At 66.1% G+C, this 55,965-nt stretch carries 50 protein-coding genes and 2 rRNA genes (1 of these 52 running past the window's edge); 33 read left to right on the forward strand and 19 right to left on the reverse strand.

Translation table 11 applies throughout. The annotated features are described in order from the left end of the window. Window positions 1–185: 185 nt before the first annotated feature. Window positions 186–3,061, forward strand: a 23S ribosomal RNA gene (locus AC1DFC_RS12865). Window positions 3,062–3,189: 128 nt separating this feature from the next. Beyond that, window positions 3,190–3,302: ribosomal RNA gene (gene rrf, locus AC1DFC_RS12870) — 5S ribosomal RNA — on the forward strand. A gap of 23 nt (window positions 3,303–3,325) precedes the next feature. Here rrf and AC1DFC_RS12875 read toward each other — a convergent pair. The 5 genes from AC1DFC_RS12875 to hppD form a co-directional block, all read right to left on the reverse strand. Continuing rightward, complete coding sequence (locus AC1DFC_RS12875) at window positions 3,326–4,159, reverse strand: MBL fold metallo-hydrolase (protein WP_478179356.1); 834 nt, start codon at window positions 4,157–4,159, stop codon at window positions 3,326–3,328. Continuing rightward, window positions 4,160–5,851 carry an AMP-binding protein gene (locus tag AC1DFC_RS12880; protein WP_478179357.1) on the reverse strand — a complete coding sequence of 564 codons (1,692 nt, stop codon included), beginning with the start codon at window positions 5,849–5,851 and terminating at the stop codon, window positions 4,160–4,162. 120 nt (window positions 5,852–5,971) lie between these two features. Beyond that, the gene (gene phhA / locus AC1DFC_RS12885; protein ID WP_413334945.1) at window positions 5,972–6,847 is read right to left on the reverse strand and encodes a phenylalanine 4-monooxygenase; all 876 of its coding nucleotides are present in this window, start codon (window positions 6,845–6,847) and stop codon (window positions 5,972–5,974) included. A 19-nt stretch (window positions 6,848–6,866) separates the two neighbouring features. Beyond that, window positions 6,867–7,670 (reverse strand): transporter substrate-binding domain-containing protein, encoded by an 804-nt coding sequence (locus tag AC1DFC_RS12890; RefSeq protein WP_007836112.1) that lies wholly within the window; start codon window positions 7,668–7,670, stop codon window positions 6,867–6,869. Window positions 7,671–7,704: 34 nt separating this feature from the next. Next, window positions 7,705–8,832 carry a 4-hydroxyphenylpyruvate dioxygenase gene (gene hppD / locus AC1DFC_RS12895; RefSeq protein WP_413315582.1) on the reverse strand — a complete coding sequence of 376 codons (1,128 nt, stop codon included), beginning with the start codon at window positions 8,830–8,832 and terminating at the stop codon, window positions 7,705–7,707. 142 nt (window positions 8,833–8,974) lie between these two features. Between hppD and AC1DFC_RS12900 the strand changes: the two genes are divergently transcribed. From AC1DFC_RS12900 to lnt, 4 genes are all read left to right on the forward strand, one after another. Beyond that, window positions 8,975–9,448, forward strand: coding sequence for an Lrp/AsnC family transcriptional regulator (locus AC1DFC_RS12900; protein WP_007836115.1), 474 nt, complete (start codon window positions 8,975–8,977; stop codon window positions 9,446–9,448). A gap of 109 nt (window positions 9,449–9,557) precedes the next feature. After that, window positions 9,558–10,286, forward strand: a complete 729-nt coding sequence (locus tag AC1DFC_RS12905) for a GNAT family N-acetyltransferase (protein ID WP_007836121.1) — start codon at window positions 9,558–9,560, stop codon at window positions 10,284–10,286. A gap of 98 nt (window positions 10,287–10,384) precedes the next feature. Beyond that, entirely contained in the window at window positions 10,385–11,263 is an 879-nt protein-coding gene (locus AC1DFC_RS12910; RefSeq protein WP_007836122.1) for an HlyC/CorC family transporter, read from the forward strand. Then, the gene (lnt, locus tag AC1DFC_RS12915; protein WP_413334947.1) at window positions 11,263–12,831 is read left to right on the forward strand and encodes an apolipoprotein N-acyltransferase; all 1,569 of its coding nucleotides are present in this window, start codon (window positions 11,263–11,265) and stop codon (window positions 12,829–12,831) included. The genes AC1DFC_RS12910 and lnt overlap by 1 nt, the downstream gene beginning before the upstream one ends. Before the next feature lie 3 nt (window positions 12,832–12,834). Here the strand turns inward: lnt and AC1DFC_RS12920 are convergent, their stop codons facing one another. The 6 genes from AC1DFC_RS12920 to AC1DFC_RS12945 form a co-directional block, all read right to left on the reverse strand. Then, window positions 12,835–14,205, reverse strand: a complete 1,371-nt coding sequence (locus tag AC1DFC_RS12920; RefSeq protein ID WP_413334949.1) for an FAD-binding oxidoreductase — start codon at window positions 14,203–14,205, stop codon at window positions 12,835–12,837. Window positions 14,206–14,213: 8 nt separating this feature from the next. Beyond that, window positions 14,214–15,023, reverse strand: coding sequence for an ABC transporter permease (locus AC1DFC_RS12925; protein ID WP_413334950.1), 810 nt, complete (start codon window positions 15,021–15,023; stop codon window positions 14,214–14,216). After that, window positions 15,020–15,850, reverse strand: coding sequence for an ABC transporter ATP-binding protein (locus tag AC1DFC_RS12930; RefSeq protein WP_413334952.1), 831 nt, complete (start codon window positions 15,848–15,850; stop codon window positions 15,020–15,022). The genes AC1DFC_RS12925 and AC1DFC_RS12930 overlap by 4 nt, the downstream gene beginning before the upstream one ends. Before the next feature lie 12 nt (window positions 15,851–15,862). Next, window positions 15,863–16,846, reverse strand: coding sequence for an ABC transporter substrate-binding protein (locus AC1DFC_RS12935; RefSeq protein WP_007836129.1), 984 nt, complete (start codon window positions 16,844–16,846; stop codon window positions 15,863–15,865). Between the two features lie 71 nt (window positions 16,847–16,917). Next, window positions 16,918–17,781: a creatininase family protein gene (locus AC1DFC_RS12940; protein WP_007836131.1), complete on the reverse strand. Its 864-nt coding sequence runs from the start codon at window positions 17,779–17,781 to the stop codon at window positions 16,918–16,920. Between the two features lie 25 nt (window positions 17,782–17,806). Then, window positions 17,807–19,078 carry an amidohydrolase family protein gene (locus tag AC1DFC_RS12945; RefSeq protein ID WP_478179358.1) on the reverse strand — a complete coding sequence of 424 codons (1,272 nt, stop codon included), beginning with the start codon at window positions 19,076–19,078 and terminating at the stop codon, window positions 17,807–17,809. Between the two features lie 416 nt (window positions 19,079–19,494). On the opposite strand from AC1DFC_RS12945, the gene AC1DFC_RS12950 reads away from it, so the two are divergent. From AC1DFC_RS12950 to AC1DFC_RS12975, 6 genes are all read left to right on the forward strand, one after another. After that, window positions 19,495–20,127 (forward strand): hypothetical protein, encoded by a 633-nt coding sequence (locus tag AC1DFC_RS12950; RefSeq protein ID WP_413334957.1) that lies wholly within the window; start codon window positions 19,495–19,497, stop codon window positions 20,125–20,127. A gap of 67 nt (window positions 20,128–20,194) precedes the next feature. Beyond that, window positions 20,195–20,830 carry a hypothetical protein gene (locus tag AC1DFC_RS12955; RefSeq protein ID WP_413334958.1) on the forward strand — a complete coding sequence of 212 codons (636 nt, stop codon included), beginning with the start codon at window positions 20,195–20,197 and terminating at the stop codon, window positions 20,828–20,830. Continuing rightward, window positions 20,827–21,291 carry a hypothetical protein gene (locus AC1DFC_RS12960; RefSeq protein ID WP_413334960.1) on the forward strand — a complete coding sequence of 155 codons (465 nt, stop codon included), beginning with the start codon at window positions 20,827–20,829 and terminating at the stop codon, window positions 21,289–21,291. The genes AC1DFC_RS12955 and AC1DFC_RS12960 overlap by 4 nt, the downstream gene beginning before the upstream one ends. Next, complete coding sequence (locus AC1DFC_RS12965; RefSeq protein WP_413334961.1) at window positions 21,288–22,115, forward strand: COG1470 family protein; 828 nt, start codon at window positions 21,288–21,290, stop codon at window positions 22,113–22,115. Before AC1DFC_RS12960 ends, AC1DFC_RS12965 begins: the two co-directional genes overlap by 4 nt. Beyond that, window positions 22,112–24,235, forward strand: a complete 2,124-nt coding sequence (locus AC1DFC_RS12970; RefSeq protein ID WP_413334962.1) for an SdrD B-like domain-containing protein — start codon at window positions 22,112–22,114, stop codon at window positions 24,233–24,235. The genes AC1DFC_RS12965 and AC1DFC_RS12970 overlap by 4 nt, the downstream gene beginning before the upstream one ends. Window positions 24,236–24,354: 119 nt before the next feature. Beyond that, window positions 24,355–24,666, forward strand: a complete 312-nt coding sequence (locus AC1DFC_RS12975) for a hypothetical protein (RefSeq protein ID WP_413315569.1) — start codon at window positions 24,355–24,357, stop codon at window positions 24,664–24,666. A gap of 15 nt (window positions 24,667–24,681) precedes the next feature. Here the strand turns inward: AC1DFC_RS12975 and AC1DFC_RS12980 are convergent, their stop codons facing one another. Continuing rightward, window positions 24,682–25,359: a TetR/AcrR family transcriptional regulator gene (locus AC1DFC_RS12980; RefSeq protein WP_157609054.1), complete on the reverse strand. Its 678-nt coding sequence runs from the start codon at window positions 25,357–25,359 to the stop codon at window positions 24,682–24,684. A 150-nt stretch (window positions 25,360–25,509) separates the two neighbouring features. Here AC1DFC_RS12980 and AC1DFC_RS12985 point away from each other — a divergent pair, with 150 nt between their 5' ends. Then, entirely contained in the window at window positions 25,510–26,580 is a 1,071-nt protein-coding gene (locus tag AC1DFC_RS12985; RefSeq protein ID WP_007836147.1) for an asparaginase, read from the forward strand. Window positions 26,581–26,688: 108 nt separating this feature from the next. On the opposite strand, the gene AC1DFC_RS12990 is transcribed toward AC1DFC_RS12985, so the two are convergent. Then, window positions 26,689–27,501, reverse strand: coding sequence for a phosphatase PAP2 family protein (locus AC1DFC_RS12990; protein ID WP_478179359.1), 813 nt, complete (start codon window positions 27,499–27,501; stop codon window positions 26,689–26,691). 171 nt (window positions 27,502–27,672) lie between these two features. Here AC1DFC_RS12990 and glyQ point away from each other — a divergent pair, with 171 nt between their 5' ends. The 6 genes from glyQ to AC1DFC_RS13020 all read left to right on the forward strand — a co-directional run bounded on the left by glyQ (window position 27,673) and on the right by AC1DFC_RS13020 (window position 33,784). Further along, complete coding sequence (gene glyQ / locus AC1DFC_RS12995) at window positions 27,673–28,581, forward strand: glycine--tRNA ligase subunit alpha (protein ID WP_007836152.1); 909 nt, start codon at window positions 27,673–27,675, stop codon at window positions 28,579–28,581. Window positions 28,582–28,599: 18 nt separating this feature from the next. Further along, a complete protein-coding gene (locus tag AC1DFC_RS13000) occupies window positions 28,600–29,151 on the forward strand; it encodes a metal-dependent hydrolase (RefSeq protein ID WP_478179360.1) in 552 nt (183 codons plus the stop codon). 95 nt (window positions 29,152–29,246) lie between these two features. After that, entirely contained in the window at window positions 29,247–31,400 is a 2,154-nt protein-coding gene (glyS, locus tag AC1DFC_RS13005; protein WP_478179361.1) for a glycine--tRNA ligase subunit beta, read from the forward strand. A gap of 22 nt (window positions 31,401–31,422) precedes the next feature. Continuing rightward, the gene (gene gmhB / locus AC1DFC_RS13010) at window positions 31,423–32,016 is read left to right on the forward strand and encodes a D-glycero-beta-D-manno-heptose 1,7-bisphosphate 7-phosphatase (RefSeq protein ID WP_007836157.1); all 594 of its coding nucleotides are present in this window, start codon (window positions 31,423–31,425) and stop codon (window positions 32,014–32,016) included. Then, window positions 32,016–32,783, forward strand: a complete 768-nt coding sequence (locus AC1DFC_RS13015; protein WP_007836158.1) for a lysophospholipid acyltransferase family protein — start codon at window positions 32,016–32,018, stop codon at window positions 32,781–32,783. The genes gmhB and AC1DFC_RS13015 overlap by 1 nt, the downstream gene beginning before the upstream one ends. 17 nt (window positions 32,784–32,800) lie before the next feature. Continuing rightward, complete coding sequence (locus tag AC1DFC_RS13020) at window positions 32,801–33,784, forward strand: M48 family metallopeptidase (protein ID WP_413334970.1); 984 nt, start codon at window positions 32,801–32,803, stop codon at window positions 33,782–33,784. A gap of 18 nt (window positions 33,785–33,802) precedes the next feature. Here the strand turns inward: AC1DFC_RS13020 and AC1DFC_RS13025 are convergent, their stop codons facing one another. The 4 genes from AC1DFC_RS13025 to AC1DFC_RS13040 all read right to left on the reverse strand — a co-directional run bounded on the left by AC1DFC_RS13025 (window position 33,803) and on the right by AC1DFC_RS13040 (window position 37,949). Beyond that, window positions 33,803–34,573: an SDR family oxidoreductase gene (locus tag AC1DFC_RS13025; protein ID WP_056515878.1), complete on the reverse strand. Its 771-nt coding sequence runs from the start codon at window positions 34,571–34,573 to the stop codon at window positions 33,803–33,805. Between the two features lie 74 nt (window positions 34,574–34,647). Continuing rightward, on the reverse strand, window positions 34,648–35,568 hold the full coding sequence (locus AC1DFC_RS13030) for a pseudouridine synthase (RefSeq protein WP_413315562.1): 921 nt from the start codon (window positions 35,566–35,568) through the stop codon (window positions 34,648–34,650). Then, window positions 35,565–36,869, reverse strand: a complete 1,305-nt coding sequence (locus tag AC1DFC_RS13035) for a leucine-rich repeat-containing protein kinase family protein (protein WP_478179362.1) — start codon at window positions 36,867–36,869, stop codon at window positions 35,565–35,567. The genes AC1DFC_RS13030 and AC1DFC_RS13035 overlap by 4 nt, the downstream gene beginning before the upstream one ends. Before the next feature lie 9 nt (window positions 36,870–36,878). After that, the gene (locus tag AC1DFC_RS13040) at window positions 36,879–37,949 is read right to left on the reverse strand and encodes an MBL fold metallo-hydrolase (RefSeq protein WP_007836164.1); all 1,071 of its coding nucleotides are present in this window, start codon (window positions 37,947–37,949) and stop codon (window positions 36,879–36,881) included. A 107-nt stretch (window positions 37,950–38,056) separates the two neighbouring features. Between AC1DFC_RS13040 and AC1DFC_RS13045 the strand changes: the two genes are divergently transcribed. The 7 genes from AC1DFC_RS13045 (at window position 38,057) to iaaH (ending at window position 46,497) form a co-directional block, all read left to right on the forward strand. Beyond that, window positions 38,057–38,476, forward strand: coding sequence for a MerR family transcriptional regulator (locus tag AC1DFC_RS13045; RefSeq protein ID WP_007836165.1), 420 nt, complete (start codon window positions 38,057–38,059; stop codon window positions 38,474–38,476). A gap of 27 nt (window positions 38,477–38,503) precedes the next feature. Continuing rightward, entirely contained in the window at window positions 38,504–39,292 is a 789-nt protein-coding gene (gene can / locus AC1DFC_RS13050; RefSeq protein WP_007836166.1) for a carbonate dehydratase, read from the forward strand. Between the two features lie 29 nt (window positions 39,293–39,321). After that, the gene (gene aceK, locus AC1DFC_RS13055) at window positions 39,322–41,142 is read left to right on the forward strand and encodes a bifunctional isocitrate dehydrogenase kinase/phosphatase (RefSeq protein WP_478179363.1); all 1,821 of its coding nucleotides are present in this window, start codon (window positions 39,322–39,324) and stop codon (window positions 41,140–41,142) included. 56 nt (window positions 41,143–41,198) lie between these two features. Continuing rightward, the gene (locus AC1DFC_RS13060) at window positions 41,199–42,383 is read left to right on the forward strand and encodes an acetyl-CoA C-acyltransferase (protein WP_478179364.1); all 1,185 of its coding nucleotides are present in this window, start codon (window positions 41,199–41,201) and stop codon (window positions 42,381–42,383) included. Between the two features lie 88 nt (window positions 42,384–42,471). Then, complete coding sequence (locus AC1DFC_RS13065; protein WP_007838712.1) at window positions 42,472–43,719, forward strand: glutamate carboxypeptidase; 1,248 nt, start codon at window positions 42,472–42,474, stop codon at window positions 43,717–43,719. Window positions 43,720–43,755: 36 nt separating this feature from the next. Continuing rightward, window positions 43,756–44,886, forward strand: coding sequence for an acyl-CoA dehydrogenase family protein (locus AC1DFC_RS13070; RefSeq protein WP_413336224.1), 1,131 nt, complete (start codon window positions 43,756–43,758; stop codon window positions 44,884–44,886). A gap of 90 nt (window positions 44,887–44,976) precedes the next feature. Beyond that, entirely contained in the window at window positions 44,977–46,497 is a 1,521-nt protein-coding gene (gene iaaH, locus AC1DFC_RS13075) for an indoleacetamide hydrolase (RefSeq protein WP_478179365.1), read from the forward strand. A 10-nt stretch (window positions 46,498–46,507) separates the two neighbouring features. Here iaaH and AC1DFC_RS13080 read toward each other — a convergent pair whose 3' ends face one another. Continuing rightward, the gene (locus AC1DFC_RS13080) at window positions 46,508–47,257 is read right to left on the reverse strand and encodes a helix-turn-helix transcriptional regulator (RefSeq protein WP_007827799.1); all 750 of its coding nucleotides are present in this window, start codon (window positions 47,255–47,257) and stop codon (window positions 46,508–46,510) included. Window positions 47,258–47,618: 361 nt separating this feature from the next. Here AC1DFC_RS13080 and AC1DFC_RS13085 point away from each other — a divergent pair, with 361 nt between their 5' ends. From AC1DFC_RS13085 to AC1DFC_RS13100, 4 genes are all read left to right on the forward strand, one after another. Then, the gene (locus AC1DFC_RS13085) at window positions 47,619–48,053 is read left to right on the forward strand and encodes a YchJ family protein (RefSeq protein ID WP_007827801.1); all 435 of its coding nucleotides are present in this window, start codon (window positions 47,619–47,621) and stop codon (window positions 48,051–48,053) included. 223 nt (window positions 48,054–48,276) lie between these two features. Beyond that, the gene (gene thiC / locus AC1DFC_RS13090) at window positions 48,277–50,163 is read left to right on the forward strand and encodes a phosphomethylpyrimidine synthase ThiC (RefSeq protein WP_478179366.1); all 1,887 of its coding nucleotides are present in this window, start codon (window positions 48,277–48,279) and stop codon (window positions 50,161–50,163) included. A 53-nt stretch (window positions 50,164–50,216) separates the two neighbouring features. Continuing rightward, window positions 50,217–50,909: an HAD family hydrolase gene (locus AC1DFC_RS13095; protein ID WP_007827811.1), complete on the forward strand. Its 693-nt coding sequence runs from the start codon at window positions 50,217–50,219 to the stop codon at window positions 50,907–50,909. A 21-nt stretch (window positions 50,910–50,930) separates the two neighbouring features. Beyond that, the gene (locus tag AC1DFC_RS13100) at window positions 50,931–51,260 is read left to right on the forward strand and encodes a thioredoxin family protein (RefSeq protein WP_413336218.1); all 330 of its coding nucleotides are present in this window, start codon (window positions 50,931–50,933) and stop codon (window positions 51,258–51,260) included. Window positions 51,261–51,276: 16 nt separating this feature from the next. On the opposite strand, the gene AC1DFC_RS13105 is transcribed toward AC1DFC_RS13100, so the two are convergent. Continuing rightward, window positions 51,277–52,305 (reverse strand): AraC family transcriptional regulator, encoded by a 1,029-nt coding sequence (locus AC1DFC_RS13105; protein WP_413315552.1) that lies wholly within the window; start codon window positions 52,303–52,305, stop codon window positions 51,277–51,279. Between the two features lie 139 nt (window positions 52,306–52,444). Here AC1DFC_RS13105 and AC1DFC_RS13110 point away from each other — a divergent pair, with 139 nt between their 5' ends. The 3 genes from AC1DFC_RS13110 to AC1DFC_RS13120 all read left to right on the forward strand — a co-directional run. After that, entirely contained in the window at window positions 52,445–53,617 is a 1,173-nt protein-coding gene (locus AC1DFC_RS13110; protein ID WP_413336216.1) for an isovaleryl-CoA dehydrogenase, read from the forward strand. A 145-nt stretch (window positions 53,618–53,762) separates the two neighbouring features. Continuing rightward, entirely contained in the window at window positions 53,763–55,445 is a 1,683-nt protein-coding gene (locus tag AC1DFC_RS13115; protein WP_478179367.1) for an AMP-binding protein, read from the forward strand. Beyond that, window positions 55,442–55,965, forward strand: partial view of a carboxyl transferase domain-containing protein gene (locus AC1DFC_RS13120; protein WP_478179368.1) — the start only. Its footprint extends 1,102 nt past the window's final position; the window shows 524 of its 1,626 coding nt (coding positions 1–524); it begins with the start codon at window positions 55,442–55,444; its stop codon lies off the right edge, out of view. Before AC1DFC_RS13115 ends, AC1DFC_RS13120 begins: the two co-directional genes overlap by 4 nt.

Raw genomic sequence — 55,965 nt, forward strand, 5'->3', positions numbered from 1 at the left:
GCACATTCGTAAAGGTTTAGTGCAGACCGTGCCATCAGCAGCATAGAATTTTTGATTGCGTCAAAAGAAACTTCAATTTCGAGTCAAATCGAATTTTGAATGTAGCGGCATAACGCGCCAGGTGAAAGACCTGGTAATTCCTTGAAACGATTTTGGATCTCCGCAAGGAGAGCTCAAAGTTATAGGGTCAAGTGAATAAGAGCACGTGGTGGATGCCTTGGCAATGATAGGCGACGAAGGACGTGATAGCCTGCGATAAGCTTCGGGGAGCTGGCAAATTAGCTTTGATCCGGAGATTTCCGAATGGGGAAACCCACCTGCAAAGGTATCGCATGATGAATACATAGTCATGCGAGGCGAACCGGGTGAACTGAAACATCTCAGTAGCTCGAGGAAAAGACATCAACCGAGATTCCGAAAGTAGTGGCGAGCGAAATCGGAGAAGCCTGTTAGTGATAGCACAAGACATAACGGAACAGCTTGGAAAGGCTGGCCATAGCGGGTGATAGCCCCGTACGTGAAATGACCTGTGTGGTACTGAGCTAACGACAAGTAGGGCGGGACACGAGAAATCCTGTCTGAATATGGGGGGACCATCCTCCAAGGCTAAATACTCATCATTGACCGATAGTGAACTAGTACCGTGAGGGAAAGGCGAAAAGAACCCCGGGAGGGGAGTGAAATAGATCCTGAAACCGCGTGCTTACAAAAAGTAGGAGCCTCGTAAGGGGTGACTGCGTACCTTTTGTATAATGGGTCAGCGACTTACATTCAGTGGCAAGGTTAACCGAATAGGGAAGCCGTAGAGAAATCGAGTCCGAATAGGGCGATCAGTCGCTGGGTGTAGACCCGAAACCAAGTGATCTATCCATGGCCAGGATGAAGGTGCCGTAACAGGTACTGGAGGTCCGAACCGACTAGTGTTGCAAAACTAGCGGATGAGCTGTGGATAGGGGTGAAAGGCTAAACAAACTTGGAAATAGCTGGTTCTCTCCGAAAACTATTTAGGTAGTGCCTCAAGTATTACCATCGGGGGTAGAGCACTGTTTTGGCTAGGGGGTCATGGCGACTTACCAAACCAAGGCAAACTCCGAATACCGATGAGTACAGCTTGGGAGACAGAGCACCGGGTGCTAACGTCCGGACTCAAGAGGGAAACAACCCAGACCGCCAGCTAAGGTCCCTAAAATTGGCTAAGTGGGAAACGAAGTGGGAAGGCTAAAACAGTCAGGATGTTGGCTTAGAAGCAGCCATCATTTAAAGAAAGCGTAATAGCTCACTGATCGAGTCGTCCTGCGCGGAAGATGTAACGGGGCTAAGCCAGTTACCGAAGCTGCGGATTTGCAATTTATTGCAAGTGGTAGGAGAGCGTTCTGTAAGCCTGTGAAGGTGCGTTGTAAAGCGTGCTGGAGGTATCAGAAGTGCGAATGCTGACATGAGTAGCGTTAAAGGGGGTGAAAAGCCCCCTCGCCGTAAGCGCAAGGTTTTCTACGCAACGTTCATCGGCGTAGAGTGAGTCGGCCCCTAAGGCGAGGCAGAGATGCGTAGCTGATGGGAAACAGGTCAATATTCCTGTACCGATTGTTAGTGCGATGTGGGGACGGATCTTAATAGGTCATCCAGTTATTGGATTATTCTGGTTTAGTTGGATGTAGGCGTGCATTAGGCAAATCCGGTGCACATATACCGAGGCCAACGATCGAGCGGACTTGTCCGTGAAGTGACTGAACGAGGTTCCAGGAAAAGCCACTAAGCTTCAGCTAACAACGACCGTACCGCAAACCGACACTGGTGCGCGAGATGAGTATTCTAAGGCGCTTGAGAGAACTCAGGAGAAGGAACTCGGCAAATTGACACCGTAACTTCGGAAGAAGGTGTGCCCTATTAGTGTGTAGTGAACAACGAAGCATGAATGGGTTGCAAAAAATCGGTGGCTGCGACTGTTTATTAAAAACACAGCACTCTGCAAACACGAAAGTGGACGTATAGGGTGTGACGCCTGCCCGGTGCTGGAAGATTAAATGATGGGGTGCAAGCTCTTGATTGAAGTCCCAGTAAACGGCGGCCGTAACTATAACGGTCCTAAGGTAGCGAAATTCCTTGTCGGGTAAGTTCCGACCTGCACGAATGGCGTAACGATGGCCACACTGTCTCCTCCTGAGACTCAGCGAAGTTGAAATGTTTGTGATGATGCAATCTCCCCGCGGAAAGACGGAAAGACCCCATGAACCTTTACTGTAGCTTTGTATTGGACTTTGAACAGATCTGTGTAGGATAGGTGGGAGGCTTTGAAGCAGGGTCGCTAGATCTTGTGGAGCCAACGTTGAAATACCACCCTGGTGTGTTTGAGGTTCTAACCTAGGTCCATTATCTGGATCGGGGACAGTGCATGGTAGGCAGTTTGACTGGGGCGGTCTCCTCCCAAAGCGTAACGGAGGAGTTCGAAGGTACGCTAGTTACGGTCGGACATCGTGACGATAGTGCAATGGCATAAGCGTGCTTAACTGCGAGACTGACAAGTCGAGCAGATGCGAAAGCAGGACATAGTGATCCGGTGGTTCTGTATGGAAGGGCCATCGCTCAACGGATAAAAGGTACTCTGGGGATAACAGGCTGATACCGCCCAAGAGTTCATATCGACGGCGGTGTTTGGCACCTCGATGTCGGCTCATCTCATCCTGGGGCTGTAGCCGGTCCCAAGGGTATGGCTGTTCGCCATTTAAAGAGGTACGTGAGCTGGGTTTAAAACGTCGTGAGACAGTTTGGTCCCTATCTTCCGTGGGCGCTGCAGATTTGAGGAAGCCTGCTCCTAGTACGAGAGGACCGGAGTGGACACACCTCTGGTGTATCGGTTGTCACGCCAGTGGCATTGCCGAGTAGCTAAGTGTGGAAGAGATAACCGCTGAAAGCATCTAAGCGGGAAACTCGTTTCAAGATGAGATCTGCCGGGGCCTTGAGCCCCCTGAAGAGTCGTTCAAGACCAGGACGTTGATAGGTCAGGTGTGGAAGCGCAGTAATGCGTTAAGCTAACTGATACTAATTGCTCGTGCGGCTTGACCCTATAACTTTGATCAATCCGATCAAGGTGTTATGCCAAGTTGACGCATTCAAAATAATTCGCCAAAAGCTGATTCCAAACTCTATGAATTCGTTCTCTTGATCATGTGATCAACAGAACAACCCTTTATGCCTGATGACCATAGCGAGTTGGTCCCACTCCTTCCCATCCCGAACAGGACAGTGAAACGACTCAGCGCCGATGATAGTGCGGGTTCCCGTGTGAAAGTAGGTCATCGTCAGGCTCTTACAGCCCAGAAAACCCCAGTCAGAAATCTGACTGGGGTTTTTTGCTTTGGGGAGCGCCTCGCAGCCACGCCTGCCAATCCGCAAAAGAGATCGACTGCACCTCCAGCAGCTTGAATTTCATCAGTACCTTGATGGCGTGACGTGCATGCTTCACCGGATCGCGCTGCAAACCGTCGAGCCGGCGACGCGCTACAGACAGAGCTTTGCCGACATCGTCGAATACAGCGCCATGCCCTGGAATCACTTGCCGGGGAGCAAGCGTTTCGATCAGATCCAACGTGGCGCCTACATCTTTGAACGACGGCTCACCGGCCAGTTCGGGGAAAGCGATACCAAATCCGTTCTCCCACAGGGCATCCGCCGAAATCAGTGTCCGTGACGCTGCGTCGAACAGAATGATCGAATGGGGATCGTGGCCGGGTGCCGCATGCACTTGCCACGACCGATCGCCGAGCATGCGTTCCGTCCCGGGCCGCAGCAGCCCCGTAAAACGGAACCTGCGGCACATCTGCCCCGTCGCCAAGAAACTCAGGCCCCTTTGATCCCAGCGTTTCACCAAGCCAGCTTCGCCGGGCGGGATTTCCGTACGAGCCAACGGATAGCGTTCTTGCAATGCGGCATTCCCACCGCAATGGTCGCTGTGGAGATGCGTATTCAGGATGAGATCGAGTGGCCGTTCCCCCAGCACCGACTCGACCAGCGCCAGCGTCTGTTCAGCATGCGTTGCATACCCCGTGTCGACCACCGCGGTTTCTTCGCTGCCGACGAACAGAACATTGTTCGAAGACAGCCAACCCCGCTCGAATACCACGACATTCGCTGGCAGCCCGGCACTCGCCGACGAATGGCTCATTCAGGCGCCCGCACTGGCGCGCAGTTCGCGGCGCAAGATCTTTCCCACGTTGGTCTTCGGCAGCGATTCCCTGAACTCGATGTGCTTCGGCCGCTTGTAGCCCGTGAGCTGCGAGTGGCAGTACTGCAGCACTGCGTCTTCAGTCAGCGCCGGGTCCCTGCGGACGACGAAGACCTTGATGGCCTCGCCCTGCTTCTCGTCCGGGACGCCCACCGCCGCGCATTCCACGACCCCTGGGCACAGGGAAATCACGTTCTCGAGTTCGTTGGGGAACACGTTGAAGCCGCTCACCAGAATCATGTCCTTCTTGCGGTCGACGATGCGGCTGTAGCCGTCTTCCTGCATCACCGCAATATCGCCGGTGCGCATGAAGCCATCGGCGGTGAAGGCCGCCGCCGTCTCGGCGGGCTGGTTGTAGTAGCCCGTCATCACGTTCGGTCCCTTGATGCAAAGCTCACCCGGCTGGCCTGCCGGCAGTGAATTGCCATCGTCGTCCTTGATTGCGATCTCGATGCTTGGCAAAGGCAAGCCGATCGTCCCGGTGAACTCGGTATTCGACACCGGGTTGTTGGTCCCGATGGCGCAGGTTTCGCTCATCCCCCAGCCTTCGATCATCGGGCAGCCCGTGGCCTCGAACCACTTGCGCGCGGTACCTTCCGATGCCGCCATGCCTCCCGCCTGCGACACGAACAGTGTGGAGAAATCGATCGACTTGAACTCCGGGTGTATCAGCAGTGCATTGAACAGCGTGTTCACTGCCGGCAGCATGTGGAATGGCCGCTTCTTCAGTACCGCGATGAACTTGTTGAAGTCGCGCGGGTTCGGGATCAGCGTCATGTGCGAGCCCTGGCGGATCACCAGCAAGCACAGCGTCAGCGCAAAGATGTGATACAGCGGCAGCGCCGCGATGCTGTTGACCTTCGCCAGATCGCCCGCGCGCGACAGCGCAGGTGTGAACCAGGCCTCCGCCTGCAGAGTGGCCGCAACGATGTTGCGATGGGTCAGCACCGCGCCCTTCGAGAGGCCGGTCGTCCCGCCCGTGTACTGCAGGAACGCGATCGAATCGAGCGTGCTCCGGTCGGGCCCCAGCATGCGGCCTCGGCCCTCCGAGATCGCCTGAGTGAACGGCGTGACCGTGCGTCCATCGCTCAGCGGCAGCTTGTACGCCGGCACGATCTTCGCCAGATGACGCACTGCCATCGTGATCCATGCGCCATACAGCCCGCCCAGCAGATCGCCCATCGCCGTCACGACCACATGCTTCACGGGCGTGCGCTCGATCACCTTCTCTAGCGTTGCCGCGAAGTTCTCGAGGATGACGATCGCTGTCGCGCCAGAGTCCTTCAGCTGGTGTTCCAGCTCCCGCGCGGTGTACAGCGGATTGACGTTGACGCACGTATAGCCCGCGCGCAGCACGCCGCACATGGTGACCGCGAACTGCGGAATATTGAGCAGCATGATGGCTACGCGCGCACCCGACTCCAGTCCGAGCGATTGCAGCCAGGCGCCCAGCGCCTTCGACAGCGTGTCGAGTTCGCCATAGGACATCCAGCGCTCCATGCAGACCGAGAACGGCCTGTCGGCGTAGCGGCCAAAGGCCTCGTCGAACATGTGAGGCAAGGAACGGTACTGCTCGGGATGAATCTCGTGCGGTACGCCGGCCGGATAGTTCTGTCGCGCGGATGTCTGCATGCAAGCTCCTTTGGCGCGGATTGTGGGAGGCAGTGCGCCTTCGCCGCCAGCGGGCTTGTCCTAGGGAGCGGACGTGTGCTGTCGCGCGCGCGATAGCTGCGCGGCGCAGCCCTCAGAAATTCAGGCCAAGCCCGATTCGCCCGGCAGCAGCACTCCGGCTTCGATGTCGGTCGCAACCGCCAGCGACTCGTACAGCGCCGTGAAGTCGGGCGCCGTAAGGTCGAACAGATGCGCAAAGCTGTCGATCACGAAGTAGTTGGCCTGGTAGGTGTCGATCTTGTAGCGCGTGCGCATGGTGCGCAGCAGGTCCAGCGGCAGCCGGTGCGGCTCATCGCTGAGCACCGCGTGCTTCAGTTCGCCCACCGAGCTCAGAATGCCGGCGCCGTAAGCGCGCAGGCCGTCCGGCTGGCGGATCAGCCCGAACTCCACCGTGTACCAATAAAGCCGCGCGAGCTTCTCGCCGGCGCCCAGTTCGTGCGCCTTGATGCCGCCCGCGCCGTAGCGCTGCACGTAGTCGGCGAGGGTCGGGTCGAACAGCATCGGCACGTGGCCGAACAGGTCATGGAACACGTCGGGCTCGACGATGTAGTCGAACTCCTCTGGCTTGCGGATCCAGTCGGTCACCGGGAACTTGCGGTTCGCCAGCAGCGTGAAGAACGGCAGCTCCGGAATCAGCCCCGGCACCGCGACGATCTCCCAACCGGTCGCGCGATGCAGCCGCTCGTTGAGTTCCTCGAAGCGCGGAATGCGGTCCTTCACGCCGAGCGACGGCAGCGACTTGATGAAGGCGTCGCAGGCCAGCCCCGGTAACTGCGCCGCCTGGCGCTCGTAGAGCCGGCGATAGGTGTCGTGGTCGGCCTCTGTATAGCTGGCCCAGTCCTGCGGGCAGGTGTAGTCGGCCATCACCTTGCCGCCGCGCGAATAGTCGCCCCGAGGCGGGCGGTCGGAAGCGCCGTAGACGGCGGGGGTGACAACGGCGGCGGCAGGAGTGTCCATGAGAAACGATTCTTGAGAGTTACTTGAGCCAGCGGTCCATCGTGCGCTGGAAGTCGCCGCCGGCCTGCTGCAGATGCAGCCACTGGTCGACGTATGACTTGAAGGCAACGTCGTCGCGCGGGAGCATCCAGGCCATTTCGCCGTACTGCAGCGGTTTGTCGGGATTGACCGCGCACAGGCCCGGCTTGAGCTTCTGCTGCGTGATGGCCTCGGCCGCTTCGGTCACGAACACGTCCGCGCGGTTGGCGAGGATCTCGTCGAAGATCGTCACGTTCTCGCCGTGCAGCGTGAGCTTGGCCTGTTTGAAATTGGCCCGGGCGAAGCGCTCGTTGCTGCCGCCCGGGTTGAAGATGACGCGCACCGACGGCTTGTCGATGGCGGCCACGCTCTGGTACTTGGCCACGTCGGCGCAGCGCGCGATGGGCGTCTTGCCGTTGACCATGTAGGGCGTGCTGAAGAAGGCCCGCTTCTGCCGGTCGGTGGTGACCGACACGCCGCCCACGGCGATGTCGCACTTGCCGGCGTTCAGGTCGGGCAGCAGGTTGGCCCAGGTGGTCTTGACCCACTCGGGCTTCGCGCCGAGGCTGGCGCTGAAGCCCGTCATCAGGTCGACGTCGATGCCCTCGAAGGCGCCCTCAGCCTTCTGGAAGCTGAAGGGCTTGTAGTCGCCCGGCGTGCAGATGCGCAGCACCGCCGCCTTCTGCACGGCATCGAGGTGCGAGCCGGCCACCGGCGTGCTCGCCGGCGCCATGGCGCAACCCGAAAGAACGGCGGCTGCCGCCGCGATGAAGGTCAAACCGATCGAAGACATGCAACTGCGCATACCGGGCTCCTGGGCAATAAGAAAGAAGGAGCCCTTATTTTGCGGCGCTCAGCACGCCGCGGCGCATCTGGTCGAGCTCGATGCTCTCGAACAGCGCCTTGAAGTTGCCGTTGCCGAAACCGTCGTCGCCCTTGCGCTGGATGAACTCGAAGAAGATCGGGCCCAACTGGTTCTCGCTGAAAATCTGCAGCAGCAGCGCGTCCTTCTTGCCGTCGATCAGGATCTTGCGCTTCTTCAGTTCGGCCACGCTTTCGCCGTGCCCGGGAATACGCTTGTCGATCAGCTCGTAGTACGTGTCGATGGTGTCCAGCAGCGTCACGCCGTTGGCGCGCAGCGCGTCGACGCTTTCGTACAGGTTGTCCGAGCCCATGGCGATGTGCTGGATGCCCTCGCCCTTGTACATGTCCAGGTACTCCTGGATCTGGCCGGCCTGTTCCTTGCCTTCTTCGTTGATCGGGATGCGGATCTTGCCGCAGGGGCTGGTCATGGCCTTGCTCTTCACACCCGTCACCTGGCCTTCGATGTCGAAGTACTTCACCTCGCGGAAGTTGAAGAGCTTCTCGTAGAAGTTGGCCCACACGTCCATGCGGCCGCGGTACACGTTGTGCGTCAGGTGGTCGATGTAGGTCAGGCCGTTGCCCTTGCGCGCCAGCGCGTCTTGCGACGACACGCCCGGCAGCGCCTCGAAGTCCACGTCGTAGAAGCCGATGTTGCCGATGTCGCCGGGCTTCGCCCCATTCTTGCCGGGCCAGCGGTCCACCAGGTAGATCAGGCTGTCGCCGATGCCCTTGATGGCGGGGATGTTCAGCTCTCCGGGGCCGGCCTTGTCGGCGAAGCCCCATGCGCCGAGTGATGTGGCGCGCTCGTAGGCTTGCTTGGCGTCCTGCACGCGGAAGGCGATGGCGCAGACGCTCGGGCCATGTTCGCGCGCGAACTTCTGCGCGAAGGAATCGGGCTCCGCGTTCAGAATGAAGTTGATGGTGCCCTGGCGGTACAGCAGCACGTTCTTGTGGCGGTGCTTCGCCACCGCCTTGAAGCCCATGCGCTCGAACACCTTGCCCATGGCGGCCGGATCGGGTGCCGCGTACTCGATGAATTCGAAGCCGTCGGTGCCCATGGGGTTCTCCCAGGGCGTGAAGGCGGGTGCGTCGGCATGGCTCATGTGCGGTCTCCGGTAGGTGGGGCTGGATGAATAAGGCGCGAAATCGGCCGGTCATGCAATGTAGGGCGGATGCCTCTCAGGTTTTCTGCGTTTCCGGGCGCTCGGGATGGCCATTGCGCAATAAAACTGCAAGAATGGCGACATGGAAGCACTGGACAAGATCGATAGGCTGATTCTGCGCACGCTGCAAGCAGATGGGCGTGCCACCTACGACCAGATCGCGGAGCAGGTCAGCCTGTCACCCAGCGCCGTGCTGCGGCGGGTCAAGCGGCTCGAAGAGCACAAGGTGATCGACCGCTACGTCGCGCTGGTCCAGCCCGAAGCCATCGGCCTGGGGCTGACCGCTTATCTCAATGTGCGACTCGAAAAGCACACCGAGAGCCACAAGCGCAACCCGATGGACCTGTTCCGCGCAAGCGTGCAGACATGGCCCGAGGTGGTCGAATGCGCGGCCCTCACCGGCGACATGGACTACCTGTTGCGGGTGGTCGTGGCCGACATGGCCCACTACAGCCGCTTCATCATGGACACACTGCTGAAGCATCCGAGCGTGGAGGACTGCAAGACCAGCTTCGTGCTCGACCGTGTCAAGGCCACCACAGCTGTGCCGGTTTAGCCACATTGCGGTTGCGCCAGCGCCACGCAGCTTGGTACTAGGACACAAATGTGTCCCGCGATTGACCCTGTGGACTTGTTGTTTAAGGGGAAACCCTTACATTCGAGTCATGCTTACCGCCAAGACCCTTCTCAAAGCGTCTCTCGGCCTCGGCTCTTTCCTGAAAGCGCCGATGGTTGAGGCGCAACCACGCGCAGTCAGCGCGCCTCAACCCGTCATGGTGCCGATCCGCTCGATCGGCCCGCGCGAACGCGAGCGCATCGCTCGCCACCTGCTCGAACTCTCCCCGCACGACCGCTATTTGCGCTTCGGCTATGCGGCGGGCGACGAGCAGGTCCAGAGCTACGTCGACGGTCTCGACTTCGAGCGCGATGAACTCTTCGGCATCTACAACCGCCGCCTCGACCTGATCGCGATGGCGCACCTGGCCTTCGCGCCCGGCGACCAGCACAGCGACTGCGCCGAATTCGGCGTGTCGGTCTCGGCGCATGCCCGCGGCCGGGGCTACGGCGCCCGCCTGTTCGAGCGCGCCGTGGTCGTGGCCCGCAACGAAGGCGTGGGCATGCTCTTCATCCATGCGCTCAGCGAAAACGCCGCCATGCTGAAGATCGCCCGCAACGCCGGCGCGACGGTGGTGCGCAGCGGCTCGGAAGCCGAGGCCCACCTCGAACTGCCCAGCGCCACCTTCGACAGCCGCATGAGCGAGATCGCCCTGGAGCACTACGCCGCGGTCGACTTCGCGCTCAAGAGCCGTGCCAAGCAGTTCTGGGCCTTCCTGGCGAGCGTGCAGGAAGTGCGCAGCGGCATGCGTGATGCCCGCAAGAAATCCGCCCCCTGAGGCCTGGCGGCGGGCCCAATGGCTGGCGGGGGTCATGCGGTAGAGCGTGTCACACGCAATCCGGTATCCTTGCCTTTCCTCAACTAAGCCCTCCCGCAGTGGCCGACCCTCACCCTGAACGCGCTCCCGTCGAACGGGAAGACAAGCGCGGCTTTCTCCAGAAGCTCGCCGAATTCATCCACCCCGGTCCCGACTCGCGCGACGAGCTGATCGAAACCCTGGCCGATGCCGAGGACAACGAGGTGATCGGCGCCGAATCGCGCGTGATGCTCGAAGGCGTGCTGCGCATGGCCGACATGACCGCGGGCGACGTGATGGTTGCCGCGCCGCGCATGGACCTGGTGAACATCGACGCACCGTTCGACGCGCTGCTGCACCTCATCATCGACACCGCGCACTCGCGCTTCCCGGTGTACGAGGGCGAGAAAGAAAACATCATCGGCATCCTGCTCGCGAAAGACCTGCTCAAGCTGCAGCGCGCGCCGGGCCTCAACATCCGCGCCCTGCTGCGCCCGGCCACCTTCGTGCCCGAGAGCAAGGGCCTGAACGATCTGCTGCGCGAGTTCCGCGGCAACCGCAACCACCTGGCCATCGTGATCGACGAGTTCGGCCGCGTGGCCGGCCTCATCACCATCGAGGACGTGCTCGAGCAGATCGTCGGCGAGATCGAGGACGAGTTCGACATCGCCGAGGACGAAGGCGACATCTTCGGCCTGGCCGACCACACCTACCGCGTCTCGGGCGACACGCCCATCGAGCGCGTGGCCGAGGCCTTCGGCATCGTGTTCGATGAAGAACAGCTGAGCGAAGACTTCGACACCATCGGCGGCTTGATCGCGCACGAGATGGGCCACGTGCCCAAGCGCGGCGAGCACCACGCCATCGGCGGCTTCGACTTCGTGGTGCTGCACACCAAGGGCGGCGCGGTGCGCTGGTTCAAGGTGTCCCCGGCGCGCGGCGGCGACGCGGCCGACTGATGCGCGGCGCGCCGGCTTCTCCTTCCGCCAACCTGTTCCGCCTGCTCGGCTTCGGTGCCGCCGGGCTCGCGCAGGCGCTTTCGATGGCCTCGCCCGTGGGCGGCAAGCCGCTGTGGTGGCTGCAGCTGCTGTCGCTCGGTGCGTTCGTGTGGCTGCTCGACGGCCTGCGCGCGCAGGGCGCGGGCTGGCGTCGCGCCGGCCTGCATGGCTGGCTGTTCTCGACCGCCTGGCTCACCGGCAGCTTCTGGTGGCTCTTCATTTCGATGCACACCTATGGCGGGCTGCCGGCGCCTCTCGCGGCCATCGCCGTGCTGGCACTGGCCGCGGCGCTCGGGCTGTACTACGCGGTTGCGGCTGCGTGGTTCGTTGTTCGCGGACCGCAGGGGCGGGTGACAGGCGCGCTCGTCTTCGCGGCGCTGTGGACGCTGGCCGAGCTCGTGCGCGGCAGCTGGTTCACGGGTTTCCCGTGGGGCGCCGGCGGCTATGCGCATGTCGAAGGTCCGCTGGCCGCGCTGGCGCCGTGGGTCGGTGTCTACGGCATCGGTGCCGCAGCGGCGCTGGTCGTTGCGCTGGTCGTGCTGCACCGGCCGCCGCGCGTCGCCGAGCTCGTGCAAGGCCTGGTGCTGATCGCGCTCGTGTTCGCCGCGCCGCAACTGGTTGCGCCGCTGCGCAGTGACGTACAAGGTCCCAAGGGCTCGGCCGGCAATCTCCAGCTTGCACTCCTGCAAGGCAACATCCCGCAGGACGAGAAATTCATTCCCGGCGGCGGCATCGAAACCGCGCTGCGCTGGTACGGCGAGCAATTGCGCGACGCCAAGGCATCGCTCGTCGTGACGCCCGAGACCGCCTTGCCGCTCCTGCCGCAGCAGTTGCCGGCCGGCTATCTCGAAGTGATCGAGGCGCGCTACAGCCAGGGCACGCAGGCCGCCATCGTCGGCCTGCCGATGGGAGGGCAGGGCACGTACAGCAATGCAGTGCTCGGCTTCCAGCCCGGCGCCGCGCGGCCCTACGTCTACAGCAAGCACCACCTGGTGCCCTTCGGCGAATTCATTCCCCCGGGCTTCCGCTGGTTCATCCAGATGATGAACATCCCGCTCGGCGACTTCGCACGCGGCGGGCTCGCGCAGGCGCCGTTCGTCTGGCAGGGCCAGCGTATCGCACCGAATATCTGCTACGAAGACTTGTTCGGCGACGAGATCGGGGCGAACTTCACGGACGAGGCCACGGCCCCCACCATCCTGCTCAACGTGAGCAACATCGCATGGTTCGGCGACACGGTGGCCATCGACGAACACCTGTCGATCTCGCGCATGCGCGCGCTCGAATTCGCGCGGCCGATGGTGCGCTCCACCAATACCGGTGCGACCGTGGTGATCGATGCCGACGGCCGCGTGACGCACGAACTGCCGCGCCTCACGCGCGGCGTGCTCGAAGCCAGCGCCGAAGGCCGGCGTGGCCTCACGCCGTATGCGCGCTGGGTCGCGCCTTTCGGTCTGTGGCCGCTGTGGCTGCTGGCGATGGCCATCGTGGCCGCAGCCTTTGTGCTGCGCCGCCGCCGCCGCGATTGAGCCTCAGGCGACCCGTGCGCCCTTCACCGGCCAGTCGCGCAGCTTGCCGGGATTCAGCAGCCCCATCGGATCGAAGCGTTTCTTCACCGCGATGACCTCGGGCGGCAGCGGCCCGCCGGCCTTGCCGTCTTCCACGATGTTCACATGCGGGTTGTTGATGTGCACGTTGTGCTCGCGGTGGATGCGCATGATCTCCTGCAGCCGCTCCTCGGTGCTGAAGCGCACCAGCTGCAGTCCGCTGCAGGTCATGAGGCCCGCAACGTTGCGGATGAACTCCAGGTGCATCATCACCTCGCCGCTCAGCAGCTTTTCCATCTCGATCACCTGCTCGACATGCCGGCCCGGCACGAAGCCGCTCTGCAGGTAGGTCAGCGTCGGATCGATCTTGAGCGCGTGCAGCGTCGTGTGGTTCCAGGTGAACTCCATCAGCGTGCGGTTGCTCTTCTGCACCTCGGCCGCCGTCTTGCGGTAGCTCACCGTGCCGCCGTGCGCCTCGGCCAGCTGCAGCAGCGCGGGCTCGCACGATTCCGCCACCAGCGACAGCACCGTGTGGCAGCCCGTCAGCAGGTGCGCCGCGAGTTGCGCCAGGTGGTCCGAGATGGGCGCGGCGAAGAACGCCACTTCGCGCTTCACGATGCCCGGCGCGTTCGCGAGCTTGTCGGCGAAGTGCAGTGCGCCCCCGAAGTTGTCGAAAGTGACCAGCGTCTCCAGCCATGGATGCGCGGGTGCCAGGGCAATTTCCAGTTCCAGCACCAGTCCGTTGGTGCCCCACAGGTGGTGCATGCGCATCGCCTCGGCGCCGCGCAGCTCGACCACCTGCGGCTCCGCCTCGATGCTCATCGCGCGGATGCCGAGCACGTTGCCCGGTGCGCCCAGCGGCCCGTAGTTGATCGAGCCCACGCCGCCGAAGCCGCCGCCGAAAAGGCCGCCCAGCGTCGCGCTGCGATAGGTCGACGGCATGCAGCGCAGCTCCTGCCCCGTGGGCTTGGCCTGCTTTTCCAACTCGCCCAGGCGAATGCCGGCCTGCGCGCGCGCCACGCCGGGCCGTACCCACAGGCAGCTGTTGTAGCCCGTCATGTCGAGCACCACGCCGCCGGCCAGCGGCGTCGTCTGGCCGTAGTTGCCGGTGCCGCTGCCGCGGATGGTGATCGGCACGCCGCGGCGCGCGCAGGCGCCCACCACGGTGCGGATCTCTTCCTCGGTGCGCGGGCGCACGACCACGTCGGCGCGCTTGTCCTTGAGCTGGCGGTTGAGCACGGGGCTGAACCAGGAAAAGTCTTGCGACAGCCGCGTCACGCGGCTCTCATCGCTGATCCAGTCGAGGTCGGGCAGTTCGAGCAGCAATTGCTCGATGGCGGAAACGGGAGCATTCATGGTCAAGTTCAATCCTGGGAAAGTTCGCTCGCATGCCAGGAGCCCAGCGCCACCTTGGTGAGCCAGGCCATCAGCACGAAGAGCGCGACACCGGTGAGGGAAATGAGCAGCAGCGCGGCGAACATGCGCGGGATGTTCAGCTGGAAGCCCGCCTGCAGGATCTGGTAGGCCAGCCCCGCGCCGGAACCGCCCGTGCCCGCGACGAACTCCGCCACCACCGCGCCGATCAGCGCGAGGCCGCTGGAGATGCGCAGCCCGCCAAAGAAATACGGCAGCGCGCTCGGAATGCGCAGCCGCACCAGCTGCTGCCAGCGCGTGGCGCGGTTCAGCTTGAAGTAGCTCTGCAGGTCGGGGTCGATGCTGCGCAGGCCGAGCGTGGTGTTGCTGATGATGGGGAACAGCGCCACCAGCGCCGCGCACACCGTCATGGCGGCCACCGGATTCTTCACCCAGATGATGATCAGCGGCGCGACCGCCACGATGGGCGTCACCTGCAGCAGCACCGCGTACGGAAAGAGCGCGGTCTCGATGCGCTTGCTCTGCACGAACAGGAACGAGATCAGCACGCCCGCCACCGTGGCCAGCAGGAACGACAGCACCGTGATCTTCAGCGTGACCAGCAGCGCATTGCCCAGCGGCGCCCAGTCGGTCACCAGCGTCTGCATCATCAGGTAGGGCGAGGGCACGAGGTAGGGCGGCAGCTCCATCGCCACCACCATCCACTGCCACAGCGCGACCAGCACCACGCCGATCAGCACCGGGTAGAGCACGCGCTGCACGCGCGGCTGGCTCAGCAGAGGTTTGACTGTCTTCTTCATCGCGCGGTCTCCTCATCGGCACTGCTGGCGCGCAGCAGGCTGTCCTGCAGCTGCTTCGCGTAGCGTGCGAATTCGGGCGTCACCATGAAATCGGCGCTGCGCGGATAGGGCTCGTCGATGCGGAGCTCTTCCACCACCCGACCCGGCCGCGCCGCCATCATCACCACGCGGCTCGACAGGAACACCGCCTCGTGGATCGAGTGCGTCACGAAGATCACCGTGAGCTTCTTCTTGCGCCACAGCTCCAGCAGATCGGCATCGAGCTTGTGGCGAGTGATCTCGTCGAGCGCGCCGAAGGGCTCGTCCATCAGCAGCAGGTCGGGCTGCGTGACGAGGCCGCGCGCGATCGACACGCGCATCTGCATACCGCCCGAGAGCGCGCGCGGCAGCGCATCGGCAAACTTTTCGAGCCCCACCAGCGCGAGCGATTCCGTCACCCGCGCATCGGCTTCCTTGCGCGGCACGCCGGCCAGGTCCAGCGGCAGGCGCACGTTGGTCTGCACGCTCGCCCACGGCATCAGCGTGGGCGACTGGAACACGAACGACAGCTTGTGCGGGCAGCTGTGGATCTGCGCCACCGGCTTGCGCCACACCAGCAGCCGGCCGTCGCTGGGTTCGAGCATGCCTGCCACCATCTTCAGCAGCGTGCTCTTGCCGCAGCCCGAGGGACCGAGCAGCGTGACGAATTCGCCTTCGGCGATGGACAGGTCCACCGGCAGCAGCGCCTGCGTGCCGTTGGGGTAGGTCTTCTCCGCCGAGAGCACTTCCACCGCGGGCACGGCAGGCTCCGCTGGCGGCGCGAGGGTGTTGGGTTCGATGCGATTCATGAAGCGGAAGACTCAGGGCAGAACCTTGGCGTCCTTGACGAACTCGGTCGTGTAGGTCTTGGCGAGTTCGACCTTGGCGGGGTCGAGCAGCTTCGCGCTCACCAGGAAGTCGTAGCTGGCCTTCGCACGCGCATCCGTCATCACGCCGATGCCGAGCTTGGCCGCGTCGCCGCCGGTGACCATGCCCATCTCCTTGAGCTTGGCCACGCTGTAGGCCAGCTGGTCGTCGGTCATGTTGGGGTTGTCCTTCTTGATGAGGGCGTTGGCGGGCGCCGGGTCGGCGAGGTAGCTCTTCCAACCCTCGGCCGAGGCCTTCACGAAGGCGGCGACCTGCTTGCTGCGGTCCTTCACCGTCTTCTCCATGCACGACACGGTGGTCGCGTAGGCCGGGAAGCCGTGGTCGCTGAACATCAGCACGGTGCTCTTCACGCCGGCCTTCTGGATGGCGTAGGGCTCCGAGGTCAGGTAGCCCTGCTGCGCGCTGTTCTTGTCGGCCACGAAGGGCTGGATGTTGAAGGTGTAGGGGCGGGTCTGCTCGTCGGTGAAGCCGAACTTGGCCTTCAGCCACGGCCAGTAGCCGCGCTGGGCCTGCGCGCCGATCAGCAGCGTCTTGCCCTTCAGGTCCTCGAACTTCTTGACGTCGTCGTGCGCGATCAGCACCTGCGGGTCCTTCTGGAAGAAGGCCGCCACGTTGACCACCGGCACGCCGCCTTCGCGCACCTGCATCATCTGGATGTCGCTCGAACCCATGATGCAGTCGGCCTGGCCGGCGGCCATCATCTGCGTGATGTTGACCTGCGGGCCGCCCATCTTGATGGTCACGTCGAGGCCGTACTTCTTGTAGATGCCCAGCGCCTGCGCCTGGTAGAAGCCGCCGTGCTCGGCCTGCGCGTACCAGTTGGTCATGTAGGTGAACTTGTCCTCGGCCTGCGCGGGCGCGGTGGCGAGAAAAGCGATGGCGGCGGCGCCGGCGACGGACAGTGCGAAGGAGCGCATGGTGGGAACCTCTCGAAGGCTGGGGAGTTGAAGAAGCGAGAAAAGCGAAGGGGCCGTTGCAAGAAACAGGCTCAGGCGGGGTCGAAGCTCTGCTGGATGAAGCCCTGCTGGTGCCCACGCTCCCAGGTGGCTTCTTCGCGCACCACCCAACGCAGCGCATGCAGTTCGGTCAGCGCCTGTGCCCAGCTGTCGGAGAGCGTGTCGAGGATCTCTTTGCCCTGTTCGCGCGTGGCGGTGGTGGGGTCGCCGATCACGCCGCTCGGGCCGAAGTCGCGGGAGGTCCAGGCGCAGGCCGGGCGGCCGTCGGCCGACAGCAGCTTGATCGGGAAGGGCGGCGGAAAGTTGGCGACCGCGTGCTCCATGTGCACTGTCTCGGGCGCGAGCGCGAGCATCAGCGCGGTCTCGGAATGGCCGGCGTGCATCGCGAGCTTCTTCTCCTGCTCGCTCACCTGCTTGCTGGCTGCGCTCGGCAGGCGCGACACGCCGTGCGGCACCACCACGAAGTCGCCATGACGCAGGCGCAGTTCGCGCGCTGCCATCTCGAGCACCTGCGGCTGGCCGCCGTGGCCGTTGGCGAACAACAGCTTGCGAAAGCCTGAGCGGTAGACCGACTCGCCGATCTCGATCACGGTCGAAAGCAGCGTGGTGCCGGTCAGCGTCATCGTGCCGGGGAAGTGCAGGTGCTCCTCCGACTTGCCGTAGGTGATGGTCGGCAGCGCGAAGGCGCGCACCTCGGCGGGGAGCTTTTCGAGCGCCTTGCCCATCACGCCCGAGCAGATCACGCTGTCGACCGAGCAGGGCAGGTGCGGCCCGTGCTGCTCGATCGCGCCGCAGGGCAGCACGATGACGGTGTTCTCGCGGTCGGGCAGCGCGGCGATTTCGGTCCAGCTCAGGTAGGGCAGGAAGCGGTGGGGCGGGATGTAGCCGTGGAGCATGGAAGAGTCCTTGTGGAGGGAGTCGTTATTGGGGAACGAAGGGCGCCGGGTCGCCGTGCGTGACGCGGCCTTCCCGCAGCACCACGCGGCCGGCGGTGCGCGAGGGCCAGCCGTGGCGGTCGGCCTGGGTGAAGAGCACGAGGTCGGCTCCCTGGCCCACCAGCGTGGGTTCGGCGTCCGGGGCTTCGCGCCGCAGCCAGTCGCCGCGGCACAGCGCCTGCGACCATTCGTCGAAAGGCTCGTCGAGCTGCGCCACCAGCGCGGCCGTGCCCAGCGCTTCGACGGGGTCGAAGCTGCCGACGCGGCAGAACGGGTCCTGCACGTTGTCGCTGGCGAAGAGCAGCGGAATGCCGCGCTCGCGTGCTTCCTTCACCAGCGTGATGCCGCGCAGGCGCGGCGTGCGGCCGGTGACGGCGTCCTGCAGCAGCAGGTTGGTGGCGGGCAGCGACACCACCGTGATCGGCGCGCGCGCCACCGCATCGAGCGTGGCGAAGGCCCGCGCCTCGGGCTGTGCCGCGAGCGCGCAGATGTGGCCGCAGACCACGCGGCCTTCGTAGCCGATCTCGCGCAGGATGCGGGCCGTGGTCTGCAGGCCGACCGCCGAGGCGTTGAGCTCTTCGTCGACATGCAGGTCGATGTCGAGGTCGCAGGCCTGCGCCGACACCAGCAGGTTGCGCAGCGCGCTCTCGCTCCAGTTGGTGGAGTGCACGAAGCCGCCGAGCAGCGCGTGCGGCCCGGTGGCCTTGACCTGCTTCGCGAGCCGCATCGCCTGCGCCGCGTCTTCGAACAGCGGCAGCTTGATGAGGCTCACCTGTTCCAGCCGCAGCTTGCCAGCCCATTCCTGCGCCAACTCGGCCATCACCGGCCAGGCCATCGGCACGGTATCGGGCTCCCACCAGTCGACGTGCGTACGCAGGTGTGTGGTGCCGCATTCCCAAGCCCACTGCAGGCCGCGCGCGGCGCGTTCGCGCACATCGGCGGGCGTCCAGTGCACACGGTCGCTCAGCATCGCGTCGATGGCACCGAGCAGGCCGGGCTGCACCTGCCTCATGCGCGGCAGGGTAAAGGCCTTGTCGAGGTGCGTGTGGGCGTCGACGAAGCCGGGCAGCGCCAGCGTGCCGGCGAGATCCCAGCCCGTTGCCGGGACGTCGATCCCCATTGCAGGGCGCACCGACTGCACGCGCCCGGCCTCGATCGCGATGCGCGCCAGCACGGGCACACCGTCGCCTTGCGGCCAGTTCACCGGCAGCAGCCAGCGCGGCAGACGCACGTTGTCGAGCAGGGCGGGAGCGTTCATGCCACCTCGTACGCGGCGGCGCGCAGATTCAGCACCTCTTGGTGCGGCGCAGCATGGAAGCTGGTTTCGACCGGATGGTCGCAGGCGAAGAGCACGTACATGAGGTTTGACCGCTTAATCAGAGCAAGTGGTCAGGTAATGCAAGCGACGTGCCAGTGCGGGCGCACCGGTTTGGTTCTAGAGCGGTCGAGTTGCGCGATGGCCTCAGAAACCGCTTTCACCTCAGTTGTGTTTCGTAACAGAAGTCACAGAAATTCGTGAAAACGCAACGGACTGGGCGGCGATCCCGAGTCTTTACGTAACATCGACGCACCTTTTTTATAAATTGTTAACTAAAATCCACATTTCCAAAAATGTGAACTTTGGACCTCAGTTTCGTTTTCTTTATCAACCATTCGATTCACCGAGAGCTCATCTTGAAAAAACTACTCCTGGTTGCAGCCATCGCAGGCGCCCTTCCTTTCGCTGCGCAAGCAGAGTCCAATTTCGTGAGCGCGGCATCGGGCACGCTGACCGCCACGGCGCGCCTCAACTTCACGGTGACGATTCCGCGCGTGATGTATCTGCAGGTCGGTACCGGTACCAACTTCAGCACCGTGGGCACGGTCGATAACCTGGCCTTCACGGTGCCGGGCGCATCGGTCGGCGCGGGCGGCACCATCGCCGGCACGGGCGGTGATTTGGGTGCGGGCGCGGTTACGGTTCGCGTGCTTGGCAATGCCGGCGACCTGTCGCTCAAATCCGGCGTGACCGGCCAGCTGAGCAACGGCAGCAGCACCATCCCCTGGAGCGCCATCACCGTGACGGCGGCGCCGCTCACCGCCGGCATGACCGCCGGCTTCACCAACGCAGCCATCACCCACCCGGCCTTCAGCACGACCTCGGGCGCGGGTCCGACCGCCACGACCTTCACTTCGGTGAACACGGTGGTGCGCCAGGAAAGCAAGTGGACCTTCGCGTACGACAATACCGGCGTCTACGCGCCCGGTACGTACGGTGCCACGGTGGCCAACAACGGCGTCGTGACCTACACGCTCACCTCGCCCTGATCCTGCGCCGTCGCCATGGAAAAAAGGCGGCCTGGCGCCGCCTTTTTTCCAGCCTCGGGAGAACCCCTTGACATTGCGCCGTCCCTCCTTCGAACAGCTCCGTCTCGCGGCGTGCCTCGTGGCCGCCTTCGGCGCGCTGATGCCTGTGCACGCTTACACGGTGGGCATTGCCTCTGCATCGCGCTCGCTGTACCTGCAAGTCGGCGCGGGCAACATGGCTCAGGGTAACCCCAACTCTGCCGGCAACAACTCGACGCAGAACAACGTGACCGTGACCGTGCCTGTGGCGGCGCTGTTCACCGGCGCCGCCGCGCAGACGATGAACACCGACAGCACCGTCATGGCCAGCCCGATCGACGGCGCGGCCTACTGCACCCCTGCAGGCAAGGTCTATGTCGGCAGCTTCTTTCGCACCACCGGTTCTTCCAACAACAGCGCGACGCTGACCGTGAGCACGCCGGCGAACCTGTCCAGCGGCAGCGCCACCATTCCATTCAGCACCATCTCTTGGACCGGCACCGGCAGCGGCCAGTACGACTCGGAGATTCCGAGCGGTTCGTTCAGCAGCACCCTGCTCACGCTGGTCTCCGTGGCCAAGAACACCTGGTCGGAAAGCTGCCTGCTGTTCACTTACACCAATCCCGGCATGGTGCCGTCCGGCACCTTCACCGGCACCGCAACCTACACGTTGACGGCCCCATGAAGAACGCCCGCCGCGCGCTCGCCGTTGCCCTGCTGGCGCTGCTTGCCGCACAGGCCGGCGCTGCCACCTACCGCGTCGACGACACCGGCACGGTGGTCGGCCAGCCGGTCACGCCGATGCGCTGGCGCCAGCCCGTGCCCGGCCGCGTTGCGGACAACACCGTCGAGGGACAGGTCTCCGTCGCGCTGCGCCTGAACCTGTCGCAGTGGGTGATGCGCCAAGCCCGCATCTACATGCTGCTGGCTCCCACCGAGAACGAACGGCTGGTCGCCACCTGGCGCACCCAGGGCCGGCTGCTGCCGGGCTCCATGCGCGGCGGCGACCGCGTGCTGGTCTTCGAGGGCATCGTGCGCGAACCCTTCCTGCAGGAAACCATCCTGCTGAATCTCACGGCCGACGGACGCGCGCTCGAGCGCGCCCAGTCGCTGCAATTCAACTTCGAGATCGAGATGACGCCATGAAGCGCGCGATCGGCTTTTCTTCCCGCCTCCTGCGCGTACTGGCGCTGGTGGCATTCCCCGCCTCGGCCGCCTTCGTGGGCACCGGCGCGCAGGCCCAGTTCGCGCTGGCCGTCTCGCCCCCCCGCTTCGAATTGAGCGGCAAGCCCGGCGAGCGCGTGCGCGACGTGATCGAGCTCAGCCACTCGGACGCTCGACAGGGCGAGTACACCTTCAAGACCGCCGACTGGACGCTCAAGCCCGACGGCTCGGTCGACTTCAGCGACGAATTGGCGCCGGGCAGCTGCCGGCCCTGGGTGGCCATCGAGCGCCGCGAACTCAGCATCGCCGCGGGCAAACCCTATCGCTACCGTTTCGAGGTCACGCCGCCGGCCGGTACACCGCCGGTGGAGTGCCGCTTCGCCGTGCTGATCGAAGGCAAGGAGCACACCAACGCGCCCGGCACGCCGGTGGCGATGGCCGCGCGCATCGGCGTGATCGCCTACGTGGCGATCGGCGATGTTCAGCCCGTGCTCGACATCGCCGGCACTGCCGTGAAGACCGTGAACGGCAAGGACCTGCCGGTGCTGCGCATCCGCAACACCGGCACGGCGCACGGCCGGCTCGCGGGCTTCCTCAACGGCACCGATGCCAGCGGCGCGCGGCTCGAATTCCAGCCTGCCACCACGCCGGTCATGCCGGGCGAGACACGCGAGATTGCGCTCACCGCGACCCGGCCTGGCGACACGGATGCGGCCGTCACGGTGCGCTTTCCGGTCACCGTGACCGGCTCGCTCGAATGGGGCAAGAGCGGCTCATTCAAAGTCAACGAACGCTTCGGTCAATGAGGAAGCGGGCCCTGCAAACCGCGCTAGGACTCTGCGGCGCGGGCACTGCCCTGGCCGGCGCGGGTGCGTGGGCCCAGGTGCCGGCAACGGCGGGCAACCCGCCATCGGCCGTCGCCGCCGCGTATGTCGATCGCGTGCTCGAAGAGGGTCCCGTCGTGCCCGAGGCCCCGCAGGCCGAAGAACCCAGCACCGGCTGGCCGCGCGGCTGGAGCGCAGAGCTGCAATCCAACCGGCAGAGCAACAGCGCCGTCAAGACGCAGAGCCAGACGCTGACCTTCTCCGGTTTCCTCGACACGCCCAACTACGGCGCCTTTTCCGCCAACCTCAACCTGAACCGCAACCCGGCACCGGTGTACGGCTACGGCGTGTTCGGCAGCAGCGGCTCGCCGTACAGCGTGGTGCCCTTCACCGCACGCAACGGCAGCACCTGGCGCGTCGATCAGCGCGCGATGCCCTTCGACGGCGGCTGGTTCGGCAACAGTTCGGTCGGCAACATCAACATGGGCAGCACGCCGCTGGCGCGCGGCATCGGCCGGGTGTTCCTGCCGAGCCTGCCGATCGAGGGCGCGTCCGTGAGCATCGAGCAGCCGGGCCGCACGCAGTTCAATGCCTCGGCCGGGCGGCTCGGCTACTTCGACGGGCTGGCGTTCCAAGGCTTCTCGGCCGGCCGCGGTACGGCTGCCAGCGTCGGCGCGCAGACGCAGATCGCTGGCGGCGACGGCCCCATGGCTCTGGGGCGCACCGACGCAGCGGTGCAGTTCGTCGAGGCGCGCAACGTCAACACCAGCGGCCTGACCGGATACGCGCGCGATACCCGCACGCTGTGGAGCGCAGTCTCGTGGCAGGGCCTCGCGCCCTGGGCCGACACGATCGGCAGCGGCACCGGTGGTATCGGCGACCGCATCGGTGGCATGCGCGTGCAGGCCAACCTCGTGCACAGCGCGGGGCGACCGTCGGACGCGTCTTCGCAAGCGCCCTTCGACTCGGCCACAGGCGGCTGGCTCGACGCGGCCTGGCGCACCGACTGGCTGCAGCAGAGCGCCTCGATGTTCTATTTCCAGCCTTCGCTGCGCTGGGGCTCGGACACGCTGCCCAACAATCTGCGCGGCGCCTCGTGGCGCGGCGACATCTCCACCCGCCAATGGCAACTGGGCGGCAATGTCGAACTGAGCGACAGCGTGAGCGGCACTCAGCGCCGCTCGCTCTACGCCAACATGTTCGGCCGCTACCGCTTCGATTCGCGCGATGCGGTCTCGGGCAACGTGGCGGCACGCAGCGGCTCCTTCGCCGCGCAGTCGGCGCAGGTGACGTGGGAGCACCAGTCCGACTGGGGCTATACACAATGGCGTACCGACGCGGCCCACGGCGTCGACCTGCGCGTCCTGCGCACCGGCATCGACCACGCCTGGCGCGTCGGGGAGGCGCAGACGTTCTCGACTTCGCTGGCCGTCGAGCAATCGAACCGATCGGGCGGCAGCCTGCGCACCGTGCACTGGGGCGTGCTCGGCACGACTCCGCTGGTGGCCGGTGCGAGGCTCGACCTGAGCTTGCGCGGCAGCAACGGTCTCGGCGGCAACAGCACGCGCTTTCTCAGCGCCAACGCGCGGCTGGCTTGGCCGTTGGGCCGCGGCTGGTCGTTCATCACCCAGGCCACCGCGTCGCGCGGACAGGAGGCGCTCGACCCCGCGGTGGTCTCGGCCCTCACGGCCGCCACGCTGCAGCCGACGCTGATCGTGCCTTCCACCCGCTCGTTCATGCTGGTGCTGCGCTACGAAGGCCGCGCCGGCTCGGCCAGCGCCCCCATCGGCGGCGCGCCAGGCCTCGGCGACGGCCGGCTCGAAGGCCGCGTGTTCTTCGACCAGAACAACAACGGCCGGCGCGAAGCCAACGAGGGCGGTGTGGGCGGCGTCACCGTGCGCATCGATCGCCGCTACGTGACCCAGACCGATGCGCAGGGCTTCTACAGCTTCCCGTCGGTGGCCGGCGGCAGCCACGAGGTCGAACTGGTCCAGGACACCCTGCCCCTGCCCTGGAGCAGCCCGGGTTCGTCCACGCAGCGCGTCGACATCCGCGTGCGCGGCACCGCCGTGTCCGATTTCGCGATCCAGAAGGACCGCTAGCAAAGACCCAAGCAAGAAAGCCGTTCCCGGCCTATATTTCTTCCCGTTGCTGCCGATATCCGGAGATCGGGCGCCCATGCAGCGCCCGGCCCCCATGTTCTTACGAGGGATCGGGCCTTATGACGGGAAGCTGGCTTCACTCGGGGCGCGGCGCGCTGGCCGCCTTGCTGCTCGCGCCAATGCTGTGCGTGGCTGACAACGGCTCTGGGAGCAATGCCGCGACGGCGCGGTTGCGCATCACCGTGACCGTGCCGCCCGTGTTCCGCGTGCTGCAGGTCACGCCGACCGCCGAGGGCTACCAATACCGCGTCTGGACCAACATGAAGTCGATCATGCTCGGCGGGCGCGAGTACCGTTTTTCCAATCTCGGTGAGAACACGCTGAGCCTGCGCAACCCGGCGGCGGGCGCGTGGATTGTTCACGGGCTGTAGAAATGAGCGGTCCGCTCAGCCCTCGATGCCGCAACCGTTCAACACGAAGGCCACGAGTTCCCGTGCGATCGGCTCGCGATCGATCGGCGCGTCGGGCGGCAGGCCGAGCATCACGCGCGTCTGGATCGCGTAGTCGGCATAGCTCTGGGTCATGGCCCAGATGTGCATCAGCAGGATGCGCGCGTCGAGCGGGCGCATTTGCCCGCGCGCGATCCAGCCGTTGATCACGTCGATCTTCTTCTGCGTCCAGGCCCGTGCGTTGGGCCAGTAGCGGTCGAGGTTGCGGCCGCCGTCGAGGATCTCGCGCGTGAAGATGCGCGACATCTCGGGGCTGTCGAAGGCGTGGTCGAGTTTCTTGCGGATGTAGCCGCCGAGCACCGTGGCCGGGTCGCTCGCGTCCTCGAAGGAGAACACCACCTTCCACGCATGCAGCACCTGCATCAGCAGCTCTTCGTAGAGCTCTTCCTTGCCGGCGATGTAGTAGTGCAGCTGGGGCTTGGTGAGGCCGGCGCGCGCTGCGATGGCCTGGGTCGAGGTGCCTTTCAGCCCGTGCAGGCTGAACTCGGTGACCGCCGCGGCGCGGATCGCCGCCATGATGCGTTCGCGCCCGGGCCGCGCGCGCGACAGCGGGCCGTCGGGGGCGGGCATTTCCTGGGCGGTCGAAACGGGGAGGGCGGCTGGATCGGCAGTCATGATGGCGGGAAGGCGCGGTGCGCGCGGCCGATGGTAATCCCTCGCGCATGACCACATGCCATGCCGGCATGAACGCGCAGGGCATGCCGGCACGATTCATGTATCTTCCTCGCCGCCTCGAAAGATTCCACCTCAACACAGGAGTTCTCCATGTACCTTTCTCCCCGTTTCCGTGCCTTTGCGGCCGGCGCCGCAATGCTGGCGGCCAGCGCGCTCGCGCAGGCGCAGCAGGCGCTGCCCAACGTGGTGATCCTCGCCACCGGCGGCACCATCGCCGGGGCCGGCGCCTCGGCCGTCAACAGCGCCACCTACGCGGCCGCCAAGGTCGGCGTCGAGAAGCTGATCGCCGGCCTGCCGGAGCTCTCCAAGGTGGCCAACGTGCGCGGCGAACAGGTGTTCCAGGTCGCATCGGAAAGCCTCACCAACGACAACCTGCTGACGCTGGCCAAGCGCGTGTCGGCGCTGTCGAAGCAAGCCGACGTGGACGGCATCGTCATCACGCACGGCACCGACACGCTCGAAGAAACCGCCTACTTCCTGACGCTGACGGTGCACACCAGCAAGCCGATCATCGTCGTCGGCTCGATGCGTCCGGGCACGGCGCTGTCGGCCGACGGCGCGCTCAACCTGTACAACGCGGTGAACGTGGCGGGCAGCAAGGACGCGATGGGCAAGGGCGTGCTGGTGACGATGAACGACAACATCGACAGCGGCCGCGACGTGAGCAAGAACGTCAACATCAAGACCAACGCCTTCTCCAGCCAGTGGGGTCCGCTGGGCATGATCGTCGAGGGCAGGAACTACTGGTTCCGCGCACCGGTCAAGCGCCACACCATGAACTCGGAGTTCGACATCGACAGCATCAACGCGCTGCCGCCGGTCGAGATCGCGATGGGCTACGAAGGCGTGTCGTCGGTGGCCATCGACGCGATCGCCAAGAGCGGCGCCAAGGCGCTGATCCATGGCGGCACGGGCAATGGCTCGGTGGCCGACCGCATCGTGCCGAACCTGCAGAAGGCGCGCGCCGACGGCGTGATCGTGATCCGCAGCGCCCGCGTGCCCGACGGCTTCGTGATCCGCAATGCCGAGCAGCCCGACGACAAGTACGACTGGGTGGTGGCGCACGACCTGCGTCCGCAGAAGGCGCGCATCCTGGCGATGGTCGCGCTGACCAAGACGAACAACACCAAGGAACTGCAGCGCATCTTCTGGGAGTATTGAGCCCCCCGGCTTTTCACGCCGCTTCGCGGCGTGTAATTCGCCACCCCCCGAGGGGGAGGCGCGGCTCGCCTTGGGGCGGCCCGGCGGCGGCCGCCTCCGCCAGCTCCTCTATTGCTTGCCGCGATGGTGCCGTGCGTACTCGATGCTCGCGATGCAGATCGCCAGCCAGGCACCGCCCGAGCACAGCCCCGCGAGCACGTCGCTAGGAAAGTGCGCCCGCACGAAGATTCGGCTGCAGGCCACGGTGACGACCACTGCCGTTGCCGCCATCACCGACGGCACCCGCCAGCGCGGCGGCAGCATGCGCAGCCCCAAGTAGCCCAGCATGCCGTAGAGCACCATCGAGCCCGAGCTGTGGCCGCTCGGAAAGGAATAGCCCGACACCTGCGCGAAGCCGAAGTCGTGCACCGGCCGAGCGCGCTCGAAGATGAGCTTGAGCACGTGGTTCAGCACCCCGTTGCCGGCGATGGCCGCGACCCAGCCAGCCGCGAAACCGCGGCGCCCGCGAAGCCACAGCGCCACCGCCACGCCGGCGCACACCAGCACCGCGACGATCGGGTCGGCCATGTGGGTGAGCCATGAGAACGCCTCCCTCACGACCGGCGGCGTGTGCGCGCCCACGGCACGGCTGATCGTCTCGTCCAGCAGGCCCATGGGCCGACCGTCGCCGAGGCCTTCCGCCACTTCGGCGAACAGCCAAGCCAGCGCGATCACAGACGCCGTGCCAATGGCCAGCCCGCCGAACAGCAGTCCGGCGCCCGGCTCGGGCTGCGCCGCATGCCGGCGCCGCAGGTGCTCGAAGCCCCACGCCGCGAGGCCGGCGGCCACGGTCAGCATCACCAGAAGAACCAGGAATCCGGGCCAGGCCTGGGCGCCGAGGCGCTCTCCCAGAGCGATCAATGCGGCATCTTCAACGGACATGGGCGGGGCGGGCGGACGGCAGGCGCAGGCGAATCACGGCGTGTCGGCAGGGGTTTCAAAGGGGAGGTCGAGCATAGCGGGCCGCTCCTGACCGCCCACTGCCTCGTAAAATAGCCGGTTCGTTGCGCCGCGGGTCCTTCTCCCGCCGGGCGGCCGCCTTCACGCAGAGCCATGCTGACCTTCCAACAAATCATTCTCAAACTGCAGTCGTACTGGGCCGACAAGGGCTGCGCGCTGCTGCAACCGTACGACATGGAAGTGGGCGCGGGCACCTCGCACACCGCCACCTTCCTGCGCGCGCTTGGCCCCGAACCCTGGAAGGCCGCCTACGTGCAGCCCAGCCGCCGCCCCAAGGACGGCCGCTACGGCGAGAACCCCAACCGCCTGCAGCACTACTACCAGTACCAGGTGGTGCTCAAGCCGGCGCCAAGCAACATCCTCGAGCTCTACCTGGGCAGTCTCGAAGCGCTGGGCTTCGACCTGAAGAAGAACGACATCCGCTTCGTGGAAGACGACTGGGAGAACCCCACGCTCGGCGCCTGGGGCCTTGGCTGGGAGGTGTGGCTCAACGGCATGGAGGTGACACAGTTCACCTACTTCCAGCAGGTCGGCGGCATCGACTGCAAGCCGATCACCGGCGAAATCACCTACGGCCTGGAGCGCCTGGCGATGTATCTGCAGGGCGTGGACAACGTCTACAACCTCACGTGGACGGATGGTCTCAGCTATGGCGACGTCTACAAGCAGAACGAGGTCGAGCAGTCGACCTACAACTTCGAGCACAGCGATGCCGAGTTCCTGTTCACCGCCTTCGCCGCGCACGAGAAGCAGGCCAAGAACCTCATGACCGAGCAGCTCGCGCTGCCGGCCTACGAGCAGGTGCTCAAGGCTGCCCACAGCTTCAACCTGCTGGACGCGCGCGGCGCCATCAGCGTGACGGAGCGCGCGGCCTACATCGGCCGCATCCGCAACCTCGCGCGCAGCGTGGCGCAGAGCTACTACGACAGCCGCGAGCGCCTTGGTTTCCCGATGGCGCCGCGCGAATGGGTCGCGCAAATGCCGCCCAGGAAGCCGGCCTGATACACCACAGCACGCCCGATGCCCACCGTCTTCACCCACGTCGCCGTACCTGTCTGCGCAGCCATTGCGCTGGGCACGCGGCGCGTGCCGGTGCCGGCGCTGCTCGCGGGCATGCTGGCGTCCCTCGCGCCCGACTTCGACGGCCTGGCCTTCAAGCTCGGCATCGCCTACGGCGGCATGGCGGGCCACCGCGGCTTCACGCACACGCTGGTGTTCGCGCTGCTGCTGGGCCTTGCGGGCTGGTGGCTCGCGCCGCGCTGGGGCATGCGCCGGGCGGCGGGCTGGGCGTGGATTGCGCTGTGCACCGTGTCGCATCCGCTGCTGGACATGCTGACCAACGGCGGCATCGGCATCGCCTTCTTCTGGCCGTTCAGCGACGTGCGCTATTTCAGTCCATGGCGGCCCATCGAGGTGTCGCCGATCGCCCTGAAAAAGTTCTTCTCGCCGCGCGGTGCGCAGGTGCTGTTCAACGAGATGGCCACCGTGTGGGCGCCGCTGCTGGCGGCCGCGGTGCTCGCGCTGGTTGCGCGTCGATCCGTGGAGCGGCGCCACGGCGCCGTTGCCGCATGAATTCGGTCTTTTCTTCTTTCCCCTCCACGGTGCCGCTTCGCTGCGTGCCCGTGACCGGTGCCGCTCGCGGCCCATTTCCAACAACGCTCTGAGCCATGTCGTCTGCCAGCCTTCTTGTCGAACTGTTTGTCGAGGAATTGCCGCCCAAGGCGCTGAAGAAGCTCGGTGATGCCTTTGCCGGCGTGCTGCGCGACCAGCTCGTGGCGCAAGGGCTCGCCGCATCCGGCGCCGTGCTCACTGCCTATGCCTCGCCGCGCCGCTTGGCCGCGCACCTCACGCACGTGGCCGAGCGCGCCGCCGACAAGGCCGTGTCGCAAAAGCTCATGCCCGTGGCTGTGGGCCTCGATGCATCGGGCCAGCCCACGCCCGCGCTGCTCAAGCGCCTGGGCGCATTGGGCGCCGATGCTTCCGCCGTGCCCGGCCTGAAGCGCGCCATGGACGGCAAGGCCGAAGCCCTGTTCTACGAAAGCACCGCCAAGGGCGCCACGCTGGCCGAAGGCCTGCAGAAGGCGCTGGCCGAAGCCATTGCCAGGTTGCCGATTCCCAAGGTCATGAGCTACCAGCTCGAAGAAGGCAGCGAGCTGCCCGGCTGGACCAGCGTGAGCTTCGTGCGACCGGCGCACGGCCTCGTCGCGCTGCACGGCGACACCGTGGTGGCCATCGAGGCGCTGGGCCTGAAGGCCGGCCGCGAGACGCACGGCCATCGCTTCGAGGCGGCGGTCGATCCGGTCGCGCTGCGCGATGCCAACAGCTATGCGCTGCAGATGCAGGAAGACGGCGCCGTCATCGCGAGCTTCGAGGCGCGCCGCGCCGAAATCGCGCGCCAGCTGGCCGCGGCGGCAGTGGAGGTCGGCGGCGGCTCGGTACCCATCCACGACGATGCGCTGCTCGACGAAGTGACCGCGCTGGTCGAGCGCCCCAACGTGCTGGTCTGCAGCTTCGAGCGCGAGTTCCTCGAAGTGCCGCAGGAATGCCTGATCCTCACGATGAAGGCCAACCAGAAATACTTTCCGCTGCTCGATGCGTCGAGCAAGCTCACCAACAAGTTCCTGGTGGTCAGCAACATCAGCCCCGACGATGCGAGCGCGGTCGTCGAAGGCAACGAGCGCGTCGTGCGCCCGCGCCTGGCCGACGCCAAATTCTTCTTCGACCAGGACCGCAAGAAGTCGCTGGCCTCGCGGGTCGAGTCGCTGGGCAAGGTGGTCTACCACAACAAGCTTGGCACGCAGGGCGAGCGCGTGCAGCGCGTGATGCACATCGCGCGCGGCATCGCAGAGAAGCTCGGCGATGTATCGCTGGCCGCGCACGCCACGCAGGCCGCTCAACTCGCCAAGGCCGATCTCGTGACCGACATGGTCGGCGAGTTCCCCGAGCTGCAGGGCACCATGGGCCGCTACTACGCGCTGCACGACGGCCTGGACGCCTCGGTGGCCGACGCCATCGAAGACCACTACAAGCCGCGCTTCGCCGGCGACGAGCTGCCGCGCAACAGCGTGGGCCTCGTGGTCGCGCTGGCCGACAAGCTCGAGACGCTGGTCGGCATGTTCGGCATCGGCAACCTGCCCACCGGCGACCGCGACCCCTTCGCGCTGCGCCGCCATGCGCTGGGCGTGATCCGCATGCTGGTCGAGAAAGACCTGCCGCTCGATCTGAGCAAGCTGGTGAGCGCCGCGCGCACCGTGCTGGACGACGCCATCGGCAAGACGGGGCAGTTCCCGCTGCACAAGGCCGCGGAAGACGTGAGCCAGGTCGTCGATTTCATCTACGACCGGCTCGCCGGTTCCCTGCGCGAGCAGGGCGCCAGCGCGCAGGAAGTCGAAGCCGTGCTGGCACCGCGCCCGCAGCGCCTGGGCGAAGTGCCCAAGCTGCTGGCCGCCGTGCGCGCCTTCGCCGCCCTGCCGGCCGCCGCCGCGCTGGCGGCCGCGAACAAGCGCATCGGCAACATCCTCAAGAAGGCCCCCGAGGCCGACGCGCACGTCAGCGAACTGCTGCTGCACGAACCGGCCGAGAAGGCGCTGCATGCGGCCATGGCGCAGGTCGTGCCCGCCGCCAACGCGCAATTCGAGGCCGGCGACTACACCGCCTCGCTGCAGACGCTGGCCGCGCTGCGCGAGCCGGTCGACGCCTTCTTCGACGGCGTGATGGTCAACGCCGAACAGGCCGACCTGCGCCTGAACCGGCTCGGCCTGCTGATGTCGCTGCACGCCGCGATGAACCGGGTGGCGCAGCTCGAGCGGCTGGCCGTCTGAACATTCCTACGGCAACACCACCATGGGCGGCACCGTCATGAAACTCGTCATCCTCGACCGCAACGGCACGATCAACGTGCACCGCGAAGACTTCGTGAAGAGCGACATCGAGTGGACGCCGCTGCCTGGTGCGCTCGAGGCTGTGGCGCGGCTCAACCATGCGGGCTGGCACGTGGTGGTGGCATCCAACCAGTCGGGCCTGGGCCGCGGCCTGTTCGACATGGCCTCGCTCAATGCAATGCACGCCAAGATGCACAAGATGCTCGCGGCGGTGGGCGGCAAGGTCGATGCGGTGTTCTATTGCCCGCACAGCCCCGACGAGGACTGCGACTGCCGCAAGCCCAAGCCGGGCCTGTTCCTGCAGATCGGCGACCGCTACGGCATCGACCTCAAGGGCATCCCGACCTGCGGCGACAGCCTGCGCGACCTGCAGGCGGGCGCGGCCGCCGGTTGCGAGCCGCACCTGCTGCTCACGGGCATGGGGGCGGCCTGCCGCGGCATCGATCCGCTGCCTTCCGAATATCCGGCGAACACGTTGGTCCACGACGATCTCGCCGCTTTTGTTGATTTTTTGCTGGCGCGCGAAGCGCGGGCTGCACTGCAGGTGACTGTCTGATGGCGTTTTTTCGTTCCGTTCTCCACGCACTGTGGATGCTCGTCACCGTGATCCCCTGGGGCATCATCATGTGCGTCAGCTCGCTGTGGAAGCGTGGCATTCCGCTCTACTGGATGGCGGAGCGCTGGCTCGGCTGGGCCATCGGCGGCGCGCGCGTGCTGCTGGGCATCAAGACCCGCGTGAGCGGCATGGAAAACCTGCCGACCGACAAGCTCGCGGGCGCGGTGCTGCTGGTGAAGCACCAGTCCACGCTCGAGACCTTCCTGATGCCCACGCTGATGCCGCATCCGCTGGCCTACGTGTTCAAGAAGGAGCTGATCTACGTGCCCTTCTTCGGCTGGGCGATGGCGCGGCTGGACATGATCCACATCGACCGCAGCCAGCGCGCGCAGGCCTTCAACAAGGTGGTGAACCAGGGCCGCAAGCTGCTTGCGCAGGGCATCTGGATCATCATGTTTCCCGAGGGCACGCGCATCCCGCGCGGGCAGAAGGGCACCTACAAGAGCGGCGGCACGCGGCTCGCCTGCGAGACCGGCGTACCGGTGATTCCCGTTGCGGTGACGTCGGCCAAGGTGTGGCCGCGCAAGGCCTTCATCAAGCGCCCGGGCGTGGTCGACGTGTCCATCGGCCCGGCCATTTCGAGCGTGGGCCGCAAGCCCGACGAGCTGATGCGCGAGGTCGAGGCCTGGATCGAGGCCGAGATGCGCCGCCTCGATCCCGAGGCTTATGTCGACAGCCCGCAGTCTGCGCAAGAAGCGGTGAGCTGAGGAACAGAGAGCCTGGCATGGGGCGACTGCTTCAGTTCACGATGGACCTGTTCGAAGGGCTTGGCAGCGAGTTCGCGTCGCCGGCACCCGTCCCGGCGCGGCCGCGCAGGGCGAAGAAGCCGAAGCCTGCGGCACCGCCGGCGACTCTTCTTGCTCCTCACTCCATGGCGCCTTCGGCGCCGGACGATGAACACGCCGTGCCCTCGCCGCCGGCGGTTCCGCTTGCCGAGACGCTGGCGCTCGCGAACTTCGCGCACCCTCAAGCCACCCGCGAGGTGGTGCTCGGCTCTGCGCGCGTGGCCTACGAATTCAAGCGCGGCAAGCGCAAGACCATCGGCTTTCTCGTCGGTGCCGAAGGCCTGTCGGTGCGCGCGCCGCGATGGGTGGCGCTGCGCGATGTCGATGTGGCCATCCACGAGAAGTCCGACTGGATCCTGCGCAAGCTCGCTGAAACGCAGCAGCGTCATGCGCGCGTCGAAGCCACGCGCATCGAGTGGAGGGATGGGGCCGGGTTTCCGTTCCTCGGCGAGCCGGTGGTGATCCAGCTCGACCCGAAGCACGGCTTCGCCAGCGTCGGCGGCACGCTCGATGCCGGTGACGGCACGGGGCCGCGCATCCTGCGGCTGGCGGTGGCGCAGAATGCTGCGCCTTCGCAGATCCGCGATGCGGCACAGGCCTGGCTCATGCGGCAGGCGCGGCGCCTGTTCATCGAGCGGCTCGATCATTTCGCGCCGCTGCTCGGTGTGCGCTGGCAGAAGCTGTCGCTGTCGAACGCGGCCACGCGCTGGGGCAGCGCAAGCGCGGACGGGTCGATCCGGCTCAACTGGCGGCTCATTCATTTCCGCATGCCCGTGATCGACTATGTGGTCGCGCACGAACTGGCCCACCTGCGCGTGATGGACCATTCGCACCGCTTCTGGGAAACGGTCGGGAGCGTGATGCCTGACTACGACCTGCTGCGCCAGCAGCTCAAGGACGAAGCGGTTCCCCGCTGGTCCTGAGGCATTTCTCGGGCACGCTCAGCGCGCGTGCGTAACGCCTCCGTCCACCACCAGCGTCGACCCCATCACATAGTCCCCAGCCCGAGAGGCAAGGTAGATGGCCGCGCCCGCCATGTCTTCCGGTGTGCCGATGCGCCCCGCGGGGATGCGGCCCTTGACCTCGTCCCCGTGGTCGCGAGCGTCCTTGTTCATGTCGGAGGCGAATGCGCCGGGTGCAATCGCGCTTACCGCGATGCGGTCCTGTGCCAGCCGCAACGCCATGCGGCGCGTCAGCTGGATCAGCCCCGCCTTGCTCGCCGCATACGAGTACGTCTCCTGCGGATTCACGGAAATCCCGTCGATCGATGCGATGTTGATCACCTTCGCCAGGTGATCCGTGGCCGCCTTCTTCAGCATCGGCGTCAACGCCTTCGTCAGGAAGAACGGCGTCTTCAGGTTCAGGTCCACCACCTTGTCCCAGCCGCTCTCGGGAAACTCTTCATATGGCGCGCCCCAGGCGGCCCCGGCGTTGTTCACCAGGATGTCCAGCGAGCCTTCGTGCTTCGCATAGGCATCGACCAGCGCCTGCGCGCCCTCGAGCGTCGACACGTCCGCCGGCAGCGACACGCAATGCCCGAACGCCGACAGCTCCTTCGCCGTCTGGTCGCAGGCCGCGGCCTTGCGCGCCGAGATGTACACGCGCGCGCCCTGGGCCAGGTAGCCCTCGGCGATCATGCGGCCGATGCCGCGCGAGCCGCCGGTGATCAGCGCCGTGCGGCCCTTCAGCGAGAAGAGTTGGGTGGTGTCCATGGTGCGGGTGTCTCCTGAATGAATGAGCGATCGGTCCAGGAAACGAGCTTAGTGCGCGCCGCGCCCCGCGGGCGTCACCTCGGTGTCAGCGTCAGGCTTCGGGGGCTCGTGAAGCTGCGCAGGTCGCCGCTCACCGGGTCGAGGAACGCGACCGACCTGGCCAGCAGCTGCAAGGGCTTGCCGAAGTCGTCGGCGCCTTCGGGCAGCAGCACGGGATAGATCGGATCGTTCACGATCGGCATGCCCAGCGCCATGCAGTGCACGCGCAATTGGTGCTTTCGGCCCGTCACGGGCGAGAGCTTCAGCAGCGCGTGGCCGTCGCGCACCTCTTGCACCTCGATGCGGGTTTCGGAGTTGGGCTCGCCGGGTTCTTCGCGCACGCGCATGAAGTGGTGGTCGTCGACCAGCCGGCTGCGGTAGGTGGCGGGCACCGACGATACGCCTTCGTGCCACGGCACCACGGCCTCGTAGTGCTTGGCGATGCGGCGCTCCGGAAACATCTGCTGATAGGCGCCGCGCGTGGCGGGCCGCACCGAGAACAGCACCAGCCCCGAGGTGCTGCGGTCGATGCGGTGCAGCGGCACGAGGTCGTCGAGCGCCAGCTTGCGCTTGAGCCGCACCAGCAGGCTCTCCTGCAGGTACTTGCCGGTGGGCGTGACGGGTACGAAGGGGGGCTTGTCGACCACCAGCAGTTCGTCGTCCCGGAACACGACCTGCTCTTCGAACGGGATGCGCGCTTCGTTGTCGAGCGTGCGGTAGTAGTACACGCGCAGCGGCGATTGATAACGGCGCGCCACCGTCACGGGCACGCCGTGCTCGTCGATGACGTCGTTCGCCTCGATGCGTTCGAGCCAGGCCTCGCGCGTGATCGCGGGAAAGCGCTCGATCAGGAATTCGGCAATGGTCGGCCAGGGGCCGTGGACCAGGCCCACACAGCTCGGTCCGACGCCGTCGCGCGTGGGCAGCGGCAATTGGGGCGGTCGGCGCCGGGTCATTGCGGCAGTGCTCGCCGCAGCACGGACAGGGCTTCGGCGAACGAAGGCCGCGACGCCGCGTCGGGCTGCAGGCAGCGGTCTTTCAACGTCGCCACGGCCTGCGGCGGTGCGTCGTTGCAGCGTTCGAGCAGCTCTTCCAGCAGGCAGCCGAAGGCACGCATCTCCAGGCCTTGGAACGCACGCGCCTGCGCCGAATCGAGCGCACCCGTCATCCACGCCGCACCGAAGTCGCCGAGCCGGCCGCCATCTTCCGGATGCCAGAGGATGTTGTGCGCATAGAGATCGCCGTGAAGAATTCCTTGCGCATGCAGGTGCTGCATGGCCGACGCGATGTCGCGTGCGATGCGCAGCGCCACATCGGACGTCCACCGCGCTTCTTCGGCATAAACATCGCGCGTACACGACGCAAGGCTCGGCGGCCCGGCGAGCGTGGCGAACGATGGATCGACCAGCGCCATCACCAGGCCTTCGATGCCTTCGGGGTGGCCGTCGATGCGGCTCTGCGCGGCGATCAGCGTGGGATGCGCGCCGGCGGCGATGCAGGCGGCCATCTCGCTGTGCGGCCAGCCGTCGCTGGTGACCGCGCCCTTGAAAAGCTTGACCGCGACCTGCTGCGATGCGCCGAGGGTGGCTCGATGGATCACGCCCGATGCGCCTTCACCGAGCTTCCTGCCCAGCGCCAGTTCACGCCAGTCGATGTGCGGCACCGACTGCGCGGTGATCGCCGCGTCCTCGGCCTGCGTATCGAAGGGGTTGCCCGCGCAGGCGAGCCACGACAGGCGCGGCAGCGAAGGCAGCCATGCGGGCAGCGTCTCGAAGCGGTTGGCCGAGATGCGCAGCAGTTCGAGCTGCCCGAGGCCGGCCATCGACGGCGGCAGCGCGCGCAGGCGGTTGCCCGCGAGCATCAGCTTCTGCATCCGCGTGCAATTGCCGAGCGAGCCGGGCAGTTCTTCGATCTGGTTGTCCGTGAGGATCAGCCACCGCAGCGAGGGCGGCAGCGAGGCCGACGGCACGGTGCGGATCCGGTTGGCCTTGAAGCCGACGATGTCGAGGCCATGGCACTGGCCGATGGCTTCGGGCAGCGTGGTGAACCGGTTGTCCGAACAGAACAGCACGCGCAGCTTGTGAAGGCGATGGAGGTCGTCGGGCAGCGTGTCGAGTGCATTGCCAGACAGGTTCAGCACCTCGAGCGAATCGGCGAGTGCGAAGACCTCTCGCGGGAACTCGGTGAGTCCGCTCGAGAGATCGATTCTTCTTGCGCCTGCCAGCCGGCCCGCGCGCAGCTGAGCCAGCGTGTCCATCCGGCGAGTCTAAGCCGTCGCGGCCTTGGGTCCGAAGCGATAGATGCCGTCTTTGCCGAGTTCGCGCTTCACCTGGCCGGCGAACCACAGCAGGTGCAGGTGGGCCACCGTTTCGCCCATGGCGAAGGTCATCTGGTGCAGGTCGAGTTCGCGCTTGAACAGGATCGGCAGGCCTTCGGCGGCGGTCAGGGCACGCGCCGTGCAGGCTTCGAGCAATTCGGCCAGCCGGTCGCGGTGGTGCTCCTGCAGCTGGTCGACGCGGCGGTGGATGCCGCGGAACGGCTTGCCGTGCGAGGGCAGGCCCAGCGTGTCGGCCGGCAGTGCCTTGAACTTGTCGATGCTGTCGAGAAACAGGCGCAGCGAGTTCGCCTCGGGCTCGCCCGCGTGCACGCTCACGTTGGTGGAAATGCGCGGCAGCATCATGTCGCCGCCCAGCAGAAGCTTGAGTTCGTCGCAGTACAGCGCGATGTGCTCGGGCGCATGTCCGTAGCCGCTGATGCAGCGCCAGGCGTGACCGCCGATCACGACGTCGTCGCCGTCGAGCATGCGAACGAAGCGGTCGGGCACCGAGGGCACCATGTTCGCGTAGTAGTTGGTGCGCGCGCGGATCTTGGCGAGCGACTCGGCGTCGGTCAGGCCGTGCGAGCCGAAGAAGGCCGCGGCCGCATCGCCGCCCGCCAGGGTGTCGCCATTGGTGCTGAGCACGCGGGCCACGTGGTAGTCGGTGGAACTGATCCATAGAGGCGCGTTCCAGCGCGAGCAGAGCCACTCGGCCAGGCCGATGTGGTCGGGGTGCATGTGGGTGACGATGACGCGCAGGATCGGCATGCCCTGCAACTGCGTTTCGAAAATCTGCTCCCACTGCGCGCGCGCTTCGTCGTGCGCGATGCAGCAGTCGACTACTGTCCAGCCCTCGACGCCGTCGAGGCTGTCACGCAGCAGCCAGAGGTTGATGTGGTCGAGCGCAAAGGGCAGCCGCATGCGGATCCAGCGCACGCCGGGCGCCACCTCCAGGGCTTCGCCGGGCTCGGGGAGCGTGTCGCCGAGGGGGTAGTGGAGTTCACGTTCGAGGAGGTTCATGTAAGATTGACGTTTACGTAAACGTCATGGGTTGATGGCACCATTGTAGGGATCGCCGCGCAAACCTGCTGTCGCCCCCGTAACGCCCTTTCGCCACCACCGCCGCCATGCCTGCGCAAACCTTCACCATCAGCCAGCTCGCGAAGGAGTTCGACCTCACGACGCGGGCCATCCGCTTCTACGAGGACATGGGCCTGCTCACGCCCGAGCGCGCCGGCCTGCAGCGCGTGTACAGCGCGCGCGACCGCGCGCGGCTCACGCTCACGCTGCGCGCCAAGCGCCTCGGCCTGAGCCTGACGGAGGCGAAGGAAATCCTCGACATGTACGACAGCCCGCGAGACACCGTGCCGCAGCTGGAAAGATTCCTCGGCGTGCTGGGCACCCACCGGGCCCAGCTCGAAGCGCAGCTGACCGAATTGCAGGCCAACCTCGCGGAGGTGCGAGAGCACGAGAAAAAGGGACGGGCCACCCTGGCCAAGGCACAAAAGGCGAACAAGGCAGCCAAGTCTGCGGAAGCCAAGGCCTGAAACACGACTCATCGACAATAGCCGACTATGCCCGACAACACCGATAACCTCGACGACCTCTTTGCCCACAACCGTGCCTGGTCCGCGCAGATGGAGCGCGACCGGCCCGGTTTCTTCACCAGCCTGGTCAAGCAGCAGACGCCGCGCTACATGTGGATCGGCTGCTCCGACAGCCGCGTGCCAGCCAACCAGATCACCGGCCTGGAGCCGGGCGAAGTGTTCGTGCACCGCAACGTGGCCAACATCGTGGTGCACTCCGACCTCAACGCGCTCTCGGCGATCCAGTTCGCGGTCGAGCACCTGAAGGTCGAGCACATCATGGTCGTGGGCCACTACGGCTGCGCCGGCGTGAAGGCCGCACTCAGCGGTGCGCGCATCGGCCTGGCCGACAACTGGATCCGCCACATCCAGGACGTGCGCGACCGCCACGCCGTGATGCTCGAGAGCCTGCCCGAAGATGCGCGCGTCGACGCGCTGTGCGAACTCAACGTCGCCGAGCAGGTGGTCAACGTGGCCGTCAGCACCGTCATGGTCGACGCCTGGGCGCGCGGCCAGAAGGTCCGCATCCACGGCTGGACCTTCGGCGTGCACGATGGCCTGCTGCAGGACCTCGGCCTGAGCGTCGACGGCGCCAAGCCGCTCGATACGGTCTACAAGGCCGCGGTGCAGCGCATCCGCTACAAGTGGAGCAAGCCCGGCGAAGTGATCCAGTCGCTGACGCTGCAAGGCACGCAGGTGAACCAGGCGGTGCAGGAGGCGCAGGCCATGACGCCGCAGCCCGAGGCCAACGGCACGGCCGACCCCGCCGCGGCCTGAGCGGCCGTCCTCCATCGGCTCGCGTCGCCATGTTTCCGCAGCGCCTCGACTCGCCGCTGGCCTATGACATCGCGAAGGCGATGATGGACGGCTTCAACCGGCACTACCGGTTGTTCCGCGCCGAATCGGCACGCGCCAAGCACCGTTTCGAAACCGCCGACTGGCACGGCCAGCAGCGCGCACAGCGCGAACGCATCGAGTTCTACGACCTGCGCGTGAGCGAGGCCGTGGCCCGGCTCGAAAAGGAGTTCAAGGCCGGCGAACAGCCGATGGACGTATGGCACCAGGTCAAGCTGCACTACATCGGCCTGCTGGTGGACCATCACCAGCCCGAGCTGGCCGAGACCTTCTTCAACTCGGTGACCACGAAGATCCTGCACCGCGCGTACTTCCAGAACGACTTCATCTTCGTGCGCCCGGCCATCAGCACCGAGTACATCGAGCCGCGCGGTGCACCCACCTACCGCCCGTACTACCCCAAGCCCGACACGCTGGCCGACACCATCGAGCAGATGCTCGACGACTTCGCACTGCTCGGCAGCTATGCCAACAAGCGGCGCGATGCGCAGCGCGTGGCGCACGTCATCCTCAACCGCTTCCACCAGGTCAAGCTGCGCGCCAACTTCCAGCTGCAGGTGCTGTCGGGCCTGTTCTTTCGCAACAAGGGCGCGTACGTGGTCGGAAAGATCATGAACGGCTTCACCGAGATTGCGTTCTCGCTGCCGATCCTGCACGACAGCCGCGGCAAGTTCTACATCGACGCGGCGCTGTTCGGCGAGGACGACATGCAGATGCTGTTCAGCTTTGCACGCGCCTATTTCATGGTCGACATGGAAGTGCCCTCGGCCTGGGTGCAGTTTTTGCGCTCGCTCATGCCGCGCAAGCCGCGCGCCGAAATCTACAACGCGCTCGGCCTCGCCAAGCAGGGCAAGACGCTGTTCTACCGCGACTTCCTCTCGCACCTGAACTATTCGAGCGACCGCTTCCGCATTGCGCCCGGCATCAAGGGCATGGTCATGCTGGTGTTCGACCTGCCGTCGTTCCCGTTCGTGTTCAAGGTCATCAAGGACTTCTATCCGCCGCAGAAGGACACCACGCGCGAGCAGATCAAGGGCAAGTACCTGCTCGTGAAGCAGCACGACCGCGTGGGCCGCATGGCCGACACGCTGGAGTACAGCGACGTGGGTTTTCCGCTCGACCGCTTCGAGCCCGAGCTGATCGAGGAGATCAGGAAGTTCGCGCCCAGCCAGCTCGAGATCGGCGACCGCGACGGCAACGGGGAGATGGAGCTGGTGCTCAAGCACGTCTACATCGAGCGCCGCATGATCCCGCTCAACATCTACCTGCAGGAAGCCTTCGACACGCTGGCCCACCCGGAAAGCCCGGCCCATGCCAAGCGCGCGAAAGACCAGCTGGTGCACGCGGTGATCGAGTACGGCAATGCGATCAAGGACATGGTGGCGGCCAACATCTTTCCGGGCGACATGCTGTGGAAGAACTTCGGCGTCACGCGCGGCGGCAAGGTCGTGTTCTACGACTACGACGAAATCGAATACATCACCGACTGCAAGTTCCGCAAGGTCCCGGCGCCGCGCAACGAGGAAGACGAGATGAGCGGCGAGGTCTGGTACTCGGTGGGTCCGAAGGACGTGTTCCCCGAGACCTTCGAACCCTTCCTGCTCGGCAACGAGGACGTGCGCGAGGCCTTCATGGCACACCATGCCGACCTGCTCGACGCCGCCTTCTGGCAGCACCACAAGGAACGCATCCAGGCCGGCCAGATGCTCGATGTGTTCCCGTACGAAGAATCGCAGCGCTTCCAGCACGAGGGGCACGCGACGCATTTTTGATCGGCCGCGGTCGATGCCGACCGCTTTCAGTTTTTACCTTCCTGAAGGAGACCACCATGTCTGAATCCATCGTCATCGTCGGCGCCGCCCGCACCCCCATGGGGAGCTTCCAGGGCGACTTTTCTTCACTCTCGGCGCACGACCTCGGCGGCGCCGCCATCAAGGCCGCGGTCGAGCGCGCCGGCATCGCGCCCGACGCCGTGGGCGAAGTGCTGTTCGGCAACTGCCTGATGGCCGGCCAGGGCCAGGCGCCGGCGCGCCAGGCGGCCTACAAGGGCGGCCTGCCCGACAGCGCGGGCGCCGTCACGCTCAGCAAGATGTGCGGCTCGGCCATGAAGGCCGCGATGCTGTCGCACGACCTGCTGCTGGCCGGCACGCACGACGTGATGGTGGCAGGCGGCATGGAAAGCATGACCAACGCGCCCTACCTGATGCTCAAGGGCCGCGGCGGCTACCGCATGGGCCACGACCGCATCTTCGACCACATGATGCTCGACGGCCTCGAAGACGCCTACCAGCCGGGCCGCTCGATGGGCACCTTCGGCGAAGACTGCGCCGCCAAGTACAAGTTCACGCGCGAGCAGCAGGACGCCTTTGCCATCGCCAGCGTCGAGCGCGCCAAGAAGGCCACCGACACCGGCCTCTTCAAGGACGAGATCGTGCCCGTCACCGTGAAGGGCCGCGGCGGCGACACGGTGATCTCCATCGACGAAGGCCCCGGCAAGGTCAAGCTCGACAAGATCCCCACCCTCAAGCCCGCGTTCAAGAAGGAGAACGGCACCATCACCGCCGCGTCGAGCTCGTCGATCAACGACGGCGCTGCCGCGCTGGTGATGATGACCGAGTCGCACGCGAAGAAGATCGGCGCCAGGCCCATCGCCCGCCTCGTCGGCCATGCTACGCATGCCCAGCAGCCCGAATGGTTCTCCACCGCGCCCGTCGGCGCCGTGACCAAGCTGTTCAAGAAGACCGGCTGGACCGTGAAGGACGTCGACCTGTGGGAGGTGAACGAAGCCTTCGCCGTGGTGCCGATGGCGCTGATGCACGAACTCGACGTGTCGCACGAGATCGTCAACGTGAACGGCGGCGCCTGCGCGCTGGGTCACCCGATCGGCGCCAGCGGCGCGCGCATCATGGTCACGCTGATCCATGCGCTGAAGGCGCGCGGCAAGAAGCGCGGCGTGGCCACGCTGTGCATCGGCGGCGGCGAAGGCACCGCCGTGGCACTCGAATTGCTATAAGAGCAACGGCCGGCAAGCGCCCGGGGGACGGGCGCTTGCCGGCTTTTTCGTTCGGATACTTCAAACAATGCGTAGAGCAGGAGATTTCATGCGCCCATCCATCCACCGTACCGCCATTGCCGCCGTGCTGGCCACCGCTTTCGTGGCGAGCGCCGCCTGGGCGCAGAAGCGCGACAACGTGCTGTTCCAGGCCGCCACCGACGAGCAGCCTGCGGTGATCAAGACGCTGGAAAAGCTCGTCAACATCGAGACCGGCACCGGTGACGCCGAAGGCATCGCCGCCGCCGGCAACTACCTCGAGGGCGAACTCAAGAACCTGGGCTTCACGGTCACGCGCAGCAAGTCGGCCGGCCTCGTGGTGGGCGACAACATCGTCGGCAAGATCAAGGGCCGCGGCGGCAAGAACCTGCTGCTGATGTCGCACATGGACACCGTGTACCTGAAGGGCACGCTCGCGAAGGCGCCGTTCAAGATCGAAGGCGACAAGGCCTACGGCCCCGGCATCGCCGACGACAAGGGCGGCAACGCCGTCATCCTGCACACGCTCAAGCTGCTGAAGGACTACGGCGTGCGCGACTACGGCACCATCACCGTGCTGTTCAACACTGATGAAGAAAAAGGCTCCTTCGGCTCGCGCGACCTGATCCAGGAAGAAGCCAAGCTGGCCGACTACGTGCTCTCCTTCGAGCCCGCCAGTGCCGGCGACGAGAAACTCTCGCTGGGCACCTCGGGCATCGCCTACGTGCAGGTCAACATCACCGGCAAGGCCTCGCATGCGGGAGGCGCGCCCGAGATGGGCGTGAACGCGCTGGTCGAGGCCTCCGACCTCGTGCTGCGCACCATGAACATCGACGACAAGGCGAAGAACCTGCGCTTCAACTGGACCATCGCCAAGGCCGGCAACGTGTCGAACATCATCCCGGCCAGCGCCACGCTGAACGCCGACGTGCGCTATGCGCGCAACGAAGACTTCGACGCCGCCATGAAGACGCTGGAAGAGCGCGCGCAGCAGAAGAAGCTGCCCGAGGCCGACGTCAAGGTGGTCGTCACGCGCGGCCGTCCGGCCTTCAACGCGGGCGAAGGCGGCAAGAAACTGGTCGACAAGGCTGTGGGCTTCTACAAGGAGGCCGGCGGCAACCTCGGCGTGGAAGAGCGCACCGGCGGCGGCACGGACGCGGCCTATGCGGCGCTGTCGGGCAAGCCGGTGATCGAGAGCCTGGGCCTGCCGGGCTTCGGCTACCACAGCGACAAGGCCGAGTACGTGGACATCAGTGCCATTCCGCGCCGCCTGTACATGGCGGCGCGCCTGATCATGGACCTGGGCGCCGGCAAGTAAGCACGACTCGAAAAAAGACGGACAGGAGACAACGCCATGCTGCTCAGCCCCGACCAGGAAGCCATCCGCGACGCGGTGCGCGACTTCTCGCAAGCCGAACTGTGGCCCAACGCCCCGAAGTGGGACCGCGAGCACAGCTTTCCCAAGGAGGCTCACCAAGGCCTTGCGGCACTGGGTGCTTACGGCATCTGCGTACCCGAGGAAGACGGTGGCGCGGGCCTCGACTACCTCACGCTCGCGCTGGTGCTCGAAGAAATCGCGGCCGGCGACGGCGGCACCAGCACCGCCATCAGCGTGACCAACTGCCCCGTCAACGCCATCCTCATGCGCTATGGCAACGCGCAGCAGAAAAAGAAGTGGCTCGAGCCGCTGGCGCAGGGCCGGATGCTCGGCGCCTTCTGCCTTACCGAGCCGCAAGCCGGCAGCGATGCATCGAGCCTGCGCACCACCGCGCGCAAGGACGGCGACGGCTACGTGATCGACGGTGTGAAGCAGTTCATCACCAGCGGCAAGAACGGCCAGGCGGCCATCGTCATCGCGGTGACCGACAAGGGCGCGGGCAAGCGCGGCATGAGCGCTTTCATCGTGCCGACCGACACACCGGGCTACAACGTCGCGCGCCTGGAAGACAAGCTGGGCCAGCACAGCAGCGACACCGCGCAGATCAACTTCGACGGCTGTCGCATTCCGTGCGAGAACCTGATCGGCGCCGAGGGCGAGGGCTACAAGATCGCGCTCGGCGCGCTGGAGGGCGGGCGCATCGGCATTGCCGCGCAGAGCGTGGGCATGGCGCGCAGCGCCTTCGACGTGGCGCTGGCCTATGCCAAGGAGCGCCAGGCCTTTGGCGGCTCGATCTTCGACCAGCAGGCCGTCGGTTTCAGGCTGGCCGAATGCGCCACGCAGCTCGAAGCCGCGCGCCAGCTGATCTGGCATGCCGCCAGCCTGCGCGATGCGGGGCGGCCGTGCCTGAAGGAAGCAGCCATGGCCAAGCTGTTCGCGAGCGAGATGGCCGAGCGCGTATGCAGCGCCGCCATCCAGACGCTGGGCGGCTACGGCTACGTGAACGACTTTCCGCTGGAGCGCATCTACCGCGACGTGCGCGTGTGCCAGATCTACGAAGGTACGTCGGACATCCAGAAGCTGTTGATCCAACGCGCTCTCGCGTGAGCGACGCCGCCTGTCTGTCATCGGTTTGGATGACAGACAGGCGCCCCGCGCCGGCGCACCATGGCTGCCTCTTTCACGGAGTGCCTTGCCATGACTTCTGCCACCCCCGTCTCCCGCGCCGCATGGCTTGCGGCATTGCCGCTCGCCGCTGCGCTCGGCCCCTGCGCCAATGCCCAGCCTGCCGTCCCCGATATCGCCACACTGACCGCGACCGAAGCCGTGCGGCAGTTGTGCGCCGGCACCGTCACCAGCGAGCAATTGGTGTCGGCCTACCTCGCGCAGGCCAAGGCCAAGGCGAACCTCAACGCCTTCGTCACGCTCGACGAAGCCGGCGCCCTGGCAGCCGCGCGCGCCGCCGATGCACTGCGCAAGCGCGGCGGCGCGTGCACGCCGCTGGCCGGGCTGCCGGTGGCCATCAAGGACAACATCCAGGTGCGGGGCCTGCCCGCGACAGCCGGCACGCCCGCGCTCAAGGGTTTCGTGTCGACCGCCGACGCGCCGGTGGTCGCCAGGCTGCGCGCGGCCGGCGCCGTCGTGCTCGGCAAGACGAACATGCACGAGCTGGCCTTCGGCGTCACCGGCTACAACCCCGCGTTCCAGACCGGCCCCGAGGTGGGCGTGCGCAATGCCTACGACCCGAGCCGCATCGCGGGCGGCTCGTCGTCGGGCAATGGCGCCGCGCTGGGCGCGCGCATGGCGCCGGCCGCGCTGGGCACCGACACGGGCGGGTCGGTGCGCATTCCGTGTGCGTTCAACGGCTGCGCGTCGCTGCGCCCCACGGTGGGGCGCTATCCGCAGCAAGGCATTGCGCCGATCTCGCATACGCGCGACACCGCAGGGCCGATGGCGCAATCGATGGCCGACGTGGCGCTGCTCGACAGCATCATTGCCGGCGGCGCTCCGCTGAAGCCGGCCGATCTGAAGCGGGTGCGGCTCGGCGTGGTGCCCGCCTTCCAGGCCGGCCTCGACACCGACACGCGCGCCGCCACCGACGCCGCTTTCGCGAAACTGCGCGCGGCCGGCGCCACGCTGGTGGACGTGGACATGCCGGGGCTGATGGAGCTCAACGGCGCGGTCGGCTTCCCGCTCGCGCTCTACGAGGCGTACGACGACATGGCGGCCTACCTCGCGAAGTACCGCACGGGCATCGACATCGCGCAGCTCACGGCCGGCATTGCGAGCCCCGACGTCAAGGGGACCTTCGAGGCCTTCGTTGTCCCGCGCAAGCTGCCCGTAGCCAACGGCGTGGTCGACGCCAGGCCGGCCTACGAGCACGCGATGCACGTCGCTCGCCCCGCGCTGCGCAAGCTCTACCGCGACACCTTCGCGAAGCACAGGCTCGATGCGCTGGTGTTCCCGACGGTGCCCGGCGTGGCGCTGGCCGCGGCGCCCGAAGCCAGCAGCCCCGAGAACTTCGGCGCGCTGATCCGGAACACCGACCCCGGCAGCAACGCCGGCATTCCGGGCGTGCAACTGCCCTCCGGCCTTGGCGCCACCAGCGGCCTGCCCGTGGGCCTGGAGCTGGACGGGCCGGCCGGCAGCGACCGCAGGCTGCTGGCCGTGGGCCTCGCGGTGGAAAAAGTACTGGGCCGCCTGCCGGCGCCGAAGTAAGCGCGCCGGGTCAGCGCGCGGGCGGCGCCACCCAGCCTGCCAGCGCCGAGCGGCGCTCGATGCCCAGCTTGTCGAAGATGCGCCGCAGGTAGGTCCGCACGGTCGGCACGCCCACTGCGAGGCGACGCGCGATCTCCTTGTCGGTGAGCCCTTCGCGCACGCATCGGGCCACTTCCTGCTCGCGTGCGCTGAGCAAAGTCCATGCGGCGGGCGCGGGCACTGCCGCGGCCGAAGCCGCCGCGCGCTGCGCCCGTTGCAGGGCGCCCGCGAACGCCGGCTCGATCAGGTCCAGCAGCGCCTTCTCGTGATCGCCGAAATCGCCGCGGCCCTTGCGGCGCCAGATGCGCAGGTCGCCCAGTGCGCGCCCGCCCTCGAAGGCGTGCAGGTTCATGCCCCAGTGCAGCCCGTCGCGCGCGAGAAAGTCGTTGAAGAAGGGGGTGCGCATCAGTTCGCGCTGCGGCATCACCTCCGTCACGCGCGTGGCGCGGCGGCGCGACTGCAGCACGAAGGTGATCGGGTCGTGGTGCTGATGCCACTGCGCGTAGCGGTCGAGGTTGGCAGGGTCCATGTGCAGCGCCACGCGCGCGCCGAAGTTGCCGCTCCCGGCATCCCACACGAAGGAGGCGAACTGGTCCGCGTGCAGCAGGTCGAGCAGGGCCCGGCCCAGATGCTCGCGAATCTCCCGTTCGCCGTGGTCGTCTTCCGCCAGCAGCGCGAAAACGCCGCGCAGGGCGTGCTGTTCAGTGCCTGTGAGGTACATCGCCGGTTTTCTCGATGGGGTCGTTGCAGCGCTAGGGTCTGTCATCAATCAAACGCCCTCGCGCTGGCCCCGCCATGCGGTGGATGTGCGGAGGGCGGCGCGGCCCATGGCCACCCATGGGCAAGCCGGCCGATAAAGCAGACGCCGTATGGCGGGGCCAGCCCGGAGGGAACCCCTGCACCGCGCAGCAGGGGTTCGCGAGGGCGTTTGATTGATGACAGACCCTAGCGTCCAGCAAGCGCCGCGCCAAGGGTGAATGCCCGCAGGAACCCCGCGCGGCAGCGCAAACGCGCCCGATCGACCGGTTTCGGGGCTTGCCCTGTCGGCACCCGGGCCGCGAGGTGTTCCAATAGCGGTCTCCATGAGCGCCATCGATCCCACCACCGGACCTTGCCCCTGCGGCCGCACCGACCGCCGCGACAAGCCCATCGGCTACGCCCTGTGCTGCGGCCGCTACCTCGACGATTTCCAGAATACGCCCGCGCCCGACGCCGAATCGCTGATGCGCTCGCGCTATTCGGCCTTCGTGCTGGAGCGCGGCGACTACCTGCTCGCCACCTGGCATGCGTCGAAGCGGCCGGCCTCGATCGAGTTCGAGCCGGGCGTCAAATGGCTGGGGCTGGACATCCGCTCGCGCTCGGTGCTCGACGCGGACCATGCCGAGATCGAATTCGTCGCGCGCCAGCGCAGCGCGGCCACGGGCGCCGCCACGCGCCTGCACGAGCGCAGCCGCTTCGTGCGCGAGGACGGGCGCTGGTACTACCTGGACGGCGACCTGCAGCAGCCCCTGGGTTGACGCGCCGGGCGCAGGCCCGCACAATCGGCCCCGCTCCGGGGTGTACGCATGTGGCGTGCTGAGATGGCAAAGCAGCCGACCCGCGAACTTGATCCGGGTCATACCGGCGTAAGAAGAGCTGCACTCCCTGGCTTCGGTCCGTCACTCCCCCTTCCGTGACGGGTTTCTCCAAAGCCCACCGAGCGATTGCGGAGCACCCTTTCCTCAACAAGGAGTGCCTGCCATGAATGCCCCCGACAAGTTCACCTCGCTGCTTTCGCTCACGCGCGAGCCCTTTCCCGCGTCGCACAAGTGCCTGATCTCGGGCAGCCGGCCCGACCTGAACGTGCCCGTGCGCGACGTGCTGCTGACCAACGGCGAGACCGTATCGCTCTACGACACCTCCGGCCCGTACACCGATGCCAAGGTCGAGATCGACGTGCGCCGCGGCCTGCCTGGCGTGCGCGATGCATGGATCGCCGAGCGCAACGACACCGAGATCTACGAAGGCCGTTCGCACCAGGCGCTCGACGAAGGCCTGAAGCATGCGCATGACCACGACGCCCAGCGCCTGGCCGAACTGCGCGCCGGAGCTTCCGCATTGCAGCGCACGCCGCGCCGCGCCAAGTCGGGTGCCAATGTCACGCAGATGCACTACGCGCGCCGCGGCATCGTCACGCCCGAGATGGAATACGTGGCATTGCGCGAGAACGGCAAGCGCGAGTGGATGGCCGAATACCTCGCCAACGAGGCGCGCGCGAAGCGCGTGGCCGGCAACCCGATGGGCGCGCAGATTCCGCGCATCATCACGCCCGAGTTCGTGCGCGACGAGGTGGCGCGCGGCCGCGCCATCATTCCGGCCAACATCAACCACCCCGAAGTCGAGCCGATGGCCATCGGCCGCAACTTCAAGGTCAAGATCAACGCCAACATCGGCAACTCCGCCGTCACGTCGAGCATCGAGGAAGAGGTCGAGAAGCTCGTGTGGGCGATCCGCTGGGGCGCCGACAACGTGATGGATCTTTCGACCGGCAAGAACATCCACACCACGCGCGACTGGATCGTGCGCAACTCGCCGGTGCCCATCGGCACCGTGCCGATCTACCAGGCGCTCGAGAAGGTGGGCGGCGTGGCCGAGGACCTGACCTGGGAGATCTTCCGCGACACGCTGATCGAGCAGGCGGAGCAGGGCATCGACTACTTCACCATCCACGCGGGCGTGCGGCTGCCATTCATCCACCTGACGGCCGACCGCATGACCGGCATCGTCTCGCGCGGCGGTTCGATCATGGCCAAGTGGTGCATCGCGCACCACAAGGAGAGCTTCCTGTACGAGCGCTTCGAGGACATCTGCGACATCATGAAGGCGTACGACGTGAGCTTCTCGCTGGGCGACGGCCTGCGGCCGGGCTCGGGCGCCGATGCCAACGACGAAGCGCAGTTCGCCGAGCTGCGCACGCTGGGCGAGCTCACGCAGGTCGCATGGAAGCACGACGTGCAGACCATGATCGAAGGCCCGGGCCACGTGCCGATGCACATGATCCAGGCCAACATGGACGAGCAGATCAAGCATTGCCACGAGGCGCCGTTCTATACGCTCGGCCCGCTGACCATCGACATCGCGCCGGGCTACGACCACATCTCGAGCGCCATCGGCGCCGCGATGATCGGCTGGGCCGGCACCGCGATGCTTTGCTACGTGACGCCCAAGGAACACCTGGGCCTGCCCGACCGCGACGACGTGAAGCAGGGGATCATTGCGTACAAGATCGCCGCGCATGCGGCCGACGTGGCAAAGGGCCATCCGGGCGCACGCTCGCGCGACGACGCGCTGAGCAAGGCGCGCTTCGAGTTCCGCTGGCAGGACCAGTTCAACCTGGGCCTCGATCCGGACACGGCGCGCGAATTCCATGACGAGACGCTGCCGAAGGACTCCAGCAAGGTCGCTCACTTCTGCTCGATGTGCGGCCCGAAGTTCTGCTCGATGAAGATCACGCAGGAGGTCCGAGAGTACGCCGCGAAGAAGGGCGTGGCCGAGGCCGAGGCCCTGGCCGACGGGATGGAGCAGAAGTCCAGGGAATTCATGGCGGGCGGGGGCGAAATCTACATCCCGATCAAGCCGGCGGCCTGAGCGCGCCCGGGGTCGTTGCTACCATGGGGAACTCCCCCGAACCCTGCAGCGCAATGACCCTCTTCCCCTTCTCCGCAGTTCTCTTCGACTGCGACGGCGTTCTCGTCGATTCCGAACCCATCACCAACCGCGTGCTCGCCGAAATGCTCGGCGAACTCGGTTGGCACATCACCACCGAAGAGTCGATGAACACCTTCACCGGCAAGGCCGTGAAGGACGAAGCCGCCCTCATCGAATCGAAGACGGGCTTCGCCATCACCGCCGAGTGGCTGAAGGCGTTCCGGGCGCGCCGCAACGAAGCCCTCGAACGCACTCTCACGGCGATACCCAACGCCCCTGCGGCCATCCGGGACATCCATGCAAGGCTCAAGGGCCGCATTGCCTGTGCCTCGGGTGCCGACCGCCACAAGGTCGAGCTGCAGCTGGCCAAGGTCGGCCTGCTCGACTGTTTCGAGGGCCGCATCTTCAGCGGCCACGAGATGCCGCGCTCCAAGCCGCATCCCGATGTCTACCTCGCCGCCGCTGAAGCCCTCGGGGTCGATCCGAAGCGCTGCGCCATCGTCGAAGACACCGTCACCGGTGCGATGGCGGGCGTGGCCGCCGGTGCCACGGTGTTCGGCTACAGCACGGGCGAATCGGGCCACAGCGGCCCCGGCCCGTTGCTGAGCGTGGGCGCGGTCAAGGTGTTCAGCGACATGGCCGAACTGCCGGCGCTGCTTTCGGGCTATGGCCTGCAGGCGGCCTGAGTTTCTGGTGGAATGAAGGGCATGAATTCCGAATACAAGACCGAGCAGCCCGATCGCAGCGAAATCGATGCACTCAGCGGCCCCGCCGTGGTCGAGTTCGGCACCAACTGGTGCGGCATCTGCAAGGCCGCGCAGCCGAACATCGCCGAGGCCTTTGCCAAGTACCCGGGCGTGCGCCGCATCAAGGTGGAAGACGGAAGCGGCCGCCCGCTGGGCCGCTCGTTCAACGTGCGGCTCTGGCCCACGCTGGTGTTCATGCGTGACGGCAAGGAAGTCGCGAAGCTGGTGCGTCCGGAAGACAGCCAGTCGATTGCCGACGCGCTCGCGCTGATCGACGCCCCGGCCACCTGAGCACGGCAGGGGCCGCCTACAGCCCCTGCTGCCGGAAGTCGCGCGGCGCGTGCCCTGTCCATTGCAGGAATGCGCGCGAAAAACTCTTCTCGTTGCGAAACCCCACCGCCAGCGCCACCTGCTTGATGGGGCGCGTCGTGCGCCGCAACTGTTCCACGGCGACCTCGTGGCGCACCTCGTTCTTGAGCACCTGCAGCGACGTGCCTTCCTCGTGCAGCTGCCGGTGCAGCGTGCGGCTCGACACGTTGAGCAGCGCAGCCAGCGCCTCGGCCGTGGTGGCCTCGCTCGCACGCGAACGCAGCAGCTCGCGCACGCGCTGGCCCAGCAGGCGGTCGCGCCGGTACTGCAGGATGGTCAGTGGCAGCGCCCGCTTGAGCATGGTGCGCAGCGCGCGTTCGTCGCGCTGCAGCGGCAGGGCGAGGTAGCGTTCGTCGAAGCTGATGCCGGCCTTGGGCGCGTCGAAGCGAACCTCGGGCGTGAACATCGGCGCGTAGGCGTCGCGGTGCGGCGGCGCGGCAAATGGAAAGGTCGCGCTGCGCAGCGAGATGCGCGAGTCGATGGCCCAGCACATGTAGCCGTGCATGAAGCGCAGGCTGGTCACGAGGCAGAACTCGCGGAAGGCATCGTCGAGCGGGCGGTTCTCGGTGATGCGCAAGGTGGCCACGCCGCCCGCCACCTCGAGCGCCAGGCCGATGTCCTCGGTCAGCAGCCGGTGGTGGCGGCACCAGCGCTTGATGGCCACGCCCAGGTCGGGCGAGGTCAGCGAGGCACGGCACAGCATGCCGTAGCTGCCCCAGGGCAGGCGCCGCGAGAACCAGCCCAGCGCCTCGTCGTCGAGCTCCTGCATGGCATGGCCCGACAGCGCCTCGAACTGCGCGGCCGTGACCCGCGCGCCCGGGCGGGCCAGATCGCGCGGCGTGATCTGTGCCGCTTTCAGGGCCTCGGCCGGGTCTTTGCCGTAGCGCTCGTAGCCCTGCACGATGGCTCGCACGAAGGCCATCGGCGTGACGGCGCGGGCAGGTCTCAGGAAGGACGGGGACGACATGGATATGCGGATCGGGCGTGGCGCAATTTGCAACCATTGTGGCGCCAATTGCGAAACAGCGAGGCGTAAGCTGCGATCTTTCGCAAGCGCCATCCAGCGCGGGTAGCACTGCGCAGACCCTTCAGAGGAGACAAGACACATGCACGATCCCGGCCTGAACTTCGACCTGGGCGAGGACATCGACTCGCTGCGCAGCGCGATCCAGGACTTCGCCGCCCACGAGATCGCACCCCGCGCCGCCGCCATCGACCGCGACAACCTGTTCCCGCACGACCTCTGGCAGAAGCTCGGCGAGCTCGGCCTGCACGGCATGACAGTGAAGGAAGAGTACGGCGGCACCGAGCTGGGCTACCTGGCGCACATCGTGGCCATGGAAGAAGTCTCGCGCGCCTCGGCTTCGGTGGGCCTGTCGTACGGCGCGCACTCCAACCTGTGCGTGAACCAGATCCACCGCAACGGCAGCGAGGCGCAGAAGAAAAAGTACCTGCCCAAGCTGGTGAGCGGCGAGCACGTCGGCGCGCTGGCCATGAGCGAGCCCAACGCCGGCTCCGACGTGGTGAGCATGAAGCTCAAGGCCGAGAAGAAAAACGGCTACTACGTGCTCAACGGCGGCAAGATGTGGATCACCAACGGCGGCGACGCCGACACGCTGGTCATCTACGCCAAGACCGAACCCGAGATGGGCGCGCGCGGCATGACGGCCTTCATCGTCGAAAAGAACTTCAAAGGTTTTTCGGCCGGCACCAAGCTCGACAAGCTCGGCATGCGCGGCTCCAACACCTTCCCGCTGTTCTTCGACAACTGCGAAGTGCCCGAAGAGAACGTGCTCGGCGGCGAAGGCATGGGCGCGAAGGTGCTGATGAGCGGCCTCGACTACGAACGCGCCGTGCTCTCGGGCGGCCCGCTGGGCATCATGGCGGCGTGCATGGACGCGGTGCTGCCTTTCATCCACGAGCGCAAGCAGTTCGGCCAGAGCATCGGCGAGTTCCAGCTCATGCAGGGCAAGCTGGCCGACATGTACTCGACCTGGCAGGCCACGCGCGCCTACGTGTACGCCGTGGGCAAGGCCTGCGACCGCAACGACCATGCGCGCACCTTCCGCAAGGACGCGGCCGGCGCCATCCTGTACTCGGCCGAGAAGGCCACGTGGATGGCCGGCGAGGCGATCCAGGCGCTGGGCGGCGTGGGATACACGAAGGAGTTTCCGGTGGAACGGCTGTGGCGCGATGCCAAGCTGTACGAGATCGGGGCCGGCACCAGCGAGATCCGACGCATGCTGATCGGGCGCGAGCTGTTTTCGGAAACGGCCTAGGATGTTTTTCTCCCTCCCACTCTGGGGGAGGGCGGGGGTGGGGGCAAGCGGCGTTCGATGAGGCACTGCACCGAACAGGCGCCGCGAGCCCCCATCCCAGCCTTCCCCCAGAGGGGGAAGGAGCAAGACAAACGGAGACAAGGAAATGAACATGACTGCAGCACTGACCGAGAGCTACGGCAAGGGCGCCACCGATGTCCCCCTCATCGGACAGCCCATCGGCGACTTCTTCGACCACATGGTTGCGAAGCAGCCCGACCGCGAGGCGCTCGTCAGCCGCCATGAAGGCCAGCGCTTCACCTACCGCGAGCTGCAGACCGAATCGAACCGCCTCGCCGGCGCCTTGCTGAACCTCGGCCTCGCCCCCGGCGACCGTGTCGGCATCTGGTCGCACAACAACGTCGCGTGGGTGCTGATGCAGATCGCCACCGCCAAGGTCGGCCTGATCCTCGTCAACATCAACCCCGCCTACCGGACCTCCGAGCTCGAATACGCGCTCAACAAGGTCGGCTGCAAGGCGCTGGTGACGATGGCGCAGTTCAAGACCAGCGACTACCTCGGCATGCTGCGCGAGTTGGGCCCGGCGAAGCTGCCGCAGCTGGCCCACACCTTCTGGATCGACGCGAAGCCGGGCGAGGGCGCCGAGCAGCCGGGCATGCGCCGCTTTTCGCAACTGCTCGCAAGCGGCGACGCCAACGACCCGCGCGTCGCGCAGGTGCAGAAGACGCTGAAGGCCACCGACCCGATCAACATCCAGTTCACCAGCGGCACCACCGGATTTCCCAAGGGCGCGACGCTCACGCACCGCAACATCCTGAACAACGGCTTCTTCATCGGCGAGTGCATGAAGCTGTCGCCCGTCGACAGGCTGTGCATTCCGGTGCCGCTCTATCACTGCTTCGGCATGGTGCTGGGCAACCTCGCCTGCCTCACGCACGGCTCGGCCATCGTGTACCCGAACGACGGCTTCGACCCGCTCACCGTGCTCGAGACGGTGCAGGCCGAGAAGTGCACCGGCCTGCACGGCGTGCCGACGATGTTCATCGCCGAGCTCGACCATCCGCGCTTCAGGGAGTTCGACCTGTCGACGCTGCGCACCGGCATCATGGCCGGCTCGCCGTGCCCCATCGAGGTGATGAAGCGCGTGGTCAGCGAGATGCACCTGAGCGAGATCACCATCGCCTACGGCATGACCGAGACCAGCCCCGTGAGCTGCCAGAGCAGCACCGACACGCCGCTGGACCGCCGCGTGTCGACCGTGGGCACCGTGCAGCCGCACCTCGAAGTGAAGATCGTCGACGCCGAGACCGGCGAAATCATGCCGGTCGGAAAATCGGGCGAGCTCTGCACGCGCGGCTATTCGGTGATGCACGGCTACTGGGAAGACGAGCCGAAGACGCGCGAAGCCATCGACGCCGAGCACTGGATGCATACCGGCGACCTCGCCACCATGGACGCCGAGGGCTACGTCAACATCGTCGGCCGCATCAAGGACCTGGTGATCCGCGGCGGCGAGAACATCTATCCGCGCGAGATCGAAGAATTCCTGTATCGCCACCCGAAGGTGCAGGACGTGCAGGTGGTCGGCCTGCCCGATAAAAAGTACGGCGAAGAACTCTGCGCCTGGATCATCGTCAAGCCCGGCCAGACCGCAACCGACACCGAGATCCGCGATTTCTGCAAGGGCCAGATCGCGCACTACAAGGTGCCGAAGTACATCCAGTTCGTCACCGAGTTCCCGATGACGGTGACCGGCAAGATCCAGAAATTCAAGATCCGCGATGCCATGACCGAGCAACTCGGCCTCAGCCAAGAAAAGACAGCATGAGCCAACTCGAAACCAAACTGAATGCCCGTTCGGCCGACTTCCAGGCCAATGCCGCAGCGATGCGCGCGCTCGTCGACGACCTGCGCCAGCAGTTCGCCAAAGTGGAGCAAGGCGGCGGCGAGGCCGCGCGCGCCAAGCACACGTCGCGCGGCAAGCTGCTGCCGCGCGACCGCGTCGCCGAGCTGCTCGACCCGGGCACGCCCTTCCTCGAGATCGCGCCGCTGGCCGCGCATGCGATGTACCTCGACGGCAAGGGCGCGGAGTCGGCACCGGGCGCCGGCATCATCACCGGCATCGGCCGCGTGAACGGCGTGGACTGCATGATCGTGTGCAACGACGCCACGGTGAAGGGCGGCACCTACTACCCGATGACGGTGAAGAAGCACCTGCGCGCGCAGGAGATCGCCGAGCAGAACCGCCTGCCGTGCATCTACCTGGTCGACTCGGGCGGCGCCAACCTGCCGAACCAGGACGAGGTGTTTCCCGACCGCGAGCACTTCGGCCGCATCTTCTACAACCA

This window comes from Variovorax sp. 10L421, from assembly GCF_056395365.1.

Excerpts from the sequence above, each read along its gene's own strand:
- AC1DFC_RS12890 (WP_007836112.1), bottom strand. The coding sequence starts at position 7,670 with ATGCGCAGTTGCATGTCTTCGATCGGTTTGACCTTCATCGCGGCGGCA.
- AC1DFC_RS12875 (WP_478179356.1), bottom strand. The coding sequence starts at position 4,159 with ATGAGCCATTCGTCGGCGAGTGCCGGGCTGCCAGCGAATGTCGTGGTA.
- lnt (WP_413334947.1), top strand. The coding sequence starts at position 11,263 with ATGCGCGGCGCGCCGGCTTCTCCTTCCGCCAACCTGTTCCGCCTGCTC.
- AC1DFC_RS12990 (WP_478179359.1), bottom strand. The coding sequence starts at position 27,501 with ATGTCCGTTGAAGATGCCGCATTGATCGCTCTGGGAGAGCGCCTCGGC.
- AC1DFC_RS12975 (WP_413315569.1), top strand. The coding sequence starts at position 24,355 with ATGACGGGAAGCTGGCTTCACTCGGGGCGCGGCGCGCTGGCCGCCTTG.
- AC1DFC_RS12980 (WP_157609054.1), bottom strand. The coding sequence starts at position 25,359 with ATGACTGCCGATCCAGCCGCCCTCCCCGTTTCGACCGCCCAGGAAATG.
- can (WP_007836166.1), top strand. The coding sequence starts at position 38,504 with ATGCCCGACAACACCGATAACCTCGACGACCTCTTTGCCCACAACCGT.
- AC1DFC_RS13065 (WP_007838712.1), top strand. The coding sequence starts at position 42,472 with ATGCGCCCATCCATCCACCGTACCGCCATTGCCGCCGTGCTGGCCACC.
- hppD (WP_413315582.1), bottom strand. The coding sequence starts at position 8,832 with ATGAGCCATGCCGACGCACCCGCCTTCACGCCCTGGGAGAACCCCATG.
- AC1DFC_RS13040 (WP_007836164.1), bottom strand. The coding sequence starts at position 37,949 with ATGAACCTCCTCGAACGTGAACTCCACTACCCCCTCGGCGACACGCTC.
- AC1DFC_RS12880 (WP_478179357.1), bottom strand. The coding sequence starts at position 5,851 with ATGCAGACATCCGCGCGACAGAACTATCCGGCCGGCGTACCGCACGAG.
- glyQ (WP_007836152.1), top strand. The coding sequence starts at position 27,673 with ATGCTGACCTTCCAACAAATCATTCTCAAACTGCAGTCGTACTGGGCC.
- AC1DFC_RS13000 (WP_478179360.1), top strand. The coding sequence starts at position 28,600 with ATGCCCACCGTCTTCACCCACGTCGCCGTACCTGTCTGCGCAGCCATT.
- AC1DFC_RS13105 (WP_413315552.1), bottom strand. The coding sequence starts at position 52,305 with ATGTCGTCCCCGTCCTTCCTGAGACCTGCCCGCGCCGTCACGCCGATG.
- gmhB (WP_007836157.1), top strand. The coding sequence starts at position 31,423 with ATGGGCGGCACCGTCATGAAACTCGTCATCCTCGACCGCAACGGCACG.
- AC1DFC_RS13110 (WP_413336216.1), top strand. The coding sequence starts at position 52,445 with ATGCACGATCCCGGCCTGAACTTCGACCTGGGCGAGGACATCGACTCG.
- AC1DFC_RS12970 (WP_413334962.1), top strand. The coding sequence starts at position 22,112 with ATGAGGAAGCGGGCCCTGCAAACCGCGCTAGGACTCTGCGGCGCGGGC.
- AC1DFC_RS12930 (WP_413334952.1), bottom strand. The coding sequence starts at position 15,850 with ATGAATCGCATCGAACCCAACACCCTCGCGCCGCCAGCGGAGCCTGCC.
- AC1DFC_RS12945 (WP_478179358.1), bottom strand. The coding sequence starts at position 19,078 with ATGAACGCTCCCGCCCTGCTCGACAACGTGCGTCTGCCGCGCTGGCTG.
- AC1DFC_RS12920 (WP_413334949.1), bottom strand. The coding sequence starts at position 14,205 with ATGAATGCTCCCGTTTCCGCCATCGAGCAATTGCTGCTCGAACTGCCC.
- AC1DFC_RS12940 (WP_007836131.1), bottom strand. The coding sequence starts at position 17,781 with ATGCTCCACGGCTACATCCCGCCCCACCGCTTCCTGCCCTACCTGAGC.
- iaaH (WP_478179365.1), top strand. The coding sequence starts at position 44,977 with ATGACTTCTGCCACCCCCGTCTCCCGCGCCGCATGGCTTGCGGCATTG.
- AC1DFC_RS13030 (WP_413315562.1), bottom strand. The coding sequence starts at position 35,568 with ATGACCCGGCGCCGACCGCCCCAATTGCCGCTGCCCACGCGCGACGGC.
- AC1DFC_RS13025 (WP_056515878.1), bottom strand. The coding sequence starts at position 34,573 with ATGGACACCACCCAACTCTTCTCGCTGAAGGGCCGCACGGCGCTGATC.
- aceK (WP_478179363.1), top strand. The coding sequence starts at position 39,322 with ATGTTTCCGCAGCGCCTCGACTCGCCGCTGGCCTATGACATCGCGAAG.
- AC1DFC_RS13085 (WP_007827801.1), top strand. The coding sequence starts at position 47,619 with ATGAGCGCCATCGATCCCACCACCGGACCTTGCCCCTGCGGCCGCACC.
- AC1DFC_RS12900 (WP_007836115.1), top strand. The coding sequence starts at position 8,975 with ATGGAAGCACTGGACAAGATCGATAGGCTGATTCTGCGCACGCTGCAA.
- AC1DFC_RS12925 (WP_413334950.1), bottom strand. The coding sequence starts at position 15,023 with ATGAAGAAGACAGTCAAACCTCTGCTGAGCCAGCCGCGCGTGCAGCGC.
- AC1DFC_RS12935 (WP_007836129.1), bottom strand. The coding sequence starts at position 16,846 with ATGCGCTCCTTCGCACTGTCCGTCGCCGGCGCCGCCGCCATCGCTTTT.
- phhA (WP_413334945.1), bottom strand. The coding sequence starts at position 6,847 with ATGGACACTCCTGCCGCCGCCGTTGTCACCCCCGCCGTCTACGGCGCT.
- AC1DFC_RS13080 (WP_007827799.1), bottom strand. The coding sequence starts at position 47,257 with ATGTACCTCACAGGCACTGAACAGCACGCCCTGCGCGGCGTTTTCGCG.
- AC1DFC_RS12965 (WP_413334961.1), top strand. The coding sequence starts at position 21,288 with ATGAAGCGCGCGATCGGCTTTTCTTCCCGCCTCCTGCGCGTACTGGCG.
- AC1DFC_RS13015 (WP_007836158.1), top strand. The coding sequence starts at position 32,016 with ATGGCGTTTTTTCGTTCCGTTCTCCACGCACTGTGGATGCTCGTCACC.
- AC1DFC_RS13095 (WP_007827811.1), top strand. The coding sequence starts at position 50,217 with ATGACCCTCTTCCCCTTCTCCGCAGTTCTCTTCGACTGCGACGGCGTT.
- thiC (WP_478179366.1), top strand. The coding sequence starts at position 48,277 with ATGAATGCCCCCGACAAGTTCACCTCGCTGCTTTCGCTCACGCGCGAG.
- AC1DFC_RS13020 (WP_413334970.1), top strand. The coding sequence starts at position 32,801 with ATGGGGCGACTGCTTCAGTTCACGATGGACCTGTTCGAAGGGCTTGGC.
- AC1DFC_RS13045 (WP_007836165.1), top strand. The coding sequence starts at position 38,057 with ATGCCTGCGCAAACCTTCACCATCAGCCAGCTCGCGAAGGAGTTCGAC.
- glyS (WP_478179361.1), top strand. The coding sequence starts at position 29,247 with ATGTCGTCTGCCAGCCTTCTTGTCGAACTGTTTGTCGAGGAATTGCCG.
- AC1DFC_RS12905 (WP_007836121.1), top strand. The coding sequence starts at position 9,558 with ATGCTTACCGCCAAGACCCTTCTCAAAGCGTCTCTCGGCCTCGGCTCT.
- AC1DFC_RS13035 (WP_478179362.1), bottom strand. The coding sequence starts at position 36,869 with ATGGACACGCTGGCTCAGCTGCGCGCGGGCCGGCTGGCAGGCGCAAGA.
- AC1DFC_RS12960 (WP_413334960.1), top strand. The coding sequence starts at position 20,827 with ATGAAGAACGCCCGCCGCGCGCTCGCCGTTGCCCTGCTGGCGCTGCTT.
- AC1DFC_RS13100 (WP_413336218.1), top strand. The coding sequence starts at position 50,931 with ATGAATTCCGAATACAAGACCGAGCAGCCCGATCGCAGCGAAATCGAT.
- AC1DFC_RS13060 (WP_478179364.1), top strand. The coding sequence starts at position 41,199 with ATGTCTGAATCCATCGTCATCGTCGGCGCCGCCCGCACCCCCATGGGG.
- AC1DFC_RS13115 (WP_478179367.1), top strand. The coding sequence starts at position 53,763 with ATGAACATGACTGCAGCACTGACCGAGAGCTACGGCAAGGGCGCCACC.
- AC1DFC_RS13070 (WP_413336224.1), top strand. The coding sequence starts at position 43,756 with ATGCTGCTCAGCCCCGACCAGGAAGCCATCCGCGACGCGGTGCGCGAC.
- AC1DFC_RS12985 (WP_007836147.1), top strand. The coding sequence starts at position 25,510 with ATGTACCTTTCTCCCCGTTTCCGTGCCTTTGCGGCCGGCGCCGCAATG.